Consider the following 54,401-nt stretch of genomic DNA (forward strand, 5'->3'; position numbering starts at 1 on the left):
CGTGTTACCTGATGCTTAGAGGCTTTTCCTGGAAGCAGGGCATTTGTTACTTCAGCACCGTAGTGCCTCGTCATCACACCTCAGCGTTAAAAGGTACCGGATTTACCTGGAACCTCCGCCTACATGCTTAAACCGGGACAACCGTCGCCCGGCTAACATAGCCTTCTCCGTCCCCCCTTCGCAGTAACACCAAGTACAGGAATATTAACCTGTTTCCCATCGACTACGCCTTTCGGCCTCGCCTTAGGGGTCGACTCACCCTGCCCCGATTAACGTTGGACAGGAACCCTTGGTCTTCCGGCGAGCGGGCTTTTCACCCGCTTTATCGTTACTTATGTCAGCATTCGCACTTCTGATACCTCCAGCATGCCTCACAGCACACCTTCAACGGCTTACAGAACGCTCCCCTACCCAACAACGCATAAGCGTCGCTGCCGCAGCTTCGGTGCATGGTTTAGCCCCGTTACATCTTCCGCGCAGGCCGACTCGACCAGTGAGCTATTACGCTTTCTTTAAATGATGGCTGCTTCTAAGCCAACATCCTGGCTGTCTGTGCCTTCCCACATCGTTTCCCACTTAACCATGACTTTGGGACCTTAGCTGGCGGTCTGGGTTGTTTCCCTCTTCACGACGGACGTTAGCACCCGCCGTGTGTCTCCCGTGATAACATTCTTCGGTATTCGTAGTTTGCATCGGGTTGGTAAGCCGGGATGGCCCCCTAGCCGAAACAGTGCTCTACCCCCGAAGATGAGTTCACGAGGCGCTACCTAAATAGCTTTCGGGGAGAACCAGCTATCTCCCGGTTTGATTGGCCTTTCACCCCCAGCCACAAGTCATCCGCTAATTTTTCAACATTAGTCGGTTCGGTCCTCCAGTTAGTGTTACCCAACCTTCAACCTGCCCATGGCTAGATCACCGGGTTTCGGGTCTATACCCTGCAACTTAACGCCCAGTTAAGACTCGGTTTCCCTTCGGCTCCCCTATACGGTTAACCTTGCTACAGAATATAAGTCGCTGACCCATTATACAAAAGGTACGCAGTCACACCACAAAGGTGCTCCCACTGCTTGTACGTACACGGTTTCAGGTTCTTTTTCACTCCCCTCGCCGGGGTTCTTTTCGCCTTTCCCTCACGGTACTGGTTCACTATCGGTCAGTCAGGAGTATTTAGCCTTGGAGGATGGTCCCCCCATATTCAGACAGGATACCACGTGTCCCGCCCTACTCTTCGAGTTCACAACCTGTGTGCTTTCGTGTACGGGACTGTCACCCTGTACCGTGCGACTTTCCAGACGCTTCCACTAACACACAAGCTGATTCAGACTCTGGGCTGCTCCCCGTTCGCTCGCCGCTACTGGGGGAATCTCGGTTGATTTCTTTTCCTCGGGGTACTTAGATGTTTCAGTTCCCCCGGTTCGCCTCGTTAACCTATGTATTCAGTTAACGATAGTGCAACGAATTGCACTGGGTTTCCCCATTCGGACATCGCCGGGTCAAAGGTTCATATCACCTCGCCGGCGCTTTTCGCAGATTAGCACGTCCTTCATCGCCTCTGACTGCCAGGGCATCCACCGTGTACGCTTAGTCGCTTAACCTCACAACCCGAAGATGTTTCACTTCATGATTGCGAAAATTTGAGAGACTCGAACACACCAATTAAGATGTGTCGTTTCAATTTTCAGCTTGATCCAGATTTTTAAAGAGCAAATATCTCAAACGTCACCCGGAGATGAGTTTTGAGATATGACGGCAGGTGACTTTCACTCACGAACCAGCAAGTGGCGTCCCCTAGGGGATTCGAACCCCTGTTACCGCCGTGAAAGGGCGGTGTCCTGGGCCTCTAGACGAAGGGGACACTGAAGTCTCAATCGCAAGACGCCTTGCTATTTACTTTTCATCAGACAATCTGTGTGAGCACTACAAAGGCAGGTTCTTTAAGGTAAGGAGGTGATCCAACCGCAGGTTCCCCTACGGTTACCTTGTTACGACTTCACCCCAGTCATGAATCACAAAGTGGTAAGCGCCCTCCCGAAGGTTAAGCTACCTACTTCTTTTGCAACCCACTCCCATGGTGTGACGGGCGGTGTGTACAAGGCCCGGGAACGTATTCACCGTAGCATTCTGATCTACGATTACTAGCGATTCCGACTTCATGGAGTCGAGTTGCAGACTCCAATCCGGACTACGACGCACTTTATGAGGTCCGCTTGCTCTCGCGAGGTCGCTTCTCTTTGTATGCGCCATTGTAGCACGTGTGTAGCCCTACTCGTAAGGGCCATGATGACTTGACGTCATCCCCACCTTCCTCCAGTTTATCACTGGCAGTCTCCTTTGAGTTCCCGGCCTAACCGCTGGCAACAAAGGATAAGGGTTGCGCTCGTTGCGGGACTTAACCCAACATTTCACAACACGAGCTGACGACAGCCATGCAGCACCTGTCTCAGAGTTCCCGAAGGCACCAATCCATCTCTGGAAAGTTCTCTGGATGTCAAGAGTAGGTAAGGTTCTTCGCGTTGCATCGAATTAAACCACATGCTCCACCGCTTGTGCGGGCCCCCGTCAATTCATTTGAGTTTTAACCTTGCGGCCGTACTCCCCAGGCGGTCGACTTAACGCGTTAGCTCCGGAAGCCACGCCTCAAGGGCACAACCTCCAAGTCGACATCGTTTACGGCGTGGACTACCAGGGTATCTAATCCTGTTTGCTCCCCACGCTTTCGCACCTGAGCGTCAGTCTTTGTCCAGGGGGCCGCCTTCGCCACCGGTATTCCTCCAGATCTCTACGCATTTCACCGCTACACCTGGAATTCTACCCCCCTCTACAAGACTCTAGCCTGCCAGTTTCGAATGCAGTTCCCAGGTTGAGCCCGGGGATTTCACATCCGACTTGACAGACCGCCTGCGTGCGCTTTACGCCCAGTAATTCCGATTAACGCTTGCACCCTCCGTATTACCGCGGCTGCTGGCACGGAGTTAGCCGGTGCTTCTTCTGCGGGTAACGTCAATTGCTGTGGTTATTAACCACAACACCTTCCTCCCCGCTGAAAGTACTTTACAACCCGAAGGCCTTCTTCATACACGCGGCATGGCTGCATCAGGCTTGCGCCCATTGTGCAATATTCCCCACTGCTGCCTCCCGTAGGAGTCTGGACCGTGTCTCAGTTCCAGTGTGGCTGGTCATCCTCTCAGACCAGCTAGGGATCGTCGCCTAGGTGAGCCGTTACCCCACCTACTAGCTAATCCCATCTGGGCACATCTGATGGCAAGAGGCCCGAAGGTCCCCCTCTTTGGTCTTGCGACGTTATGCGGTATTAGCTACCGTTTCCAGTAGTTATCCCCCTCCATCAGGCAGTTTCCCAGACATTACTCACCCGTCCGCCGCTCGCCGGCAAAGTAGCAAGCTACTTTCCGCTGCCGCTCGACTTGCATGTGTTAGGCCTGCCGCCAGCGTTCAATCTGAGCCATGATCAAACTCTTCAATTTAAGTTTGATGCTCGTGAATTAAACTTCGTAATGAATTACGTATGTTCACTCAGAGACTTGGTATTCATTTTTCGTCTTGCGACGTTAAGAATCCATGTCACTTTGAGTGCCCACACAGATTGTCTGATAAATTGTTAAAGAGCAGTGCCGCTTCGCTTTTCGCAGCGGCGCGGGGTGTGCATATTACGCTTTCCCGCTTCAGAGTCAAGTGATTAATTTCGCTTTTCTCTGCTGACCCGGCGGCGTGTGTGCCGTTGTTCCGTGTCAGTGGAGGCGCATTATAGGGAGTAATTCCGAAGCTGCAAGGATAAAGTGACATTTATTTACTAACCGCTCACTTTCCAGGCAAATCTTACTCCAGACCTCAATTTTCGCCTGGTTTTTAAACAAAAACGAGCCGCAAGCGGCTCGTTTTTGCGTTTTGTGACTTACTGCACTGCCACAATACGATCGTCGTTGGCTTCCAGACGAATAACTTTGCCCGGAATCAACTCTCCGGAGAGGATCTGCTGCGCCAGCGGGTTTTCGATCTGCTGCTGGATAGCACGTTTCAATGGACGCGCACCGTACACCGGATCGTAACCATTCTCGCTCAGCAGCTTCAGAGCCTCGTCGGAGATGTGAATTTCATATCCACGCTCTTCCAGACGTTTGTACAGACGCTGCAGCTGGATCTGCGCAATCGACGCAATGTGTTTCTCACCCAGAGGATGGAATACCACCACTTCATCAATACGGTTGATGAACTCCGGACGGAAGTTATGGCTCACGACACCGAGCACCAGATCCTTCATATGGCTATAGTCCAGTTCACCGAAACGTTCCTGAATCAAATCGGAACCCAGGTTCGAGGTCATGATGACAACCGTATTACGGAAGTCGACCGTTCTCCCCTGTCCGTCGGTCAGACGGCCATCATCAAGCACCTGAAGCAGAATGTTGAACACATCAGGGTGCGCTTTTTCCACCTCATCCAGCAGGATGACGGAATAAGGGCGACGGCGAACGGCTTCCGTCAGATATCCCCCTTCTTCATAACCAACGTATCCCGGAGGCGCGCCGACCAGACGTGAGACGGAGTGTTTCTCCATAAACTCGGACATGTCGATACGTACCATCGCATCGTCGCTGTCGAACATAAAGTTAGCCAGCGCTTTACACAGCTCGGTTTTACCGACCCCCGTCGGCCCCAGGAACAGGAACGAACCAATCGGACGGTTTGGATCGGACAGCCCTGCACGACTACGACGAATAGCGTTCGAAACCGCTTCAACCGCTTCGTTCTGGCCAATCACCCGATTGTGTAGATCTTGCTCCATGCGCAGCAGTTTTTCACGCTCGCCTTCCAGCATGCGCGCCACCGGAATACCGGTCCAGCGAGCAAGCACTTCCGCGATTTCCGCATCCGTCACTTTATTACGTAACAGACGCATCGTTTTCCCTTCTGACTGCGTCGCTATCTCAAGCTGTTTCTCCAACTCAGGAATTTTGCCGTACTGCAGTTCAGACATCCGCGCCAGATCGCCGACACGGCGAGCCTGCTCAATGGCAATTTTAGCCTGTTCGAGTTCAGCTTTAATGGTCTGAGTGCCGGAAAGGGATGCTTTCTCGGCTTTCCACTCTTCTTCCAGCTCAGAGTACTGGCGCTCTTTATCGTCCAGTTCTTCATTGAGCATATCCAGGCGTTTCTTACTGGCTTCATCAGACTCTTTCTTCAGCGCCTGCTGTTCCAGCTTGAGCTGAATGATGCGTCGGTCGAGCCTGTCCAGCTCTTCCGGTTTCGAGTCAATCTGCATACGAATGCTCGAAGCCGCTTCATCAATAAGGTCGATCGCTTTATCCGGTAGCTGACGGTCAGCAATATAACGATGCGAAAGCGTCGCTGCCGCAACGATAGCCGGGTCAGTGATCTGCACGTGGTGGTGCAGTTCATAGCGCTCCTTCAAACCACGCAGGATCGCGATGGTATCTTCAACGCTTGGCTCAGCAACAAACACTTTCTGGAAACGACGTTCCAGAGCAGCATCTTTCTCAATGTACTGACGGTACTCGTCGAGCGTGGTGGCACCGACGCAGTGAAGTTCACCGCGCGCCAGCGCAGGTTTCAGCATGTTCCCGGCATCCATCGCGCCGTCCGCTTTACCCGCACCGACCATAGTGTGCAGTTCGTCGATAAACAGGATAACGTTCCCTTCCTGCTTCGCCAGGTCGTTAAGCACGCCTTTCAGACGCTCCTCAAACTCACCGCGGTATTTCGCACCGGCCACCAGCGCGCCCATATCCAGCGCCAGTACGCGGCGGCCTTTCAGGCCTTCCGGCACTTCCCCGTTAACGATACGCTGCGCCAGCCCTTCAACAATGGCGGTTTTACCGACACCCGGTTCACCAATCAGCACCGGGTTGTTCTTGGTACGACGTTGCAGTACCTGAATCGTACGGCGAATTTCTTCATCACGGCCGATAACCGGGTCAAGTTTGCCCTGTTCAGCACGCTCGGTCAGATCGACCGTAAATTTCTTCAAAGCCTGACGTTGGTCTTCGGCTCCCTGATCGTTCACGCTTTCACCTCCGCGCATTTTCTCAATCGCCTGAGTCACATTGGCGGTGGTCGCACCGGCAGATTTCAGCAGGTCGGTCAAGGTACCGCGTGATTCAAGCGCCGCCAGAACAAACAGCTCTGACGAAATAAAGTTGTCCCCACGTTTTTGCGCCAGCTTGTCGCAAAGGTTAAGCACGCGCACCAGATCCTGCGACGGCTGAACGTCGCCGCCGGTACCTTCTACCTGCGGTAAACGGCTCAGCGCCTGATCGATGGCGGTGCGTAACTGGCCAGCATTAATGCCAGCGGACGTTAATAAAGGACGTACCGATCCCCCTTCCTGATTCAGCAAGGCGCTCATTAAATGAAGAGGTTCGATAAACTGGTTGTCGTGCCCCAGTGCGAGGGACTGGGCATCGGCGAGAGCAAGCTGGAATTTATTAGTAAGACGATCCAGACGCATAACTCCTCCCATAACAGGTCAAATTTGCTACTGGAGATTAAATGAGGTCATCCCTCAATTATTCAAGGTTAATGACCTGAATTATGTGAAAAGAAAACGGCACGTACCGGATCGTCTTGATTCTTTAGGTTATATCAGCCAAATGAAACTTGCCATACGCCCCGTGGTCTTGTCGCGACGATAGGAGAAAAAATCACCCTTTTCGGTGAATGTGCAGCGATCGCCGCCGAAGATCTGCATCACGCCAACGTTATTCAGACGCTGACGGGCGAGCTGGTAAATATCGGCCAGATATTTATCCCCCGAAGGCAGGAAGGCTTCAACCGCTTGCGGATCTTTTTCCATAAAGGCTTCGCGAACCTCTGGCCCCACTTCGAAAGCGCGAGGACCAATGGCCGGGCCAAGCCAGGCCATAATATTGGCTGGCTCATCGCTAAAGCAGGCGACAGTTTCTTCGAGCACGCCTTCACACAGACCACGCCAGCCCGCGTGTGCTGCAGCCACCTCGGTACCTGCACGGTTACAGAACAGAACCGGCAGACAATCGGCGGTCATCACGGCACAAACGGTTCCCGGAGTATTACTGTAAGAGGCATCAGCGCGTTTAGAAGCATAGGGTTCTCCCTTCAACTTCAGCACCGCGTTACCATGAACCTGTTCCAGCCAGACCGGTTTCGACGGCAAGTTCCCCGCAGCAAACAGACGTCGGCGGTTCTCTTCAACATGTTCCAGGTTGTCGCCACAGTGCGCACCGAGGTTCAAAGACTCCCACGCGCCCTGGCTAACACCGCCAATACGGGTTGAACTGCAGGCGGCCACGCCTGCAGGCAATGGCCACTCCGGGACAATCAGTTTGGTCATAACCAGTCCACTTGATCCTTATGTTCTTCGAAATCAGCACGCATGGCGTCGATAAGATCCACCATATCCTGCGGGATAGGCGCATGCCACTCCATCTGAATACCGGTGATAGGGTGGTAAAGACGCAGCATAGTCGCGTGCAGCGCCTGGCGATCGAATTTACGCAATACGCTGATGAACTCATCCGATGCGCCTTTAGGTGGACGCGGACGACCACCGTATACCTGATCCCCGACCAGCGGATGGGTAATGTGGGCCATATGCACGCGGATCTGGTGAGTACGTCCGGTTTCCAGACGCAGACGCAGGCGCGTATGAATACGGAAGTGCTCCATAATGCGATAGTGCGTCACCGCCGGTTTACCCATCGGATGCACCGACATATGGGTACGTTTAGTTGGGTGACGGCTGATTGGCTCTTCCACCGTTCCGCCAGAGGTCATATGCCCAATGGCTACCGCTTCATACTCGCGGGTGATTTCGCGCAGCTGCAGCGATTCCACCAGACGGGTTTGAGCAGGAACGGTCTTCGCCACCACCATCAAACCGGTGGTGTCTTTATCCAGACGGTGCACGATGCCCGCGCGCGGGACATCCGCGATCGGCGGATAATAATGGAGAAGTGCGTTAAGTACCGTACCGTCAGGGTTCCCCGCGCCCGGATGAACAACCAGGTCGCGCGGCTTGTTGATCACCAGAATGTCATCATCTTCATAGACGATGTCCAGTGGGATATCCTGCGGCTCGAAGCGGATTTCCTCTTCGATTTCAGCATTGATGGCGACAGCTTCCCCACCTAACACTTTCTCTTTTGGTTTGTCCCAGATCTTGCCGTTTACCAGCACGCGCTGGTCAAGGATCCATTCTTTTATGCGTGAACGCGAATAATCAGGGAACAATTCGGCCAAAGCCTGATCTAAGCGTTGACCGAGCTGATTTTCGGAGACTGTTGCGGTGAGTTCTACTCGTTGTGCCATAAACTGCTTCTTCGTTTAACGTTGGGTTTTACGGCTTTGCCGTTTAATATAGTGTGCTATTGTAGCTGGTCTTAATCGGGAGCAGGAACAGAGTTTCTCCCGGACAAACATTTGAGGAAAGTCAAAACGTCATGACGCGCATGAAATATCTGGTGGCAGCGGCCACGTTGAGCCTGGCTTTGGTGGGCTGCTCCGGTTCAAATGAACAGGTCCCTGACAATCCGCCGAATGAAATCTATGCGACTGCACAACAAAAGTTGCAGGACGGTAACTGGAAACAGGCGATAACGCAACTGGAAGCGTTGGATAATCGCTATCCATTTGGTCCATATTCGCAGCAGGTACAGTTAGATCTCATCTACGCATACTATAAAAATGCCGACCTGCCGCTGGCTCAGGCAACCATCGATCGTTTCATGCGTCTGAACCCGACTCATCCTAACATCGACTATGTGATGTACATGCGCGGCCTCACCAACATGGCGCTGGACGACAGTGCGCTTCAGGGCTTCTTCGGCGTGGATCGTTCTGACCGTGACCCGCAGCATGCGCGTGATGCCTTCAATGACTTCTCCAAGCTGGTGCGCGGCTATCCGAACAGTCAGTACGTGACCGACGCGACCAAACGTCTGGTGTTCCTGAAAGATCGTCTGGCGAAATATGAATACTCCGTAGCGGAATACTATACCCGTCGTGGCGCATGGGTTGCCGTGGTTAACCGCGTAGAAGGTATGCTGCGTGATTATCCGGATACTCAGGCAACGCGCGACGGCCTGAAGCTGATGGAAAATGCTTACCGTCAGATGCAGATGACCGCTCAGGCTGAAAAAGTGGCGAAAATCATCGCCGCGAACAGCAGCAACACCTGATATTGCCTCAATGCAAAACGGCAGCCCGAAGGCTGCCGTTTTTTTATTCATTTTAGCGCGTCGCTGAAGCGCTTAAGCCTCAACACATCCAGTCAACTATGGCCCCAATTTTTACCTTCGACAAGGTAAATCTCACCTCTTCCTGCCCTGCCTCACAAAAAAGATTCCCTGACAAAAACCGACAAAATAACGTGATCTAAATCACACATTTTGACATTAGGTCGGGTATGCTGGAATCACCAAGACGGAAAGACAAGAGGTAAAATTTATGACAATGAACATTACCAGTAAACAAATGGAAATTACTCCGGCAATCCGCCAGCACGTCGCAGACCGTCTCGCCAAACTGGATAAATGGCAAACTCATTTGATTAATCCACATATCATCCTGTCCAAGGAGCCGCAGGGTTTCATCGCTGACGCAACTATCAATACTCCAAACGGCCATCTGGTCGCCAGCGCAAAACATGAGGATATGTACACAGCAATTAACGATTTGATCAACAAGCTGGAACGGCAGCTCAATAAAGTGCAACACAAAGGTGAAGCCCGTCGCGCCGCAACATCGGTGAAAGACGCCAGCTTCGCGGAAGAAGTTGAAGAAGAGTAATCCTTTAAATTGAGTGTACCGCCAACGCGCCTTCGGGCGCGTTTTTTGTTTTTTATTGACAGGGTGAAAACAGTACGGGTACTTTAACGGTATCAATCACAGGATGACTTTATGAAACTTACGCCGTTCTTCTTCGCATTCTTTTTTACCTTCCCCTGAACGGGAGGCGTTTCGTCGTGTGATAAAGAATGCGAAGACGAACAACAAGGCCTCCCACACCGGGGGGCCTTTTTTATTGATAACGATAAAATGAGACAGGCAACACTATGACACCGGAAAACCCGTTACTGGATCTGCGAGTAAAAATCAGCGCGCTGGATGAGAAACTGCTGGCGCTGCTGGCCGAACGCCGCGCGCTTGCCGTTGAAGTGGGCAAAGCCAAGCTGGACTCCCATCGCCCGGTACGAGATATCGACCGCGAGCGCGATCTGCTGGAACGTCTCATTCAGCTCGGCAAAGTGCATCACCTCGATGCCCACTACATTACCCGGTTGTTCCAGCTCATCATCGAAGACTCCGTTCTCACTCAGCAAGCGCTGCTCCAGCAGCATCTGAACAAAACCAATCCACACTCTGCGCGTATTGCCTTCCTCGGTCCGAAGGGATCTTATTCTCACCTGGCCGCACGTCAGTATGCCGCACGCCATTTCGAAGAATTTATTGAGAGCGGCTGCGCGAAGTTTGCCGACATTTTTAACCAGGTTGAGACCGGCCAGGCGGATTACGCCGTCGTACCGATTGAAAACACCAGCTCCGGCGCCATCAACGACGTCTACGATTTGCTGCAGCACACCAGCCTGTCGCTGGTAGGCGAGCTGACGATCCCTATCGATCACTGCGTGCTGGTCTCCGGCTCAACGGACCTGAGCAAGATCGAAACGGTTTACAGTCATCCACAGCCGTTCCAGCAGTGCAGCCAGTTCCTGAACCGCTATCCGAACTGGAAAATTGAGTACACCGAAAGCACCTCGGCGGCGATGGAAAAAGTGGCGCAGGCTAACACCCCAACCGTCGCCGCGCTCGGCAGCGAAGCAGGCGGGGCGCTGTATGGCCTGCAGGTGCTGGAACGCAACCTGGCGAACCAGACGCAAAATATCACCCGCTTCGTGGTGCTGGCCCGCAAGGCGATCAATGTGTCAGACCAGGTGCCGGCCAAAACCACGCTGCTGATGGCGACCGGCCAACAGGCCGGGGCGCTGGTTGAAGCCCTGCTGGTGCTGCGTAATCACAACCTGATCATGACCAGGCTGGAATCACGCCCAATCCACGGTAACCCGTGGGAAGAGATGTTCTACCTCGATATCCAGGCCAACCTGGAATCTGCTTCCATGCAGAAGGCCCTGCGCGAACTGGGCGAGATCACGCGTTCCATGAAGGTGCTGGGCTGCTATCCGAGCGAAAACGTGGTCCCGGTTGACCCGGCTTAACGTTCGATGAACCGGCTTTTCTTCATCCCTGCCACGTTCACCGGCAGGGTGAATATGGCGCCGGAGAGCGGATACTTCGCCAGCTCGTCCGCGTCCATATTTTCCCGCGTGGTGGTAATAAACAGTGTTTTCATGTCATCGCCGCCAAAGCAGACCATCGTCGGGCAACGCACCGGCATGCGGTATTCTTCCAGCTGCTCCCCTTGCGGAGAAAAACGCGCAATACGCCAGCCGTCAAACAGCGCGCTCCAGTAGCAGCCTTCCACATCCACGGCAGCGCCGTCCGGTATCCCTTCGCCCTCTTTAAACTGACGAAACACCTCGCGCCTGCCGGGTTCGCCCTTCTCATCAAGCGGCGTTCGGTAAATAACGCCGTTTGGCGTATCTGAAGTAAACATCCATTGATTATCAGGGCTAAACGCTAAGCCGTTGTGCCCGTGAATATCGCACTGGATCACTTTCGGCGTCAGGTCGTTGTCGATGCGCATCAGCAGGGCACCGTTGTAATCTCCCGGCCCCCAAAACGTGCCCGCGTAGAATCGCCCCAGAGAATCGGTGCCGCCGTCGTTAAAGCGTGCGAGCTGTGGGTTAGAGGGGTTATCGCACACCTTGCGGCGCAGCAGGCCGTGTTTATCGGTCAGCCAGATACCCGTTCGCATCGCAACGATAAAACCACCCTGCTCGCGCAGCGCGAAACAGCCCACCTCCTCATGGAAAGAGAGTACGGTGTGTTCTGCCGTCGGCAGATGGTAGCGGTGGATCTCCCCTTCCAGAATATCGGCCCAGTAGAGCGCGCGCTCTTCTGCGTTCCACGTCGGGCACTCAGGCAGATGCCCGGTGTAATTCAACAGCAGCTGCGGTTCGGCCATGACAGTTCCCCAAAATAAAAAAAGCCAGCATTGCTGGCTTTCAGTATATACATCATCGCATTACTGGCGACTGTCATTTGCCTGGCGCAACAGCGTCCGGCTCTCACTCTGGAAACGCTGCGCGTAATCGCCAAACCAGTGCTCGACCTTGCGGAAACTGTCGATAAACGCCTGCTTGTCTCCGTGCTCCAGCAGCGTAATGGCTTCGCCAAAGCGCTGATAGTAGCGCTTGATGAGCGCCAGATTGTTCTCGGAGGACATAATAATGTCCGCGTAAAGCTGCGGATCCTGAGCAAACAGACGCCCGACCATCGCCAGCTCCAGACGATAGATAGGCGAAGAGAGCGCCAGCAGCTGTTCAAGCTGCACGTTCTCTTCCGCCAGATGCAGACCGTAGGCAAACGTCGCAAAGTGGCGCAGCGCCTGAATGAACGCCATGTTCTGATCGTGCTCGACCGCGCTGATACGATGCAATCGCGCGCCCCATACCTGAATCTGTTCCAGGAACCACTGATAGGCTTCCGGCTGACGACCGTCGCAGTAAACCACCACCTGCTTAGCCAGGCTGCCGCTGTCCGGGCCAAACATCGGGTGCAGACCCAGTACCGGGCCCGTATGCGCAGCCAGCATCGCCTGTAGCGGACCATTTTTGACGGAGGCCAGATCCACCAGGATGCAATCTTTCGGTAAAGCAGGAAGCTTTCCGATGATCTGCTCCGTCACGTGGATCGGCACGCTGACGATAACCATCCCGGCATCTTTCATGAGTTCCGGAGCATGCGCCCAGTCCTCTTTTTCCAGAATGCGCACCTGATAGCCAGAAAGCGTCAGCATTTTTTCAAACAGACGCCCCATCTGTCCTGCCCCGCCGACAATCACCACCGGCCGCAGGGACGGACAGAGGGTTTTGAAGCCCTTGTCGTTTTCGCTGGAATAGGATTCCCGCATCACGCGACGCAGAACATCTTCAATTAAATCCGGCGAAACGCCCAGCGCCTGGGCCTCTTTGCGACGAGAGGCCAGCATTGAGGCTTCGCGCTCCGGGACGTAAATCGGCAGGCCGTATTTGCTTTTCACCTCACCGACTTCGGCAACCAGCGCCATGCGGCGCGCCAGCAGGTCCAGCAGCGCCTTATCCACTTCATCAATTTGATCGCGCAGTGCGGTCAATTCAGCAACCATAACTAACCTCTTAAGCCAGACGCGTCGCCAGCTGGCCTTTCAAATCTTTGTGGATCTCACGCAGCAGCGCATCGGTGGTTTCCCAGCTGATGCAAGCATCCGTCACGGAGACGCCGTGCTTCATTGCACTGCGCGGTTGTTCAGATGATTGATTGCCTTCATGAATATTGCTCTCAATCATCAGACCGATAATCGAACGGTTGCCATCTTTGATCTGTGCGACCACGGATTCCGCAACCGCAGGCTGGCGACGGTAATCTTTATTTGAATTACCATGACTGCAATCTACCATCAGTGCCGGGCGCAGTCCCGCCTGCTCCATCTCTTTTTCACACTGCGCCACGTCCGCCGGGCTGTAGTTAGGTGCTTTCCCGCCGCGCAGGATCACATGGCCGTCCGGGTTACCCTGCGTTTGCAGGAGGCAGACCTGGCCCGCCTGGTTGATACCGACGAAACGGTGCGGCATCGCAGCAGCGCGCATGGCGTTGATCGCCGTCGCCAGGCTGCCATCGGTACCGTTTTTAAAGCCAACCGGCATTGACAGGCCAGACGCCATCTCGCGGTGGGTTTGCGATTCCGTGGTACGCGCGCCAATCGCCGACCAGCTGAACAGATCGCCCAGGTACTGCGGGCTGTTCGGGTCCAGCGCTTCGGTTGCCAGCGGCAGCCCCATGCTGACCAGCTCCACCAGCAGGCGACGCGCAATCTTCAGGCCTGCTTCCACATCAAACGAGCCATCCATGTGCGGATCGTTAATCAACCCTTTCCAGCCGACGGTCGTACGTGGCTTCTCAAAATAGACGCGCATCACCAGATAGAGGCTATCGCTGACCTCCTCCGCTAACGCTTTAAATCGACGAGCATATTCAATGGCGGTTTCAGGATCGTGAATGGAGCAAGGACCGCATACCACCAGCAGGCGCGGATCGCGGCCGGCGATAATGTCAGAAATGGTCTGGCGAGAGTGCTCGATCTGAGCCTCCTGCGCGACGCTCAGCGGAAATTCCGCTTTCAGTTGATCCGGAGTGATTAACACCTGTTCGTCAGTGATATGTACGTTGTTCAGCGCGTCTTTTTGCATGATGGCGATCCTGTAAAGCTCGTTTGCGATAGTTGTTTTCCTCAATGAGGTGAAACCACGATACCATAAAAAGTAAACATTTCAATCCAAAATACGTACACATTACTTTACAGATGCCAATTTATTGCAAAAATCAGCCGATAAAAACGTAAACTTTAAATTACAGACAGATTTTCTTTAGCCAGGCTATGCTGAAGAAAAAAGGAGAATGGCTATGCGTTCAATTGCTCTCGCGCTGTTGTCGCTGTTTTTAACGGGCTGTCAGATCAATCCTTACACCTTCCAGCCCGACTGGACCAGCCCATCCTGGTTTGATGCAGGTAAAGAAGACGCCATGAATGGCCTGCCGGTTAAAGATAACCAGGCCCTGGCCGATAGTTTTAACGACACACACGTTGATCGTAGTGAATATCTTCGCGGCTATGCTGATGGTCAGAAGAAAGTCTGCGAAGAAGGGTTTATTCACGCCTGGGGATTAGCAGGCAAATCTTTCCCTGCCAGTTGCGATACAGCCGAAAACGCGGCAAAACTGCGTGCGTCATGGCAGCAAGGGATGGATGAAAGTATGCGCTCCAGCAGACTGAATTAATCTATTTTTATCCACCGGAAAATAAACAACTGTAGGATTTAGCTTAGGTCGGCCTCATGCTATTTCTGACATAATGACGGCCCTGATAAACAATGGTATTCTGCCCGCAACTCTTAAGGACATCTATTTCCAGAGCGATGTGGCGGATTCTGGTGAGAAATTTATTCTTGATCTCTTTTTTCCGACTCACTCTGGTGATAATGCTGTTCCTTATGGTGGGCCCTGCGGCGGCAGGCACGCTTACGGAAACGGATAAATCGGTACGCTCGATTGTCTCAGGCATCGTGAGCTATACGCGATGGCCGTCACTTTCCGGTCAGCCTAAACTCTGCGTCTACGCCACTTCGCACTATACGCACGCCCTCAGCGGCGATGAGGGGCATAGCGAGTTACCTTATACTCCCGTTATTGTACGTAACGATCAGGAAGCCCTGGCCGCGACGTGCGATGCGATCTATTTCGGGTCTGAATCACCGGCAAAACAACTTGAATTAATAAGTCAATATCAGGGCAGAGCGTTGCTATTAATCTCAGAGCAAAATCCGGAATGTGTAATTGGCAGTGCCTTTTGCCTGATAATCGATCGCGGCCAGGTACGGTTCGCCGTCAATCTGGATGCATTGACGCGCAGTGGCGTAAGAGTCAATCCGGATGTATTAATGCTTGCACGGAATAAGCAGCATGGATAAAGATTTCACTTCAACGCCACGTCCGACGTTTAAAAGAACGTTGAGGCGAAACAGCATGATAAGCGTCATCATCACGATGACGCTAATATGGCTGCTGCTCTGTTTTGCTTCCGTCGTGACGTTAAAACAATACGCGCAAAAGAATCTCGAATTAACCGGCGCAACAATGAGCCACAGCCTGGAAGCCTCGCTGGTGTTCAACGACTCGCTGGCGGCCAACGAAACGCTGGCTGCGCTGGGCAAACAGGGGCAGTTTGCCGTGGCCGAGGTTATTAACGCGCATAAAAAGCGGTTTGCCTACTGGTCCTGGAACCCGGAGGACAACAACGACACGCTGGGCGCACTGGTCAGCCGCTGGCTTTTCCCCGTACCGGTTGCGCAGCCCATCATGCATAACGGCGCAACGATCGGCGAAATTCGCCTGACCGCGCGTGACAGTCTGATCGGCCATTTCATCTGGATGTCGTTTGCCGTTCTGACCGGCTGCATTCTCTTTGCAACCGTCGTCGCGCTCACCATTACCCAGTCTTTGCACCATGGGATGGTCACGGCCCTGCAAAACATCACTGACGTCGTGCATGACGTTCGTACTAACCGCAACTTCTCCCGCCGGGTGAAAGACGGCCGTATCGAAGAGTTTCACCAGTTTGGTGAGGACTTCAACAGCCTTCTGGATGAGATGGAGGAGTGGCAACTGAAGCTTCAGGCGAAAAATGCCCAGCTGCTGCGTACCGCCATGCACGACCCGCTCACCGGTCTTGCCAACCGCGCTGCGTTTCGTAACAGCATTGCAGCCTTAATGAACGACCCTTCAGCCAAAACAAACTCGGCCCTGCTCTTCCTCGACGGTGATAATTTTAAGTTTATTAACGACACCTGGGGACACGCGGCAGGTGACTGCGTGCTGATAGAAGTCGCCAGCAGGATGATGGAGTTTGGCGACAAACGTCACCAGGCATACCGCCTTGGCGGTGACGAATTCGCTATGGTGCTGTACGGCGTACACTCTGAGCTCGAGGTTCAACACATTTGTGCTGCGCTATCGCAGCAGTTTATCCGTCCGTTTGATCTTCATAACGGACAAAAAGCATCGATGTCACTCAGCATTGGCTTTGCTCTGGCGTGGGAAAATGCTTCCGTGGAAGCATTACTGGAGAGGGCTGACCGCAACATGTATCAGGTGAAAAACCAGCGTACGAAAACAACAAGTTAGAAAGGATACACTATGTTAAAACGTTACTTCGCGCCGATAGTTCTGGCCTCACTGGTTCTGGCAGGCTGTCAGTCGCCCCCGGAAGGCAAATTCACTCCTGAGCAAATTTCGGCGATGAAGTCTTACGGTTTTAACGAACTGAACGGTGACTGGTCACTTGGCATGTCGGACACCATCCTGTTTGATAAAAATGACGCCAGACTGCGCCCGGAAAGTGAAACGCAGATCCAGTCCATGGCCTCTCGCCTGGCGGAAACCGGCCTGAACCACGCGCGAATGGACGGTCACACGGATAACTACGGTGAAGAAAGCTACAACGAAGCGCTGTCGTTAAAACGCGCCAATGCCGTGGCCGATGCCTGGGCGAAGGGGGCAAATATCCCGCGCAGCAATCTCACCACGCGGGGGTTAGGTCAAAAATATCCGGTTGCGAGCAACAGCACTCCGCAAGGGCGCGCTGAAAACCGCCGCGTCGCAGTGGTTATCAGCACGCCATAGGTTATTTAGCGGAAGATTCGGCGAGCGTCACCCTGGTTGCCGCTCGCCAGCGCAGCCAGTCCACCAGAACAAACAGCGCCAGACTCACGCCCATGACCGGCAAGGCCAGCCCCAGCAGTATGCTGATTATCACCGTAATCCCTCTTCCCCACCCTGACAGCGTCAGCCAGCTCTGACAAAGCGTCTGCACCGGATCCACGGCCGACTGTGCCGGACGACGCATCCACCACATCCGGTAACCCCAAATGATGAGCACGCACAGGGCGAGGCCGAACGCCACCAGCAGCAGCTGATTCACCAGCCCGAATAAGATCCCCATATGGAAATCCACGCCCCAGCGGGTCAGTTTTGCCATTAACGGGAAATCCTCGAATCGGGTTCTGTCCAGGACCTGCATCGTAGAAGGATCAACCGCAACGGCGTCCACCTGGGTCGGCCAGCTACGATCGATTTCCGTCACGGTCCAGGCGCGATCCGCCGTTTTTGCCGGGCGGATCTCCAGCCTGTTGGCATCAATTCCCGCGTTACGGGCCGCGCTTAATACTCCGTCAAACTGCGTCAGATCCATCGCCATTTCCGGCATCATCATTCCGCCGTGATGGCCCCGGTGTTCGGCGTGCTCATCCACGATCTTCTGTTGACCGGAAAGCGTCGTGTTCACCTGCGGGGTAAGCCAGTTCATCTCTGCCCGCACCTTATCAACGTTCCCGCCTGCCCATTGAGACCAGGTCAGGCCGGTTGCTGAGAACAACAGCATTCCGCCCAGCAGACTCCAGCCCAGCGTCACGTGCATCCGACGACGATTCTGGAAGCGATTATTGATCCGCCGTTTGGGTCGGGTATAAAACCACAGGGCAGCACCGCCCAGCGCGGCAACCCACATCCAGGAGGCGGCAAGCTCGCTGTAGAGCCGCCCCACGTCGCCCAGCATCAAAGAGGTATGCAGATAATCAATGGTCTGACGCAGCGGTAAAATCCCGCTGGTGCCGTATACCGTCATATCTCCCAGCACCGCCAGGCTTACTGGATCAATAAAGATAGCCCGGTTCTCCGATGGGCCAAGCGTCGGATCGGCAAACATCACGCGGGTGGTTTCGCCTTCAGCCAGCCCCGGACGCACGGCGTGCAAATGCAAATCTGAGCCAACGGTTTTTTCCGCCACGGCGATTTGCTCCGCCAGCGGCTGCAACTCGCCTACGGAATCCGTGTGGAGCGCGTGCCGGTAGAGCGCATTCTCCAGCTGCGGGGTCGCCACATACAGCGTACCGGTCAGCGCGGCAAAGAAGATAAACGGACCAACAAAAAGCCCGACGTAGAAATGGAGGCGACGCAGCAGGTTTCCCCATGCCGCGCGCGGAGTGCAGGTAGTCATACTTTTCCTTTTTAAGGCAAAAAGTTATCGATTTAGTTTTAAAGGGAAAAAGCAGACTGCCGCGGCGGCGCGCGGGTATCAGGGTAAAGCCAGGGGAAAAAGTGCCAGTGGCTGACCGCCTGGCGCGGCGGCTTAATGCGAAGCCTCTGTAATACCGCGCTGAGCAGGACGATCAGCGCCAGCATCACGCCAGGGACATGCGCTAACAGCACGCAGTAGCCGCACGCTTCCGCATGGTCGACAGGCATCGTATGCGGCATATCGCCCTGATGCTCGTCCATCGACATCATGCTCATGTCATGATGCATGCCCGGCATCGCGCTCATGGGATCTTTCTGCAAGGAGACGGAGATAAGCGGCGCCACCACGATCAGCAGGATCGCAAACAGCGCGGTCAATGCCGCTGCGCGTTTCCGGTTAGGCTGATGCAGTACGTTATCCACTTCTCCTCCTTTCAAGAGGCAAGCATTGTAAATGATTTATGACAAAAGGGTTAACGCGAGAGGTGCGCAGGGATAAAAAAAGGGCCAGCCTTTCGGCCAGCCCTTTCTAACAGGATGTCGCTTAAGCGAATCTTAGTTCAGACGCTCTTTAATACGAGCAGACTTACCAGTACGCTCACGCAGGTAGTACAGTTTAGCTTTACGTACAGCACCACGACGTTTAACAGCAATGCTGTCAACTACCGGAGAGTGAGTCTGGAAGACACGCTCAACGCCTTCGCCGTTGGAAATTTTACGAACAGTGAATGCAGAGTGCAGACCGCGGTTACGAATAGCGATAACCACGCCCTCGAATGCCTGCAGACGTTTTTTGGAACCTTCAACAACCCATACTTTCACTTCCACGGTGTCACCTGGACGGAAGGAAGGTACGTCCTGCTTCATCTGCTCTTGTTCAAGTTGCTTAATAATGTTGCTCATAATTTAATCTCTTATCCTGGGTAAACTGATATTCGGGAGCGTATTACGCATTCCCATCATGTTCATGCTGCTGGTGCGCGTGTTCAGTTTTGAACTCGGCCAGCAACTTTGCTTGCTCTTCAGTCAGAGCCAGGTTTTCCAGAAGTTCAGGTCTTCTAAGCCAGGTTCGGCCCAGCGACTGCTTCAAACGCCAGCGACGTATCTCGGCATGGTTTCCAGACAGTAACACCGCCGGTACTTCCATCCCTTCTAACACTTCAGGACGAGTATAGTGTGGACAGTCCAGCAACCCATCGGCAAAGGAATCTTCCGTTGCCGAAGCTTCATGGCCCAGAACCCCCGGAATGAACCGGGCGACGGAGTCAATCAGCGTCATTGCGGGTAACTCACCACCGCTGAGAACGTAATCGCCGATAGACCATTCTTCGTCAATCTCGGTTTGAATTACGCGCTCATCTATCCCTTCGTAGCGCCCACAGACCAGAATCAGCTTTTGATTCGTCGCCAGTTCGCTCACGCCCGCTTGATCAAGCTTGCGTCCCTGAGGTGACAGATAAATCACCTTTGCGCCTTCACCTGCCGCGGCTTTTGCTGTGTGAATGGCGTCCCGTAAGGGTTGCACCATCATTAGCATCCCCGGTCCGCCGCCGTAAGGACGATCGTCCACGGTACGGTGCCGGTCATGAGTAAAGTCACGAGGACTCCAGCTCTGGATGCTCAGCAGGCCATTCTTTACTGCCCGGCCAGTTACCCCGTAATCGGTAATCGCGCGGAACATTTCAGGAAACAGGCTAATTATGCCAATCCACATAGCGCCGTCTTTTACCGTTTATCCGGAGAATTTAAAAACCAGGATCCCAATCTACTTCAATGGTTTGAGTAGTGAGATCGACTTTCTTGATAACCTGTCCATCGAGGAACGGAACCAACCGCTCCTTGATGCCAAATGCATCTTTCAGGTTTGCCTTAATGACGAGAACGTCATTTGACCCGGTTTCCATCATATCGATGACTTTCCCCAGGCTGTAGCCTTCGGTAGTGACTACCTGGCAACCCATAAGGTCTTTCCAGTAGTAGTCGCCCTCTTCCAGCTGTGGCAACTGCGACGAATCCACGACAATTTCACAATTAGTCAGCGCATTCGCAGCATCACGATCGTCAACGCCTTTCAGCTTGATGATGATGTCCTGATTGTGGTGACGCCAGCTTTCCAGCTCGACCTCTTCCCACTTACCGCCTTTCTGGATAAACCAGGGCTGGTAATCAAAAATGCTATCAGCGTCTTCAGTGGAGGAAAACACTCTGAGCCAACCACGGATACCGTAGCAAGAACCCATTTTTCCCAATACGATCGGTTCAACAGGTGCTTTATTGCTCATCATGACCACCGTGACAGATTAAGCTGCTTTGTTTGCTGCTTTGATCAGCGTAGCAACGCGATCGGAAACAGTAGCGCCCTGGCCAACCCAGTGAGCGATACGATCCAGATCCAGACGAGTTTCTTCTTCTGCGCCAGCGGCCAGTGGGTTGAAGAAACCAACGCGCTCGATGAAGCGACCGTTGCGTGCATTACGGCTGTCAGTCACAACAACCTGGTAGAACGGACGCTTTTTAGCGCCGTGACGAGCTAAACGAATAGTTACCATAACATCCTCTTGTGTGAATAAAACAACCGGGCCCCATCGAGGAACGGAGCCCGGGTGTCATATTAAAAGCCCGAAAATTTTACTCATTTTCGGGCAAAAAGCAATCTCAAAAGCGATTAACGCCCTGGAAAACCGGGTGGCATCATGCCTTTCATGCCGCGCATCATCTTCGCCATGCCGCCTTTCTTCATTTTCTTCATCATGCGCTGCATGTCGTCGAACTGTTTAAGAAGACGGTTAACGTCCTGCACCTGCATGCCGCAACCGGCTGCGATACGGCGTTTACGGGAACCTTTGATGATATCCGGGTTAGCGCGCTCTTTCAGCGTCATCGAGTTGATGATCGCCTCCATACGCACCAGCACCTTGTCATCCATCTGCGCTTTCACGTTGTCAGGGATCTGGCCCATGCCCGGCAGTTTGCCCATCAGGCTGGCCATGCCGCCCATGTTTTTCATCTGACGCAGCTGCTCAAGGAAGTCGGTAAGATCGAAACCGTCACCTTTTTTCAGCTTGCTGGCAAGCTTCTCGGCCTGCGCGCGGTCAACTTTGCTCTCGATATCTTCGATCAGCGACAGCACGTCGCCCATGCCGAGGATACGGGAGGCAATACGATCCGGGTGGAACGGCTCGAGCGCTTCAGTTTTCTCGCCCACGCCGAGGAATTTAATCGGCTTACCGGTGATGTGACGAATCGAGAGCGCCGCACCGCCGCGGGCGTCACCGTCCACTTTAGTCAGCACCACGCCGGTTAGCGGCAGCGCTTCGTTAAACGCTTTCGCGGTATTCGCCGCATCCTGACCGGTCATGGCGTCGACAACGAACAGGGTCTCTACCGGGTTGATAGAGGCATGTACCTGCTTGATCTCGTCCATCATCGCTTCGTCAACGTGCAGACGACCGGCGGTATCCACCAGCAGCACATCGTAGAATTTCAGCTTCGCTTCTTTCAGCGCCGCGTTAACGATGTCGACAGGCTTCTGCGCCACGTCGGACGGGAAGAAATCTACGCCGACCTGCTCGGCCAGGGTTTCCAGCTGTTTGATCGCCGCCGGGCGATAGACGTCCGCAGAAACTACCAGCACTTTCTTCTTGTGCTTTTCACGCAGGAATTTACCCAGCTTACCGACGCTGGTCGTTTTACCTGCACCCTGCAGGCCCGCCATCAGCACCACGGCCGGCGGCTGAGCCGCCAGGTTAAGCACCTGGTTCTCTTCGCCCATCGCCGAAACCAGTTCATTACGAACGATTTTGACGAACTCCTGACCCGGGGTCAGGCTCTTGTTAACTTCATGACCAACCGCCTTCTCTTTAACGCGGTTGATAAAATCACGAACAACCGGCAACGCGACGTCTGCTTCCAGCAGCGCCATGCGCACTTCGCGCAGCGTTTCCTTGATGTTCTCTTCAGTAAGGCGTCCGCGGCCGCTGATGTTGCGCAGCGTGCGCGACAAACGATCGGTTAAATTATCAAACATTGTCTCTCGCCTGAGTAGAAACGTTGGGCCGCCATGGGCGACACATACACAGAATTTTGCCGGAGTATAACATGAAGGCGCCTTTGTTGTTATGCAACGGTTGGAGCAGGCGTCACGTAACGTTATACTGCTTCTCTTTCTTATTAAGACAACTGTCGATGCCTATATGCCTGTTTTCGCACTGATCGCCCTTGTTGCCTACTCTGTCAGCCTCGCGCTGATCGTTCCCGGACTGCTGCAAAAAAACAGCGGCTGGCGGCGCATGGCTATTCTTTCCGCGGTGATCGCACTGATCAGCCACGCGTTTGCGCTGGAATCACGCATCATTCCCGGCGACGGCAGCGTGCAAAACCTGAGCGTCCTCAACGTCGGCTCGCTGGTCAGCCTGATGATCTGTACGGTAATGACCATCGTCGCGTCTAAAAATCGCGGCTGGCTGCTGCTGCCGATTGTCTATACCTTCGCGCTGATCAATCTGGCCCTCGCCACCTTTATGCCTAATGAATTTATTACGCATCTGGAGGCGACGCCGGGGATGCTGGTGCATATCGGCCTGTCGCTCTTTGCCTACGCGACGCTGATCATCGCCGCGCTTTATGCCATGCAGCTCGCCTGGATTGACTACCAGCTGAAAAACAAAAAGCTGGCGTTTAACCATGAGATGCCGCCGCTGATGGTCATTGAGCGTAAGATGTTCCACATCACCCAGGTGGGCGTGGTGCTGTTGACGCTGACGCTCTGCACGGGCCTGTTTTACATGAAGAACCTGTTCAGCGTGGAGAATATCGATAAAGCGGTGCTCTCCATCATCGCGTGGTTTGTCTATATTGTCCTGTTATGGGGCCATTATCATGAAGGCTGGCGCGGTCGTCGCGTGGTCTGGTTCAACGTCGCGGGTGCGGGCATTCTCACCCTTGCCTATTTTGGCAGCCGCTTCATACAGCAATTTGCTGGCTAAGTAACAAAAGGAGTTCCCCCTGGAACACATCTCTACCACCACGCTGATCGTTATCCTGATCGTCATGGTGGTCATCTCCGCCTATTTCTCCGGCTCGGAAACCGGCATGATGACCTTAAACCGCTACCGGTTACGTCATCGTGCTAAACAGGGTAACCGTGCCGCTCGTCGCGTTGAAAAACTGCTTCGCAAGCCGGATCGCCTGATAAGCCTGGTGCTCATCGGCAACAACCTTGTCAACATTCTGGCCTCCGCCCTCGGCACCATCGTTGGGATGCGCCTGTACGGCAACGCCGGGGTGGCGATTGCCACCGGCGTGCTGACGTTTGTGGTACTGGTGTTTGCCGAAGTGCTGCCGAAAACCATCGCCGCGCTTTACCCGGAGAAAGTCGCCTACCCGAGCAGCTTCCTGCTGGCACCGCTGCAGATCCTGATGATGCCCCTGGTCTGGCTGCTGAACATGGTGACGCGCGTCCTGATGCGGATGGTGGGGATCAAAGCCGATGTCACCATCAGCAGCGCGCTCAGCAAAGAAGAGCTTCGCACCATCGTGCATGAATCCCGCTCGCAGATCTCCCGACGCAATCAGGACATGCTCCTGTCGGTGCTGGATCTGGAAAAGGTGAGCGTAAACGACATCATGGTGCCGCGTAACGAAATCGTCGGTATCGACATCAATGACGACTGGAAAGCCATCGTTCGCCAGCTGACGCACTCCCCGCACGGGCGCATTGTGCTCTATCGCGACTCGCTGGATGACGCCATCAGCATGCTGCGCGTGCGCGAAGCCTACCGTCTGATGACCGAGAAAAAAGAGTTCACCAAAGAGGTGATGCTGCGCGCCGCCGACGAGATTTACTACGTGCCGGAAGGGACCCCGCTCAGCACGCAGCTGGTGAAATTCCAGCGCAACAAGAAGAAGGTCGGCCTGGTGGTCAATGAGTACGGCGATATTCAGGGACTGGTGACGGTCGAAGATATTCTGGAAGAGATTGTCGGGGACTTTACTACGTCAATGTCGCCTTCCCTCGCGGAAGAGGTTACCCCGCAAAACGACGGCTCGGTGCTGATTGACGGTAGCGCGAACATTCGTGAACTCAACAAAGCCTTTAACTGGCATTTGCCGGAAGATGAGGCTCGCACGATTAACGGGATGATTCTGGAAGCGCTGGAAGAGATCCCGGCGGCGGGCACGCGGGTGCGCATTGAGCAGTACGATATTGATATCCTGGACGTGCAGGACAATATGATTAAGCAGGTGAAAGTCCTGCCCGTAAAACCCCTGCGCGAAAGTATCGCTGAGTAAGGCTGTAGGCCGGGTAAGGCGAAACCGCCACCCGGCACTACGAATGGCAAATTACGCTTTCGCTTTCACCACGGTCACCATCGCAGCGCGAATGGTACGGCCGTTCAGGGTGTAACCTTTCTGCATCACGCCCAGCACTTTACCGGCTTCCACCTCTTCTGACTCCACCATTGCAATCGCCTGGTGGACGTTTGGATCCAGCGGTACGTTGGTATCGGCAATCACTTCCACGCCAAACTTACGCACCACGTCGAGCATGGATTTCAGCGTCAGTTCAATACCTTCGATCATCGCCGCGTTGTCCGGATTCGCTTTGTCAGCCACTTCCAGCGCGCGATCGAGGCTATCGATTACCGGCAGCAGTTCGTTGACGAATTTCTCCAGCGCAAATTTATGCGCCTTCTCAACGTCCTGCTCGGTACGACGACGCAGGTTTTCCATTTCCGCCTTGATGCGCAGAACACCATCGCGTTCGCGATTCTGTGCTTCTACCAGCTGGGCTTCCAGATTCGCAATTTTTTCATCGCGCGGGTCCACCTGCTCAGCAGATGCGTCTGGCTCTACAGCCTCAACTTCATCGTGCTGTTCCGTGATAATTTCTTCAGGGGCTTGCCCCTCAGGCGTTTTCTGTTCTTTACTACTCATGAATTTCTCCGCGTTTTTCTGCATTCATCTCGCTAACTTCGCTTATTATGGGGATCAGTTTCCGGGATTCAAGGGAACAAGACAGATTGTCATCATTCATCAGGCACAAGGACCTCCAGAAAATGAATAATCATTTCAGGTGTATTGGGATCGTCGGGCATCCGCGTCACCCTACCGCACTAACGACACATGAAATGTTGTATCGCTGGTTGTGTAGCAAAGGCTATGAAGTGATGGTCGAGCAGCAGATTGCGCAGGAGCTGCAGCTGAAGAGCGTCAAAACCGGCACGCTGGCGGAAATTGGTCAACAGGCCGATCTCGCCGTGGTGGTGGGCGGCGACGGCAACATGCTCGGCGCGGCCCGCACGCTGGCGCGTTATGACATTAAGGTCATCGGCATCAACCGTGGCAATCTCGGCTTTTTAACCGACCTCGACCCGGACAATGCCCAACAGCAGCTGGCCGACGTGCTGGAAGGGCACTATATCAGCGAAAAACGCTTTTTACTGGAAGCGCAGGTGTGCCAGCAGGACTGTCAGAAGCGCATCAGCACCGCGATTAACGAGGTGGTTCTTCACCCCGGAAAAGTGGCGCACATGATTGAATTCGAAGTTTACATCGACGAAATCTTTGCCTTCTCCCAGCGTTCCGACGGGCTGATTATCTCCACCCCGACAGGCTCAACCGCCTACTCGCTTTCTGCCGGCGGCCCGATCCTGACGCCCTCGCTGGATGCCATTACCCTGGTGCCGATGTTCCCGCACACGCTCTCCGCCCGCCCGCTGGTCATCAACGGCGACAGCACGATACGCCTGCGCTTCTCGCACCGCCGTAACGACCTGGAGATCAGCTGCGACAGCCAGATAGCGCTGCCGATCCAGGAAGGTGAAGATGTCCTTATTCGTCGGTGTGATTACCATCTGAATCTGATTCACCCGAAAGATTACAGCTATTTCAACACATTAAGCTCGAAGCTTGGCTGGTCAAAAAAATTGTTCTGATTTTGCATCCAGTACTTTACTGTATAAAAAACCAGTTTATACTGTATGAAAACACAGTTATGGTTTTTCATACAGGAAAACAATTATGCTGGCACAACTGACCATCAGCAACTTTGCCATTGTTCGTGAGCTTGAGATCGATTTCCACAGCGGCATGACGGCGATCACCGGGGAAACCGGTGCAGGTAAATCCATTGCCATTGATGCCCTCGGCTTGTGCCTTGGCGGCCGCGCAGAGGGCGACATGGTGCGCATGGGCGCAAACCGTGCCGACCTGTGCGCCCGTTTCTCCCTGAAAGACACCCCTGCCGCCCAGCGCTGGCTGGAACAGAACCAGCTTGAAGATGGACGTGAGTGTTTACTTCGCCGCGTGATCAGCAGCGACGGTCGTTCACGTGGCTTTATCAACGGCACGGCGGTCCCGCTCTCCCAGCTTCGCGAACTCGGCCAGCTGCTTATCCAGATCCACGGTCAGCACGCGCACCAGCAACTCGTCAAACCTGAACAGCAGAAAGCGCTGCTCGATGGCTATGCGGGTGAGTACGCGCTTACTCAGCTTATGGCGGAGCACTATCGCCAGTGGCATCAGAGCTGCCGTGAACTTGCCCAGCACCAGCAGCAAAGCCAGGAGCGCGCAGCACGTGCGGAGCTGCTGGCGTACCAGCTTAAAGAGCTCAACGAATTCAACCCGCAGCCGGGTGAGTTTGAGCAAATCGACGAAGAGTACAAACGTCTGGCAAACAGCGGCCACCTGCTCTCAACCAGCCAGAATGCGCTCAACCTGCTGGCGGACGGCGAAGACGTGAACCTGCAAAGCCAGCTGTATAACGTCCGCCAGCTCATTACCGAATTGGTCGGCATGGACAGCAAGCTTTCTGGCGTCCTGGATATGCTGGAAGAAGCGGCCATTCAGATCTCCGAAGCCAGTGACGAACTGCGCCACTACTGTGAACGTCTGGATCTCGACCCGAACCGTCTGTTTGAGCTGGAGCAGCGTATCTCCCGTCAGATTTCACTGGCGCGCAAGCACCACGTCACGCCGGAAGAGCTGCCAGGATTCTATCAGTCTCTGCTGGAAGAACAGCAGCAGCTTGACGATCAGGCTGACTCGCAGGAGACCCTCTCTCTCGCGGTGAACCTGCACCATGAACAGGCGCTGGCGACAGCGCAAAAGCTGCATGAAATCCGTCAGCATTACGCCCAGGAGCTAAGCCAGCACATCACCGACAGCATGCACACGCTGGCGATGCCGCACGGCATCTTCACCATCGATGTTCGCTTTGAAGAGAACCACCTGACGGCGGAAGGTGCGGACCGCATCGAGTTCCGCGTCACTACCAACCCGGGGCAGCCGCTGCAGGCTATCTCCAAAGTGGCCTCCGGCGGTGAACTTTCGCGTATTGCGCTGGCGATTCAGGTGATTACCGCGCGTAAAATGGAAACCCCGGCGCTGATTTTCGATGAAGTGGATGTCGGCATCAGCGGCCCAACGGCGGCGGTGGTGGGCAAACTGCTGCGCCAGCTAGGCGAATCAACGCAGGTGATGTGTGTCACCCACCTGCCGCAGGTCGCGGGCTGTGGTCATCATCACTTTATTGTCAGCAAAGAAACCGACGGTGAAATGACCGAAACGCACATGAAGCCGCTGGATAAACGTGCGCGTCTGCAGGAGCTTGCTCGCCTGCTCGGCGGCAGCGAAGTCACCCGCAATACGCTCGCGAACGCGAAAGAACTGCTGGCGGCATAAACTTTTTCGGGATCTCAGGGTCATACAGAACAACAAAAACGCCGCCAGACCGGTTTCAAAGTGGGACAAGGTCTATTATCATCGGCATATTACATATGAGCCGCGTTCTGCTCGGGCCCGAAAAGGAATCAAATCACTATGCGTTGTAAAATGCTGACCGCTGCCGCAGCGGTTCTTCTGATGTTGACCGCAGGCTGTTCCACTCTGGAGAAAGTGGTTTACCGTCCTGACATCAACCAGGGGAACTACCTTACCCCTAACGATGTGTCCAAAATCCGTGTGGGGATGACACAACAGCAGGTCGCTTATGCACTGGGAACCCCGATGATGTCCGATCCATTCGGCACTAACACCTGGTTCTATGTATTCCGTCAGAAGCCGGGCCACGAAGATGCGACCCAGCAGACCCTGACGCTGACCTTCAGCAGCGCCGGTGTGTTGACCAACATCGACAACAAGCCTGCCCTGACCAAATAATCGGAAGTCAGAAATGCAAAAAGGTGCTCATTGAGCACCTTTTTTGTTTTTCTTTTATCCCCTCGCCCCTTTGGGGAGAGGGTCAGGGTGAGGGGAAAACACGCTACTTACCCGATTTCTCCGCACGCTGACGTCGCAGCTCTTTCGGGTCAGCAATCAGCGGGCGATAAATCTCAACCCGGTCGCCCTCTTTCAGCACATCACCCAGCTTCACCGGACGGCTATAAATCCCGACCTTATTTTTCGCCAGGTCGATATCGCTGCGAAGTTCGAGGATGCCGGACGCGCGGATAGCCACCTCAACGGTTGCCCCCTCTTCCAGCGTCACGTGCTGCAGATACTGCTTCTCCGGCAGCGCGTACACCACTTCTACAGCAATCTTATGCGACACTGTAAACCTCTTTGGCGCGGGTGGTGAACGCCTGAACCATATTCGAGGCCAGCTCTTTAAAGATGCGGCCAAACGCCAGCTCAATCAGCTTATTGGTAAATTCAAAGTCCAGCTGGAACTCGATGCGACAGGCGTCAGCGCTCAGCGGCGTAAACTTCCAGCCCCCCATCAGGGTTTTAAACGGACCATCCACCAGATGCATCAAAATACTCTGATTGCTGGTCAGCGTATTGCGGGTGGTGAACGTCTTGCTGATCCCCGCTTTGGAGACATCCACCGCCGCAGTCATCTGCGTCGGGCCGGACTCCAGAACGCGGCTCCCGGTGCACCCCGGAATAAATTCTGGATAAGACTGAACGTCGTTCACTAACTGATACATTTGTTCCGCGCTGTAAGGCACGAGCGCAGTACGGCTAATCTGAGGCATAGCATTTCCCATGGTCACACAACGGACAAATAATAACATTTATCACCTGTTAAAAAAACGCTAAGCCTCATCTCGTGCTAAGATAGCGCGTTAGACCTCACAGGACGCAATGAGGTGACTTTTTGAAATCAGATTACCGACGGCTTTACGACACTTATGACGAAGAAAAAAGCACATAAACCAGGCTCGGCGACCATTGCGCTCAACAAGCGTGCTCGCCACGAGTATTTCATTGAAGAAGAATTCGAAGCTGGCCTTGCGTTGCAGGGCTGGGAAGTAAAATCGCTGCGCGCCGGGAAAGCCAACATCGGCGATAGCTACGTGATCCTGAAAGATGGCGAAGCCTTCCTGTTCGGCGCGAATTTTACGCCGCTGACCGTCGCCTCCTCACACTACGTGTGTGATCCAACGCGCACGCGTAAACTGCTGCTAAACAAGCGTGAACTGGAATCCCTCTACGGACGCATCAACCGTGAAGGTTTCACCGTGGTCGCCCTGTCCCTGTACTGGAAAAATGCCTGGTGCAAAGTGAAAATTGGCGTCGCGAAGGGTAAAAAACAGCACGACAAACGTACTGACCTGAAAGAGCGCGAGTGGCAGCTTGATAAAGCGCGCATCATGAAAAACGCAGGACGTTGATTCTGCACACTTATTGTACTATTCAATAAGGTAGCGTTCCGGGCTGGTATCCAGGAAGTGAAATCTGGTATACTTAGTTCAACACTATTGGGGCTGATTCTGGATTCGACGGGATTTGCGAAACCCAAGGTGCATGCCGAGGGGCGGTTTGCCTCGTTAAAAGCCGCAAAAAAATAGTCGCAAACGACGAAAACTACGCTTTAGCAGCTTAATAACCTGCTCTGAGCCCTCTCTCCCTAGCTTCCGCTCTTAAGACGGGGATCAAAGAGAGGTCAAACCCAAAAGAGATCGCGTGGAAGCCCTGCCTGGGGTTGAAGCGTTAAAACTAATCAGGCTAGTTCGTTAGTGGCGTGTCTGTCCGCAGCTGGCGTGCGAATGTAAAGACAAACTAAGCATGTAGTACCGAGGATGTAGAAATTTCGGACGCGGGTTCAACTCCCGCCAGCTCCACCACTTTTGATAGGACTGCAACCGGACAGTGGCAATAAAAACAGCCACTTATGGACTCTGACCAGACAGAACGCAGACCGAGAAAAGACAAAAAAATGCACGTGAAATGCACGTGCACTTTAAAAGAACCCCAGATCTCACGGTCTGGGGTTTTTCTATTTGTAACTAAGGGTAACAAAAACACTTCCCTTCCTCCCGCTGCGCTCGCCTTGACACTGTTTATTTTTACAGTAAAAATACTGTACACAACAACAGTGGTTTTCCGGAGGCTTTTATGTTCGTTGAATTGGTTTATGACAAGCGAAATGTAGAGGGTCTTGAAGGGGCCAGAGAGATTATCTTGGCAGAGCTGACGAAGCGAGTGCACCTGATTTTCCCTGATGCCGAAGTGAGGGTGAAGCCGATGCAGGCGAACGGCTTGAATAGCGATGCCAGCAAAAACGATCGGGAAAAACTGAACCGCATGCTGGAGGATATGTTTGAAGAGGCCGATATGTGGCTGGTATCTGAGTTCCCGACAGTTCGCCAGGTTGGGCTGTAAAACTAAGCAGGCTGCCAGCTTCAACATCCATCGGCGGCCTGCATCCCGGAAATTTTAACTCGTTTTCCCCTGGCCACAATCATTCCCTCGGCTTACACCCATTACTTATTGAAACACCTTGTCCTTCGGTCGCCGATAAGCCCCTATCTTTTATGAAATAAAAAGAAACATCTTGTTTTTAATAGTGTTTTGTGGTAATTGATTTGACCACTTTACTCAGGATTTTTACTATAAGGGACACGTAAATGAAGGTTGGAAAATATTCCATAATTTCTGAAAAAGCATTAATAGGTAACAACGTGACAATTGGTGATTTTGTTACCATTCACGATAATGTCACCATTGAAGATAACTCTATCATTGAGTCCTATTGCGAAATAGGTGTGGCGAATAAACTTTCAGGTGGGGAACAATTAAGAATCGGCAAAAACTCGCATGTTCGTTCACACAGTATTTTTTACGAAGGCTCGGTATTTGGCGATGGTTTGATGACTGGGCATCGTGTAACTGTTCGAGAAAAAACTAAAGCAGGGAAAGGCTTTCAGATCGGTACTCTTTCCGACATTCAGGGACATTGTGATATTGGCGATTATGTCAGAACTCACAGCAACGTCCATATTGGTCAACATAGCTCAATTGGAAACTATGTCTGGCTCTTCCCATATGTAGTTCTGACCAATGACCCACACCCGCCAAGTGAAGTTGTCATGGGTGTGACTATTGAAGATTTCGCTGTAGTTGCAACTATGTCTGTAATCTTACCTGGCGCTAACATAGCTCATGGCTGCTTAGTGGGGGCTCATTCCTGTCTCTCGGGTAAAACTGAAGCCGATATGATTTACGCAGGAAACCCAGCTCGTGCAGTCGGACCAACTAGCAGACTAAAACTTCGTGATGGATCTCGTAAGCCAGCTTATCCATGGAGAAAACACTTCTCCAGAGGTTACCCGCAAGAAGTCGTCGAATCATGGATTGAGGAAGTATAAATGTACAAACTGGAAGATTTACAGGTAGGCATGTCGGCCTCTTACTCTCAGACAATCACTGACTCTGACATTAAGAGCTTTGCTGCTTTGTCGGGCGACCGTAACCCTGTGCATATGGATGAAGAATATGCAGCATCTTCTCGTTATAAAAAACGTATTGCACACGGAATGTTTAGTACCAGTTTCTTTTCTGCACTTTTTGGAACAAAACTACCCGGTGAAGGCTGTGTATATGTTTCTCAAAATACCAAGTTCCGAAAGCCTGTATATATAGGTGATACTGTTATTGCCACTGTTGAAGTTAAAGATATTGATATTGAAAAGCGTCGTATATTTTTTAACACTTACTGCAAAGTAGGAAATTCAAAAGTAATAACAGGAGAGGCCGAAATCTACATGCCATTGTAAGCACCTTCCCGCATAAATATAGCATCATATTTATGCGGGGATATTCCTATTCTAAGGCTTTAAAGGCCAGTTGATATCCGGCGCTTTCGACGTGTCGATCGCCTGAAGAGCTTTGATGTAGTTCATCCAAGCTATCAAGCTGGCTTTATCTTCATCGCTGATGATGCCCAACTGCAGCTCAGTTTGCCAGAAACTGATAGTTCCCTGCGCTTCAGACAGCAACGCTGCTTTCTGCTTGTCCGCCGCTTTTACATCAGCAGCATGCTGAGCATCTGTATCTGTTACCCATTTTTTCCCATCCCATTTCTGGTAAGGACCTGATGGGGTAATGCTGGTGTAACCATCCTTGATTGGACCGATATAGTCCACCGTTGAGGCTGAGGCGTCAGAGGTTGAATATACCGTTTCACCACGATGGTCTTCATTCAGAACCCATCCGCCGTTCTGGAATACAGCAACCTTCCCAGCCACTTCATTACCTGGGTCAATATCAGTAGAATCACCGGGCATGCTGACACCAATATTAATATATTCGTCAGACCATCCCATGTATTCAAACGTCATCGCGTCGTAGTAATAGCATCGGATTTCACCCGGTTCTGTTGCTAGTCCATTTTCATCGAAAATAGGTTTCATTATTTAGCCCTTACTAAAAAGTTGAATGCAATGTTACGCGGGCGTGTTTCAGTGCCGCCTGGATTCTGGAATGCAGGCAAAGCCGATCCACCGGGCTGACTGATGCCGTTTGTATATAAAGGAGATGCATTCGAAACGGTGCCAAACACTACATTACTGCCACTTCCATTTGTCCCTAAAAATTTATGCTCGTGAGTTTTGAAATCGTCTGATTGCGCGGAAAGTAATGTGCGGCCACTATCCACACCACGGCCATCATCCCAGATTCGCAAAAACTCCCCGCGCGCTTCGGTAAGCGTTAATCCTGGAAATACCAGAGCAAGCTTAGGATAAGTAGCCGCCGAGAACGTCGCGCCGTTGAACTTCAGAAACACCATGTCGGCCCATTCAGTCATAACGGTATTAGGCATCGCCGAGGACGGCCAGAAAAACGGAATACCGATAGCTGGCGCGCCAGCTCCCAAACGGAGGTTTGCGATAAGGGCGTTCGTGAATTTTGTCACCAGACCGTTAACATCAGCATTGTCCAGAGCATCCGCGCCAGAGTTCGCAATAAACTGGCCCACCAGCGCAGCGATTGTGGTCGCCTGGCGAATTGCTTTGTTGACCTGTGCGCTGGATGCTTTTCCTGCCGTGAAGCCAGACAGCAGTGCCGGGAGCGCCTCCCAGTCAGCTTGTGATGTGACGTTAGCATTCGGATCTAGCGCGAACGCTTTAAAGTTATTTGTTGCCATTAGAGTAAAGTCCCCCATGCTCCAACATCGAACCCGCCGATGTATTCGTTATCCATATCAAACCCAAAGAATTTAGAGCCTTCTGACGGTGTTTCTACCGAAGGCGTTTCCACGTCACCGGCCCATACGCCAGCAGCTTTAACGGTGAGATAGCCCTGTTTAATAGCGGCGATCAGTTCTAGAGACACTTCAGAAATGTCAGTCTCGGGAAATACCCAGACCGAGATAGTCATGTCCTGGTTGTCGACGATTTGCATCCTCAGGCCAGAGCCTGCGGTCGCAGCGTCAAGGATGGGAGGAAGCGAATCATTGCGGCCGTCCCAGTTGTTGATAGCGATTTTCGCCTTAAGCACGATGCGATAGGTTGCATCGCTCAGCGTGGTGTAACCTGAATCTGGGTCATACGGGCCTTGCCATACACCCTGGTCATATCCAAGCCCGTCAGTGTCCCAGCTGAAATAAACGCCGCTTATCGGCTGGCTGACGATGCGACTGCGGCCAATCCAGAGGCCGAGCGTATCGAGCTGAACGCCGACAGCGGTATCAATATCGAAAGCGCTTACCAGCCCCCAGGTGGCACCGGTGATATCAATCAGTGGCCGCGTGCTCAGGTCGACGTGATCAAAAAATTTCGGCTTCGTGGCGTGATAGTTGGTGATTAAGTCCGTGTACTTGCTCATGACGTCACCGTTAGAACAATGTTTTCGGGTTTACACGACGCGGATTCGTTGTAGGCGATAATGATGTTTGCCGCCGCGACGCTACCGGCTGATTTGCCAATCAGCAGTTCCTGTATGTCGTAGTAGCGCGCGTTGCCACCACTCACTACACCGAGGTTCGCCGGAGAATAAATCCTGCTCAGCAGTACATCGTCGCCGATCGTCAGCCCGTTGATGTAATCCGCGACGGCCTGCTGAATCTGTACGCCAATTTGCGACGTGTAGCCGGTGAATGCCTTCAGGGTGATATGTCCATAAATTGGCACATCAGTAGACCGAGAAAAGCTGATCACGTGTGGGTTGCCGTAGGTGTCCAGTACCGTGACAGATGTCGTCCCATAGGTGGCTGTTCCCTGCCCTTTGTTTCCCCTGATTGTCTGGGCTATCTCGGTAACATCACCTCCATCGACGATGGCGGAAATGGAATGAGGCGGTAGCCCGTTGCTGTCGGTGGAACCAGTATCATTCTCGTAGAGTTTATGACGTGTCACGCCTGCAACGTTGGCGATCGCACCGTCGACACCTTCAAACGGTGTGAGGGATGGTAGCGCTACGCTTTGCCCCTGCCTGATGCGCAGCTCTGCGTCGGTTTCAGCCGGTGCGCCTACGGTGGCCGCCGCCGGGTTGGTTACCGATGCCCAGCCACGGGTCGGCGTGTTGATAGTGGTAATCGTCCCGGCCAGCGCCGCAACCGCTCCGCTGTTTGAACAGGTAGCAGTTACCGTCACGGTACCACCGACACCGATCGTCACCGAGGCAGGAAGTCGCCAGATCACGTTATTCGTGTCTTTCACAGTACCGTTTGTGATGGATGTCCCGGCAGTACCGGTCAGAACGAGATCCACGGTAGAGTTCGTCGCCCCCCGGCGCGCGATACCGTTAATTTTTACGTTACTCGTCAGTGCTGCACCGTAACCCGTAGCAGGTGAGAAGCAGTTATAAACGGAGATGGCCGTGTTGTTGGCATCGTGGATAGCCAGCGCCACCAGCGCCACCATCTGGCCGTCTTTGCTGTCTGGCTCCAGATAAGCGTCACTGCCATAAATCTGCTGGAAATAGCTCGTCAGGGTATCGAGTATCGTCTGGTAATCAGGCGCACTGATCCCCTCAGCGGTTACCGTTGCCGATAAGCCGAGTGTGTCCAAATTGAGGGCCATTTATGCCTCGCTGGTTACTGTCGTTGTTCCGTAGATGGTGTCGATTTCAGCGAAGAACTGGACGCGGCGCGTCGTCGTGTTCACTGTCGTATTGAAAGAGAGGATGGATTTAACGCCCCGCGTTTCGAGGATGCGCTTACGGATCGCCAGGTTGTAGGTTTCCGGCTTCTGCTTACCGAGTACGGACTGAATCCACGGAGTCCCCTCGGTGGTGTCGAGAAACCATTGCCCATACCACAATTCGAATCGCGTTTTTACCGCCTGCGCCACGGCCTCCGGTGAGTTAATCAGCCAGGTATCATCGCCGCTGCCAAAGGTGTAATCCCCCTCGGCGTCTTCACGTCTGTATCGCATCAGTTCACCCCGTCTGTGTTGCTTCCGCCTCGCTGAACCCCGCCGTGCGTGTGCGTATCATCAATTGACTTGCCGTTAGCTTTAACGGTACCGATAAACTCGACAGCGCCGGTGATTTTGGATGCAACGCCAGAAGCGACAGAACCCACCATTCCACCCAGCCAGGACAGGAGCCCGTGAATGGTAACTTTCGCCGAGAAGTCGGCCTGCGGGGTAACTACATCCAGACCGCCTGGCGCTACGATTTTAATTTTCTGCGTAGTGGGGTTGAGCTCAAAGAACGTGCTTCCGTCGTCGCTGCGCAGCTGAGCGGCCCCCGTACTGATTCCGCTGATTTTCTGCGCCTGAGACTGCGGCCCGACGATACAGAACGCATCCGATAAATCATGCACCCGGTCGTCGACAGGCTCCTGTACCCCGCCGTTCTGCCACCAGAAATCGATACAGCGATCTGCAAAAATCACCAGGCATTCATCACCGGCTTTCACCGGGAACGTTAGCGTGCAGCCGCCGCCGCGCGGAAATACCACCGGCACATCCACCAGCAGCGGGTAATTTTTGGTAATGCGGTTCCCGTCGTTATCCGTTTCAACCGAACGGATAGCAGGCTGCACAACCGCCGTAAACTTACGTGCTTTCCAGAACAGTGCTTTCGGGTCGCCGGTACTGTCGACATATTCCTCTTTGCGGGAACCAAACCCGATCACCATTTCTTTATTGAACAGGCAAAGCGAACAGGCCAGACCGATAGAGGTCCAGCTAAGCCCCATTTCGCGGCTTTTTTCTGTCAGTCCATGCTCAAGACTGGCGCGCCTGTCCATGATCCAGTGAATCCATTCCTCCTGGCGGGGGAACAGCAAAAACGGGATGGTGGCAGGCAGGCCATAATCGAGGTTACGCGGGTCCGTCGTCATGCCCCAGTCGATGATGAACTGGGCCGGGTTAGTGCGGTAAAACTCACGGAGTGCCGGAAGCATTTCAGGCGCTTTCCTGATCCGCTCCAGCCTCTCCATTCTCCACTCAAACACGGCGGTATAGTCCGGTTTGCGGAAGTTAAAGGGGAACGGGATCGGCACAGAAAAATTCCTCAAAAACGCCCCGATTTAACATAATGGACGTTACCCGCACTGGGGCAACAGCACCCATCACGCAAACGGCGTGAAGCCTCTGTTTTGAACAGAAAAGTGGTCAAATCGGGATGAATAAAACGTGCATAAAACGGGTCAAAAAGTGCATAGCGTTTTTACGGTTCGAAACGCCTGTTTTTGCAATTTTCAGCCCAGGTATTTTTTGTAGATATCGGCTGCTTCTTGCGGGGTCAGGTTCGCCGCGTCGGCTTTGGCTGCCTCGTCCATATTGTTGAACGGTTCGAAAATTTTCGGTGCTCCCAGCTCCATTTGCAGGGTTGCCGGAACTTTTACCCCCTCAGCCTCAAGCAGCTGTGCCGCCTCCAGCGCGGAGTATTTTCCGGCCACCTTGTTTTTCATCACCTCGCGAAGCACATCACGCTGACGTTCTTCCTCGCTATAGACGCTGGTACCAAGACCGAGCACCTTTGAGAAAACAGCAATATCGTTGTGCGTGGGCAGCACATCTTCAATCGTGGTTTTCACACCATCCGGCGATGTGGTGACAACCTTCCGTTTGCGAACGTCCAGGCTCTTACCGGCGACGCGGTTTATTTTCTCTCTGAGAGCTTCGCGAGCCTCAGTGAAAGCGCGCTCAAACTCGATATTCTCTTTACGCCAGCGACGGATCGTCGTCTCGTCCACACCTAAGCGCTGAGCAACCATCCGATTGCTGATTTTGCTACGGGCTAATGCCATGTCCATAACGATACCGACGTAGGCTTTTCTGAAGCTTTTTTTAGGAGCCATACTTCCGCCTAAGTCAATGTGATTATTTTTTGTTCAAAATCCAATTTCTCCGATCCGGGTGCGGCGTATCACGCGGTAAATTCTGGCGTGCAGGCCGCGTCCTCTCTGGTGCCAAGTGCGGCATATCAGAGGGGGTAAAAATGCGGCATATCCTTTTTTTCGGGAAAACTGCGATTTGATGCCCGGAGGCCGCGCAGAATGGGGAGATAGTGGATCGCCCTAATATTTCCACTATGTGGATAACTCAGTCCAAATCCATCTCCACCACTTCACCGAACAGGTGACCGTAAACGTCCATTGTGGTTTTGATGTTCGAATGCCCAATAAGTCGGGAAACCTTCAGGATATCGACGCCTTTGTTTGCCAGCCGAGATACAGCAAAGTGGCGAAGATGATGGAATCGCTTAATGCCATAGTCGTTCAGGGTTCTGACGAGAACGCCCTGAGTGCCGTAGCTGGTAGCGAGGCATGCGCCGGTAAACTGGTTGCAGATAAGAGGCTCAGAGGTACCGAGTTTACTTTTATCCAGCAACGCGAAAAGCTCACGCGGCATCCGTACCCGGCGCTCCACTCCTCTTTTCAGCCCCTCATGTATAACGCCGTCAACAACATGCCCCCGGATGTCGATCCAGTCGGCTGACACGTCGTTATACGTAACCGCCAAAGCCTCACCGATGCGCAGGCCACAAATCCCGAGCCAGCACGCGATACGCTCACGAACTGGCGCGTTATTCAGTAGCTCCCTGACCGATGATGATGGCGGTATGGTGATGGGTCGACGCTTCCGGCGCGCGGGACGGTCAACAGGGTTAAAAGTGATGAGCCGTTTTTCCACCAGCAGGAAGAAAGCCGAACGAATCCAGCGATGGCAGCCGGTGCGAACCGAATCACCGATATCACGATGGCTGATATGGAGAATATTTTTTTCCAGTATCGGCCCGTCTACAGCGAGAAGATCGTGACGGCATTTCGTATATGACGACAGCCGTATGATATTTTTTTCCAGCTTGCCGGCCTGATACCCCAGATAAAAAAGAATTAACTTTCGGAAAGTCCAGGAATGGTCTATTCCGGTCCAACTGGCGGTTCGACAATCCAGCTCGATATTCTGTTTTTGCCAGAAAAGATGTGCGGCATCATCAATATTCTTAAAGATGCGACGGCGTCCATGACCGGATTTTTCATCCTTCCAGTGGACGTAATATTTTGATTGTCTATTGGCATCAGTGGATTCTTTTATCGAAGCCATACTGAACAATCCTCACTCAAAAAACATTATCAAAGCCACTCAGTGAATGACTTTTGTAATGTCATGCTGGCAATAGTCATTGCCTGCCCTTCTCTATTTCACGTATTCCAGACAGCTGGTTATTCGCTTTTTCGATAGCGGCCAGTAGCGGCTTAATCCAAAGAACAGCCTGGCAATACGTCAGCGTGCTGGGGGGAGTGGCGCTATCACCGGCTGCGTCAGCGTTCCCGGAATTGGTGTGCATTGCGCTGGCACGTAGACGGTGCGTGTATTCGAGCAGCCCACCAGCGACATCAGCAGGAACAGGCAGATCACAGGTTTTTTCACGGCGGAGGATCTCCCGATATTCAATAACCGTTTTATCGGAGCTGGCATCAATCAGTGAATTTAGTCGGCTGGCCTTTTCGGCCACCTGGTTAAACCGGTTGAAGTTGAAAGCCTGAGCAGCGATAACCGTCCCCTGCAGGGTGTTGTCACTGTGCAGAACGTCATTATCACTCTTTAGCGTAGCAACGTCAGATCGACTGTTTGCCAGCAGGACACACAGTACGGCGACTACCGCAATGACGACCACCAGCAGTATCAGACGCCATGAGGCTTTAATATCAGCAAGGGTAATCACGACAGGAACAGAGCACGCTCCGCCTCACGCCGACGGGTCAGCCCATTCAGAACTTTGCCACCGGCTTTATTCCAGCGCAGGAACTCGTCGGCAGCGCCAGCGTAATCACCGGCGTTGAGTTTGCGCAGGAGGGTCGATGTCGACAGGGAGCGAGCGCCGAGGTTATACGTGAACGACACCAGCGCATCGAACTGGCCCTGAGTCAGTCCAACTTTGACCAGGCGCGAGACGTCATTTTCGTAGCTGACCAGCCCTGTTTTCAGAAGGCGCTCTGCAGTCTCCTGTTTAATGAGCATCCCGGCGCGAATTGGCTTTCCATCGACAGGCTGGGTCCACCCATAACCAATCGTCCAGACGCCTACGCTGTCCTGGTAAGCGGCAAGTTTGCATCCTTCAAACTCTTTAATCAGGGAAATCCCTTTATCACTGGTTTGCATTACGATGCCCTCACAAATTTTGCCAGGTTCCCACCGGCCAGCCATACCGCAATGCAAACCGTCGCATTCAGCATGAATTCACCAGGGTCAACCTGCATGTAATCGCCGTGGATGATCCGGAATGCGGTATACCCGGCGGACAGAATTATCAGATACGCAAACAATGAGACGCCACGCCGGTATGATTTTCCCGTCTTATTGAAGAACATCAGACGGAACATTATCAGTAGGCAAACCACCGCGTTTGCGTGAGGAATCAGCGAATCCCATATCATTCATCACCCCCATCCAGTCCGGGAAGGCTCCCGTTTTTGGATTTGGACAAAATGCGAAGAAGGATAGCGACCGAAATGGATGCGGCCACCAGCGCGCCGATATTTGGTGATACTTCGATGGTCACTGGCGGCGTCAGCAAACTAAGTGCTGAGTTAATAACACCAGCCATAATTGTCGCCATAGGCACCGCGAACGAGACGCCACCAAGAAACGAAATAATCGCGAATACCGCCTGTTTCCATATCTGGTGCGGCTCAGACGTCAACACATAGAGCGCAGCACCTCCGAGAGAGAAAAGCATTACGCCGGGAGTGGCTTCGGGAAACAGGGTAGCAAGTGTCACCCCCACAGTCCCGGCAGCAAACCCACCAGCTACAGTTAATGGATCAGACATAAGATTTCCGTGTGTAGGGTTCAGGCCCTCGGGACGATTTAACAATTAGGCGTGTCGATAATGGTTCCCGGATCCTGAAATAGAAAAAGGCCACCAAATGGCAGCCTTAGAAATGAAAAAGCCCCACCGAAGCGAGGCTATTTGAATTGAGGCACCTCATCCAACAAACCACCCGAGGTTAATTGGATTTTGACGAGATGCTTTTGGATGAGCGCTGAACCCAAAGGTCAGTATTTTCACACAGCAATTTTGCAAAAAGCAGCGCCCATTCAAAACCGGGGCGCTTTTCAGTCACTCCGGGAAACCCATCATCGCAGACCGAAAAGCTTAAACTGGAGCGGTCAGCGGGAATCGAACCCGCATCATCAGCTTGGAAGGCTGAGGTAATAGCCATTATACGATGCCCGCATATGGTGCCGACTACCGGAATCGAACTGGTGACCTACTGATTACAAGTCAGTTGCTCTACCTACTGAGCTAAGTCGGCATTGGTCCGCCACCGGGGCCTCGAACCTCGTACTACAACATAAAGTTGCCGCTCTTCCCGATGAGCTAGTGGCGGTCTGGTGGCCCTTGCTGGACTTGAACCAGCGACCGGGCGATTATGAGTCGCACGCTCTAACCAACTGAGCTAAAGGGCCGGGAGCGAGATGATACATAAGTCAAACTTCCCACGCAATATCAATGGTTTTTATGTTTGCCTTACATCAAGCCAAGCATCATAAAATAGCTACTCAGCCGGAGAATGGTTAGAACCAGGATAATCTTTAAGGATATTATCTAAAAAGACAGACTTGATATAATCAATTACGTCTAAATATTTATCCTTGCCGCTCACGCTTGAAAATGTTTTTTCATCAAAAAAGCCCATACCTGTCACAACAAAGGTTATTAGGCCATTAACGAGACGAATATTGATTGTAAATGACTCAACCCTTATATCATTATTAGATGAATCATCAAGGACAGTATTTACATTTACAGTTATACCATCATGAGGATGAACATTTAAAGAATCAGCATCGCTGAGTATACCTTTTGACAAAATGCTCACATACTTACGTTGATTCCCTTTGCCATCAACAAAACTCTCGCCAGGAAAATCAAAAGAAGCAATATATTGACTCATAAATTCGCGGAACACACTTCGGAGTTGCTCATCATGTTTTTCAATAGCAAGCTTAACTTGTGCCCTTTTCTCTTTAAAATCATTAAACGATGTCATATGAAAGCCTTTTTAAAATGCTAAAGCTAACAGTATGACATTTGGATGATAATGAGAAAACCCCACCAATAGGCAGGGTTAAATTTTTATACAGGCAGTCTTTGAGGTTTGCCCATATGATATGCAACCCGACTGCTTTTGCTACCGTCTTCCCAGATCGTGGTGTTTTCGGTAATCATTAGGATTACCCAGCCTTTAGAAAGGCCCAAATTGACTTGCTCAACATCCTCAACGATCCGTACTTCTTGAATCTTGCTTAACGGGCTTTCATCTGTGCTCATCAACTGACCCTCAGTAGAAAAAACACAACATATCAAATGAGATGAGTAAATACCTTGCTGTAGATAAAAAACCCGCTCGGAGGCGGGTTTGATTTCGTGCAGGCGCAACAACCTACGATTTGAAGCATACACGACAAGTTCGGACAAAATCAAGCTTAACGTGGCAAATATACTAAATTTTGTTCACATCATCACGAAAGCTCGTTGCATCCTGAAACGCCGTGTCTGCTTTTTGTTCTTCCCTGTGGCAGACGTCGACAAGCACCTCCAGAAACGGTTTCCAATTGCGAGTCCATGTTCTGACATGCAGATCCGGAACGCGCTTCAGTATCACTTTATAGGCTGCGGTAGACGGCACCGCAGAAAATCCATTTCCGCTGCAGCGCTCGCAGGTTTTAAACACCGGCGCGCCGAGCTCGCTTGTGGCCTTGCGGTCGAGCACCTCACCCTTACCGCCGCAGCGGCAACGTGCGCTGATCGTTCCCTTACCTTCGCAAGCATCACAGACTGCCGGTACAACCTCTGTTACTTCTGTCCACTGCTCCCAGTCAGACGGACGAACGGCACGGGAGCGGCTGGCCCAGTATGGCGCTTTACCCCATGGGTACGAAACCTTGCGGGTGATTTGCTCGCGGGTTGTTCGTCCGGTACCACTGCAGCTGTGACACGACACGCTGGTTTCCGCCGAACGGGAGTAATCAGCAAAGGCAAATTGTGCCAGCACCTGCATGCACCATCCGAACTGCCCACCAGCTGCTTTACGAACATTTTTCGGCGCGACGTCCATCGCATAACGCGTCAGCGCCTGAACTGCGAGCTGTTCATCCGTTTTGCTGATTCCCGCTTTACCGAAGAACGCCGCCAGGCCGAAGCGCGCGCGGCTGCTGGTGGTACCAATGGCCGCCATAACATCCGTGCCGGTGATACGATCCGGAGAGGTTCCTTTCACGTCGTCGCTGATGTGCATACCCTGAGGGCTAAAGTGTTTTAGCGATGCCTCCAGTTTCATTCTTCACACTCCCCTACCAGGTTAAGAATTACCGCCGCGCCGTGGTTTTCCATGTACTGGGCCTTTTCACCTTCAAGGAACCAACGACATACCTCGATAGCTTCAGCTCGCGTCACGGGTTTGATGGTTTCCAGCAATTTTTCAAGGTAGCGCTCGCGGTCATATACGGATTCGTGATGCTCGGAGTAACCAAATTCATAGCCCTGTTCTTTAGTTGCAGTGTGACGAACGCTGTAGAGCCAGTCCCAGTAAACAAACTCACGAACAACGTCAGAAAGGGTTTTGGGCTCTGGCAGTACATCACGATAGCCTTCAACAAATGCCCGGCGCTGTTCATCAATTTCGTTCATACGGCTGCCGTTAATGCTGCCAGCTTTCTTCTCGGCCGAAGTCCATCCCCAAAGGTGATCGTCGATAAATTTCGAGGAAGACTTGATTACTCGCTCGGCCTCCACATCTTCGAGAGCTGCCTCATAGCTGCCGAACGTGGCCCTGACTGATGCTGCTTTTTTGATGTCCTCCCGGGCGTTCTTGATTGCCTGGGCCGGGTTATCCATGCCGATGGTACCGAAAGCAACCTGGAAAGGATCTCCACCATTCGCCAACAGATAACGCGAATAGCGTTCCTCGGCCTCTTTTGGGGAGATTTTAATTTTCGCCAGCGCGGCTTCGGCTGCCTCCAAATGTGCGGGTTCGTTAAGGCGGATTACCTCCAGCATCCAAAGATAAGCATCAGTCTGCTTATGCCCGGTGATTCTCCGTTGCTCTGGCAGAGGCTTGATGTTTGCGAGGGCGGAGCTGTGAGCTGCCGTCGGGATGGTGAATAGTGCTTTATGTTCGTTGTTATCAGTACGCATTACGCAGCCGCCTTTTTCTTATGGAAAACCAGCTCACGAACCTGATCACCGTTCATGAGCATATTGTTGAAATCATCGTGATCCGGCCAGTACACGCTCACGCGCTGCAGGTCATTCTTTGCCAGCAGATTGCCATGAGCGCATTCATACGCAGCCGCCAGCCCGGTAGCGCTGTTCTCGTCGCGGTCGGCAAAAATAATCAGGTGCTTAACACCAGCAGGAACGCGGAATTTCTTCATGAAATTTGCCGTCATAGTTGCCCAGGTATTCACGTTATAAATCTGGTGCGCAGATAGGGCCGTTTCGATGCCTTCGGCAATGCCCAGGGTGCTGGCGACCGGGAACATACGGATCGCAACTGACCGGGCATGATCGAGATAGTTATCTTCCTGTAGTGATTTCTGTCGCTTTGCGCTGGCCCCGATATCAGCCTTTTTTGCGCCATCGAGTAACGTCTGGTGGAGGTAACACAGCTCCCCTTTATCGTCCGTTGCCAGTGAATAGATCGACTGGTAGACACGGCCGTTATGCCGTTGTTTTGGGTTTAACCGTACCGCCTCGGCTGGAAGCTTAAAAATACCGCGAGAATTAAGGTAGTCGGCACCAGAGGTACCGCGCAAAGGAGCCATTTTTGCAAAATTGTTGAGTACCTTTTTCCGCAGTTTAGAAGCGTCACTGGCTTCAGGCACTTTGTCACGCCTGAACGTATTGCCGATCAGCTCATCAATTTCGCGGCAGACCTCGTTAAATGGTTTGCCCTGGGTTTTGGTAACCAAGTCCATTCCTGTACCGTAGCCGCAGGTGCAAATCCACGTTCCCGCACCGTCGCGGTCATCGATGCGGAATTTACCAATCGAATCACAGAGCGGACATTTACCTCTGAAATGGTGTTTACCGGTGATCGGCGGCAGCCCGTAATGTTCAAAAATCATGGCCCACTGGCCTTTTGCTGCTTCTGCCGTCTTCATGCTCGTTTTCCTAACTGCTGTCTGATATCGCTAATCGCTTTCTGTGCTTGTTGTACTGAGGATGGGGCTGGCGTGCCTGATGCCTCCTTCAGGCGCTTGGCCTTCTCCTGCCCTTTCGCATACGCAATCAATTTGTGCCGGATGAAATTAGAGACGGTCGGCGTGATCTCCATCGGGAAATCGCTCAACCCGTTAGGCCACTCGTCAAACCGTTCGCGAAAGGTATTTGCGCACCAGCCATCACTAACGGGCTTTTTCCCCTGCGATACGCGCTGGCGCTGATAGAATTTGATCTGACTCCACCAGGCCTGTTTCTCTGCCTTCGTGGGCTGATGCTGGTTTTTACCCAGCTTTTTGAGTTTGCGGCCGGTGTCGGTATCGACGTCCTCACCGCCCAGCGGCTTATGCCCACATTTCGGGCAGACGTACACACCTGCGGGTTTCATGTAGTGGCATTGTGAGCATTCGTGCGGCAGCTTTTCGGCCCGTTCCTCAGCTGCGCGGCGCGCGCTTTCCTCCATGCCGTCAGACTTACCGGGAAGATCGTCGTACTCGATTGAATCCGGATAACCCAAACGGTGCACGGTGCCGCTGTGATCGAAGATGAGGCAGGACTCTTTACCCGGAGCGGTGCGCAGGCCACGCCCGAGCGCCTGCAGCCAGCGAATTTCGCTTTTTGTTGGCCTGGCGTAGATGATGCAACGAACGTCACTATCGAAGCCGGCCACCAGAACGCCCACACTAACGATGATTTTCGTTGCACCAGTTTCAAAGCGGTGAATGATGGTCTGGCGCTCATCCACTGGAGTGTCGGCAGTCATGACCTCAGCGTTAACACCCGCCAGGTTAAACTGGATTGTCAGGTAATTGGCGTGGGCTACGTTGACGCAGAAAGCGATAGTAGGCAGATCCCGGCCATTCTCCAGCCAGTTCTGTACGATGTCGCCCACCAGCGTAGACCCGCACATGATTTCAGCCAGCTGCGTTTCGTTGTAATCGCTGCCGTACTCAAGCGATGCTTTGGTTTTAACACCTTTCAGATCCGGCTTAGTTGGCGCGTAAAATTCGTATTTACTCAGATCGCCACGCTGGATTAACTCGCCGATGGTGGTCGGCTTAATCAGTCGGTCATAGTATTTGCCCAGGAACGGGGAAAACGGAGTACCCGACAGGCCAATCACCTTTACGCCTTTGCCGCGCAGACGTTCGATATCCTTCAGGATGCGTTTTTTACGCAGGTGTGCTTCGTCGATAATCAGCAGATCGATATTTTCAGGAAAAACACGACGAATAAGCGTGTCGGCGCTGGCAATCTGAATTTTCCGGTCCGGATCGTAGTTCGGGTGATCTGCCCAGATATAACCGATTTCATCCCCCGGCAACCCATACTCCACGAACCGATTAGCCGTCTGACCGATCAGGATGGTGTACGGTGCACAGAACAGGACGCGCATACCACGGCTGACAAACCCGGCGACGATGAAGGCTGCCAAACCCGTTTTACCGCTACCGGTTGGCGAGTACACCATGAAGGTGTCGTTTGCCTTCCAGTCACGGCGCAACATGTTTAGCGCTCGTTCCTGTGCAAAATTCGGCGTGATCGTCAGCTCCATTGTGCTGCCCCCGTGCTGATGAGATAATAATTTTGTGATGTGGTTTTCATGGATTCCCCCTCACATGGCTGGTGGCCTCCCCAAAGGCTGCCAGCCTCCCTTCTGATTCAGCTCCTCTGAAAAAATCACTCTTCCAGGAAGAACCCTTTTCGTTTCTCAGCGCCTGAGCGCTTTGTACTACCTTGCTGATACAGGCGTTTTTTAAAATTGCGCCCTTAAGACAGTGATCTACCTAACCAATGGATCTCTCCTGTTGGAAAAGACCCTATTCCTGCCCCTACACCCAATCCCCCCTTACCCCCCTTTCCCTCTTCCCCATAAAAAACGTACTACTTCCCTAGTACATATGAGGAGTTGGGTCAGTTGGTTGCCAACCTGAACAGGCACCTTTAAGCCTGATTCTGTTCGGGTACCTTTAAACCCGAAACAATGAGGAGCGCGATTGCGTTCCAGCCAGGGGAGGTTCGGCGGTATACCCCTGTAAAGCTCTGCCCTGATTTCTCAAAAACAGGCGAAGCCTTGTGTTTGCTTCATGCCTTGCCCGGTTCTCCTTGCGGTAGGAAACGGGTTCAGCTTCGAACGTCTCCTGATACACAGCTGCATAACGCTGGATAGCTTTTTGTCGTGCAGTTGGTGTCAGGCTAAGTAACTGCTGCTTAATCCACTCGGCATCAGCTTGTGAGTGGGTATCCGGCAGCAGTGCGTTATCGAAGTTGCTCTCCTGTATGTTCATCGGAAAAAACCTCATCCAGACTGGTTTCATATCCGAGCTGCTTAAAGGCGCTCACAATGCGTTTCCCAACTTCAATATCTGGGATTCGACGACCAGTTTCGTAGTGGCTAACGGCCCCTTGAGAGCTAGCGATCAACGCTGCCAGCTCCCCCTGGGTCACTTTTGCTTTCAGCCTTAGGCTCTTAATACCGCTCATTCGGATAGTTCCTATCTAAATAATACATAACGTACTATACACACATAAAACAATAATACAAAATGGAAGTTGCTCAAAAAATACGGATTGTAATAATCATGTCTATGAAACAGAGATGGCAGGACCTGGCCAAATCCAGGATGAAAGAAGTCGGAATGACTCAAGAACAGCTAGCTGAAGCACTCGGTATGACTCAGGGTGGGCTAGGCCATTGGCTGAACGGAAGACGTGAACCTAACCTGGAGGTCATAGCAAAAATTTTTAAAATTCTACAAATGCCAGGTTTTGTGGTTGACGCTGACGGCGCAGTGAGCGACGCAAGAGCTGATCACAATGTGTCATTTCACGCCATGAATGAATCGAAAGGAAGCTACCCCGTAATCAGTTGGGTCAGCGCAGGGGATTGGATGGAAGCAGTGGAACCATATCATAGGCGCGCGATCGACCGCTGGTATGATACAACCGTGGAATGTTCAGAAGATTCATTCTGGTTAGATGTCAGAGGGGATTCGATGACATCGCCAGCTGGGCTTAGCATTCCTGAAGGCATGGTTATACTGGTCGATCCTCAGGTTGAACCCATCAACGGAAAGTTAGTTGTCGCTAAGCTCGATGGGGATAACGAGGCCACTTTCAAAAAGCTAGTTATCGATGCTGGTCAACGATTCCTCAAGCCGTTAAACCCTCAATACCCGATCATTCCCATAAATGGTAATTGCCGTATTATCGGCGTCGTGGTCGATGCAAAAATAACCAACCTGCCATAGTGCACAAGCCGCGAAAGCGGCTTTTTTTATCCCCTTCGTTACGAAATCAAACAAAAAAACCTTAACAAACATAGAGATAAAAATTAATACATCAGATTAATCCGTTTTGTATTGACGCTCGTTAATACGTTATGTATTGTTTAATCATCAACAAGCAAACGGAGCAGGAAGATGAGCACTCAACAATTGATATCTGAAAATGGTCCCATCCACAAGCTAGCTATGGATATTGATCGCGTGGTAAACGTGCTTGAATATGCCGAATCTGATCCAGATACTGGCTATAAGCCAGCTGCCCTCATTCAAATTTGCATTAACCAATTAAAGAAAAATCTTTCAGTTATAAATCGCGAAATCGGGCATGACTGGCCGGAGAATAAACAATGATAACTGATACTGTAGTTCTCAATAAAGATGAAACAAGCTCTATGGTCATGAGTTGGGCGCACGATATAACTTGTTGTTCATCTTCATTATGGTTACTCCTTGAAAAAATGACCTCCGAGGAAGAAATAAGAGAACATGCATTAATTACTTTAGTTGTAAAAACATTAGAAGAAGTAAACGAACAAATAAATAACTTCGAAATTAAATTACTATAAATAAAACAATTAATAGAACACCTTAAATGGTGTGACCAAACTCATCCCGAGGAAATGAAAATGCAAAATTCACTTTCTTTTAACGAGTCAATTAAAACACCACAAATGCTGTTCGGTTCTGACAATATTAATGATTTTGGAAACAGAGTTAAGAGCTGCAGGATGGAAGGTGATTCAATGCAGCCGACTATCGAACCCTGTGAGGTTGTAGCTTTCGTTGATTGTGGAGGCCGCGTTCTTACCCCCGGCATCTATGTTTTTACGGGAGATGTTTTTGGCCGTAACTGCCTTTTCATCAAGCGAATTGAACCCTTACCGGACGGGGCATTAAAGATTATTTCTGACAATCTCCACTACCAAACTTTCACGCTTAACTCGGGTGAGCAAAAAGACATGCGTATTCACGGTCGGGTAGTCGCTTCTTTGGCTGTGAGGCGCTTCGTATGACTTTCATCATTGATAAATCGGCATATAGAACAGCGTGCCTTTATGCGGCGTGTGGTTACGAAGTAATCGCTAGGCTCTATCTTAAAAAAGCATATGGGAGGTAAACAATGCCAATTGAAGAACGCCAGGATATACAAGGCGTAAATGTTAAAGCTGAGCAGTTAAATGCCTTAATGCAAACAATTCACGCTCATCATGAACAATTTGACCGTCACCAACTGGATGGCCTTTTAGGTCTGGCTTATGACCTAGCCAGTTTGATTTATAGCTGGACAGAGAAGGAAGAAACTATCGTTTTAGCGAATGAAGATGCGCAAAGGGAGATTAAATAAATGGATAATTTAATTAACACTTATCGCCGACGAATTTTAAAGGCTGCATTATTACGCCACCAGCGTAAAACCGGAAGCACCTGCATCATTATTAATATGCCTAAGGGTGGAATAAACACAGTCGAATTAACAGAAATACTGCTTGATGGTTTGTTGAGACGATTCGAAAAGCTGGCTCTCAGTGAATACGGGAATATCGACGGCGTAAAAGCCATCAGAGGAATTTACAGCAACGCCGTAGATGTGAATGGCAGCGGTGAGTTCCTGACAGAAAGCGGAAAGGCATTAATCGACGATCTCATTGCTGAGCTGGTCGAGTTTGCCAAGAAACAAAAATCAGTAACAGCGGAGACAAGCCATGAGTGATCAGACACCAATTATCACGCACGAACCAGTAAATATCGTGCTGACAATTGAGAACGGGAAAGTTATCCACGCGCGCCCGGTTCAGAACGGCGAGGTTACAGCATCGCTGGAGACTTTTTTATGGATGGCTGAACGCGCCGGTTACACGATCACCCCACCTGCAGGAGAGAAGGACAATGGCCCTGACAGCGATACGAATTCCTGAGTGGGTGCACCTGCAGGCGGTCCATGTACTCCGCCAGTTCAGAGCCAGGCGAATTCATCCCTGCCGTATGCACGGCTCCGGAAATCTGAGCCTGAGGGTTAATCGTCGCTGGAGGCTGCTGTCCCGAGACGGCGGCCACAACTGGGAAGTAATGAGCCATGAACGATACAGCAAACTGAAGGACAGAAAATGAAAGCGCTTTTCCTTTCCCTGCTGTTTGGCCTGTTGTTGGTGGCCGTCGTGTTCGGCGCGCTGATTGAGTATAAATTTTTGATGGGTTTCTGAGGCATGCCATGAAAAAAGTTACCACTGAAATTATTGAACGCTGGACCCGTTTAGCAGCGGAGGCCAAAGAGTTGGGGCTTGCCACCATTCCCATCGACCCGGAAAACATGTTGATGGTGCTGGGGGAACTGCCAGCCAGTTCGGCGGAAAAGTCCGCCGATTGCCAGAACGACTATCAGGCAGCGATCGACATCTTGCGCGACAGAGCTGCTCGCGAACTCGATGGTGGTTTTCGTGCTCATCACAATGCCCTGATTTATGCAGCTAATGAACTGGAAAATGCCCAGGCCTTCGGGCGGGAGGTCAGCCATGAGTCTTGACTGTGTACCCCTTTCTACGTACTGCAGGGACGCGGGGGAAACGGTAGAAGCCGTTAACAAACGGATACAAAGGGGGTTATGGAAGGAGGGAGTACATGTATTAAAAGTCGATGGCGTTAAAGAACGCTGGATTGACTTAACGGAGGTTTCAAAGTGGGCAAGAAAGAACAAGGATCATTATCTCTCCCAAGAGGAGTAACCATCCGCCAGCATAAAACTGGCGACACTCTGGTTATCACTTTCACATACAAAGGGGTTCTGTGCCGGGAGCCCCTCTCCAAAATGGAAGCAAACGCGCGCGGTGTGAAGTACGCCGAGCGTCTGCTCGGGGAGATACAAAACCAGATCGTCAGTGGCACCTTTGAATATGCGAAATATTTCCCCAACTCCAAAAAGCTGGAGCTGTTCGGAGTGGTGAAGAAAACCAAAAACATAAAGTCTTACCTGGACGAGTACCTCAAAATCTGCCAGAACCGAAGCCTGTCCCCGTCGACTATCAACGGTTATGAAAAATGCCTGTCGGCGCTGTCAGCTCTGCATAAACTCCACGTGTCAGAACTGACGCCAGCGGTCCTTAAAAACTGGATAGCCAGCCGGAAAACAAAGCTGAAAACGACCAGGAATAACCTTTCGTTTCTACGCAGCGCCATCGATGAAGCTGTTACGGATGGCCTGCTGACCATTAACCCGGTAACCCTCGTCAGCGCCAGCCGGTACCACGTGATCGACAGCAGCCCGAGCGCCGACGATTACGAGGTTGACCCGTTCACGCCAGCGGAGACCCTCGCCATTTACCAGAGCTGCAGATACCCGGAATGGGAAAACCTGTTCCGCTTTGCTTTCAATACCGGTCTGCGGAGCTCCGAACTGTGCGCGCTGCGCTGGCCTGATCTCGACACCCTCGCGAACACAGCCCACGTTCAGGCGGCCAGTGTCGTAGGGGTACTTAAAGGCACCAAGACAAAAGCCGGTACCCGTAAGGTGGAGCTGAACAGTGAGGCGCTGGCGGCCCTGCAGGCGCAGAAGCAATACACCTTTATGAAAAGTGAGTTCATATTCAGCGATCCAAAAACGGGAGAACCCTGGGCGAACGCCGACGCGATCCGTAAAAAAGCATGGGTGCCGACCCTGAAAAAAGCTGGCGTGCGCTATCGTAACCCTTACCAGACGCGGCACACCTTCGCCACCAAGCATATTAGCCAGGGCGTTAACCTCTTCTGGCTTGCCGGACAGATGGGCCACAAAGGGCCGGAAATGATATTCCGCAACTACGGTAAATACCTGGCTGAATATGACGGTAAAACCGCGATTTCAGCCGCTCTGTAGCGGGGTAAATATTTCAAAATGTTGGACAGAATCAGGACGTTAGACAGACCTCAATATGCACGTAAAATGCACTTGAAGCCTGAAACGGAGAAAATATTTTTTATTTTCAACGAGTTATACTAATTTCAGACGCGAGTTCAACTCCCGCCAGCTCCACCAAATATTGATGTACTGAAGTTCAGTAAAGTCTACTAAGCCCGCACAGCACAAGCTCTGCGGGCTTTTTTACGTCTATTGTAGTCTAGTGAGAATTGCTGAGAACTTCGAGTTATGGCACCCTGAATGGGACCCACGAAAAAGGGTCCTAAAATTGAGGGTCCCAAACATGGCCAAAATCGCTAAGAAACTCACTGACACTGAAATCAAAAGCACCAAACCTGCCGAGAAAGAGGTTAACCTTTTTGACGGCGATGGTTTGCTGTTGCGAATCGCTCCCTTGGCGAAGGGAGGGAAGAAAAATTGGTATTTCAGATATGCAGTGCCTGTGACCAAAAAGCGAACTAAGGTGAGCTTAGGAACCTATCCTCACCTTACACTTGCGAAGGCACGAGCTTTACGTGATGAATACTTGTCGTTGCTTGCAAATGGTATAGACCCCCAAGTTCATAACACCCAAAAAACCAATGCACTGAAAGATGCCACGGAACATACATTTCAAGCAGTAGCCAAGAAGTGGCTTGATGAGAAAGTCAAAACGTCAGGCATCTCCCAAGATCATGCTAACGACATCTGGCGAAGCCTAGAGAGAAATATCTTTCCCACATTGGGTGATACCCCCATTAAGGAGATTCGCCCTAAAATGCTTAAACAGCATTTAGAACCTATAGAAAAACGAGGTGTCCTTGAAACACTTCGCCGCATCATATCCCGCCTGAATGAAATTTTCCGCTATGCAGCAACAGAAGAACTCATAGAATTCAACCCGGCAGACAATCTGGGGCAACGGTTCAGCAAGCCAAAAAAACAGAATATGCCAGCATTACCCCCTTCCGAACTCCCTCGCTTCCTGGTTGCTCTAAACAATGCTTCTATCCGTTTGGAAACAAGGCTACTGATTGAGTGGCAACTTCTCACATGGGTTCGCCCAGGTGAAGCTGTTCGCACAAGATGGTCAGATATTGATATTGATACTGGCATGTGGAACATCCCGGCGGAGTTTATGAAAATGAAGAAGCCTCACAAAGTTCCACTGAGCAAAGAAGCTTTGCGAGTTTTGGATTTAATGAAAGCCATCAGTGGGCATAGAGAGTGGGTTTTCCCCAGTATCAAAGCTCCACTCAATCACATGCATGAACAAACAGCTAATGCGGCCATAATCCGTATGGGTTTCGGAGGTGAGCTTGTAGCTCACGGTATGCGATCAATCGCCAGAACGGCTGCGGAGGAGTCTGGCAAATTTAGGACTGATGTCTTAGAAGCCGCCCTTGCCCACTCGAAGAAAGATGAAATAATTGCAGCCTACAATCGTGCAGAGTATCTCACAGAACGGGTGGTTCTCATGCAGTGGTGGAGTGACTTTGTTTCGTCTCAAAAATACAAAATTATTGCCGCATTGACCTGCCCCCACGATTAGATACAACACTCAGTTAGTAACGTCGGAATCTTCATTCTCAGAATGACCCTTTCTCCAGCCCGCTGCAAATTCAGACGGTGTCTGATAATTCAGCGTG

General features: G+C 52.1%; 65 protein-coding genes, 4 tRNA genes, 2 rRNA genes, 1 other RNA gene, 2 pseudogenes and 1 other annotated feature (2 of these 75 cut by a window edge). Of the genes and pseudogenes, 30 read left to right on the forward strand and 44 right to left on the reverse strand.

Annotation, left to right across the window (positions count from 1 at the left end; all coding sequences use genetic code 11):
• From LBF07_RS05765 to rluD, 6 genes are all read right to left on the reverse strand, one after another.
• A 23S ribosomal RNA gene (locus tag LBF07_RS05765) occupies positions 1 to 1,595 on the reverse strand; it reaches 1,310 nt to the left of the window's first position.
• Positions 1,596 to 1,779: 184 nt separating this feature from the next.
• Positions 1,780 to 1,855, reverse strand: a tRNA-Glu gene (locus LBF07_RS05770).
• Positions 1,856 to 1,940: 85 nt separating this feature from the next.
• Positions 1,941 to 3,482, reverse strand: a 16S ribosomal RNA gene (locus LBF07_RS05775).
• Together the 16S and 23S rRNA genes with 1 tRNA gene alongside form the textbook arrangement of a ribosomal RNA operon.
• A 428-nt stretch (positions 3,483 to 3,910) precedes the next feature.
• On the reverse strand, positions 3,911 to 6,484 hold the full coding sequence (gene clpB / locus LBF07_RS05780) for an ATP-dependent chaperone ClpB (protein WP_023308864.1): 2,574 nt from the start codon (positions 6,482 to 6,484) through the stop codon (positions 3,911 to 3,913).
• Between the two features lie 129 nt (positions 6,485 to 6,613).
• The gene (yfiH, locus tag LBF07_RS05785) at positions 6,614 to 7,345 is read right to left on the reverse strand and encodes a purine nucleoside phosphorylase YfiH (RefSeq protein WP_094935672.1); all 732 of its coding nucleotides are present in this window, start codon (positions 7,343 to 7,345) and stop codon (positions 6,614 to 6,616) included.
• Positions 7,342 to 8,322: a 23S rRNA pseudouridine(1911/1915/1917) synthase RluD gene (gene rluD / locus LBF07_RS05790; RefSeq protein WP_023308866.1), complete on the reverse strand. Its 981-nt coding sequence runs from the start codon at positions 8,320 to 8,322 to the stop codon at positions 7,342 to 7,344. The genes yfiH and rluD overlap by 4 nt, the downstream gene beginning before the upstream one ends.
• Before the next feature lie 131 nt (positions 8,323 to 8,453).
• On the opposite strand from rluD, the gene bamD reads away from it, so the two are divergent.
• From bamD to pheA, 4 genes are all read left to right on the forward strand, one after another.
• Positions 8,454 to 9,191 (forward strand): outer membrane protein assembly factor BamD, encoded by a 738-nt coding sequence (bamD, locus tag LBF07_RS05795; RefSeq protein WP_023308867.1) that lies wholly within the window; start codon positions 8,454 to 8,456, stop codon positions 9,189 to 9,191.
• A gap of 268 nt (positions 9,192 to 9,459) precedes the next feature.
• On the forward strand, positions 9,460 to 9,801 hold the full coding sequence (gene raiA / locus LBF07_RS05800) for a ribosome-associated translation inhibitor RaiA (RefSeq protein ID WP_003863162.1): 342 nt from the start codon (positions 9,460 to 9,462) through the stop codon (positions 9,799 to 9,801).
• A gap of 110 nt (positions 9,802 to 9,911) precedes the next feature.
• Positions 9,912 to 10,037 (forward strand) — a sequence feature (Phe leader region).
• Positions 9,913 to 9,960 carry a pheA operon leader peptide PheL gene (pheL, locus tag LBF07_RS05805; RefSeq protein ID WP_100249759.1) on the forward strand — a complete coding sequence of 16 codons (48 nt, stop codon included), beginning with the start codon at positions 9,913 to 9,915 and terminating at the stop codon, positions 9,958 to 9,960. Its footprint overlaps the feature before it by 48 nt.
• 30 nt (positions 10,038 to 10,067) lie before the next feature.
• Complete coding sequence (gene pheA, locus LBF07_RS05810) at positions 10,068 to 11,228, forward strand: bifunctional chorismate mutase/prephenate dehydratase (protein ID WP_048977008.1); 1,161 nt, start codon at positions 10,068 to 10,070, stop codon at positions 11,226 to 11,228.
• On the opposite strand, the gene LBF07_RS05815 is transcribed toward pheA, so the two are convergent.
• The 3 genes from LBF07_RS05815 to aroF are packed head-to-tail and all read right to left on the reverse strand — an operon-like array spanning position 11,225 to position 14,360.
• Entirely contained in the window at positions 11,225 to 12,097 is an 873-nt protein-coding gene (locus tag LBF07_RS05815; protein WP_094935671.1) for an SMP-30/gluconolactonase/LRE family protein, read from the reverse strand. The two genes, pheA and LBF07_RS05815, sit on opposite strands and share 4 nt — an antisense overlap.
• A gap of 60 nt (positions 12,098 to 12,157) precedes the next feature.
• Entirely contained in the window at positions 12,158 to 13,279 is a 1,122-nt protein-coding gene (gene tyrA / locus LBF07_RS05820; RefSeq protein WP_033146250.1) for a bifunctional chorismate mutase/prephenate dehydrogenase, read from the reverse strand.
• Positions 13,280 to 13,289: 10 nt separating this feature from the next.
• Positions 13,290 to 14,360 carry a 3-deoxy-7-phosphoheptulonate synthase AroF gene (aroF, locus tag LBF07_RS05825; RefSeq protein ID WP_033146251.1) on the reverse strand — a complete coding sequence of 357 codons (1,071 nt, stop codon included), beginning with the start codon at positions 14,358 to 14,360 and terminating at the stop codon, positions 13,290 to 13,292.
• A 214-nt stretch (positions 14,361 to 14,574) separates the two neighbouring features.
• Here aroF and LBF07_RS05830 point away from each other — a divergent pair, with 214 nt between their 5' ends.
• The 4 genes from LBF07_RS05830 to LBF07_RS05845 all read left to right on the forward strand — a co-directional run bounded on the left by LBF07_RS05830 (position 14,575) and on the right by LBF07_RS05845 (position 17,349).
• Positions 14,575 to 14,949: a DUF2799 domain-containing protein gene (locus tag LBF07_RS05830; RefSeq protein WP_023308872.1), complete on the forward strand. Its 375-nt coding sequence runs from the start codon at positions 14,575 to 14,577 to the stop codon at positions 14,947 to 14,949.
• 152 nt (positions 14,950 to 15,101) lie between these two features.
• Positions 15,102 to 15,638 carry a YfiR family protein gene (locus LBF07_RS05835; protein WP_033146572.1) on the forward strand — a complete coding sequence of 179 codons (537 nt, stop codon included), beginning with the start codon at positions 15,102 to 15,104 and terminating at the stop codon, positions 15,636 to 15,638.
• The gene (dgcN, locus tag LBF07_RS05840) at positions 15,631 to 16,851 is read left to right on the forward strand and encodes a diguanylate cyclase DgcN (RefSeq protein ID WP_029741024.1); all 1,221 of its coding nucleotides are present in this window, start codon (positions 15,631 to 15,633) and stop codon (positions 16,849 to 16,851) included. Before LBF07_RS05835 ends, dgcN begins: the two co-directional genes overlap by 8 nt.
• Before the next feature lie 12 nt (positions 16,852 to 16,863).
• Positions 16,864 to 17,349, forward strand: a complete 486-nt coding sequence (locus LBF07_RS05845; RefSeq protein WP_029741023.1) for an OmpA family protein — start codon at positions 16,864 to 16,866, stop codon at positions 17,347 to 17,349.
• Position 17,350: 1 nt separating this feature from the next.
• On the opposite strand, the gene LBF07_RS05850 is transcribed toward LBF07_RS05845, so the two are convergent.
• The 7 genes from LBF07_RS05850 to ffh form a co-directional block, all read right to left on the reverse strand.
• A complete protein-coding gene (locus tag LBF07_RS05850; protein ID WP_094935669.1) occupies positions 17,351 to 18,721 on the reverse strand; it encodes a PepSY domain-containing protein in 1,371 nt (456 codons plus the stop codon).
• Between the two features lie 38 nt (positions 18,722 to 18,759).
• A complete protein-coding gene (locus LBF07_RS05855; protein ID WP_094935668.1) occupies positions 18,760 to 19,164 on the reverse strand; it encodes a DUF2946 domain-containing protein in 405 nt (134 codons plus the stop codon).
• A gap of 132 nt (positions 19,165 to 19,296) precedes the next feature.
• Complete coding sequence (rplS, locus tag LBF07_RS05860) at positions 19,297 to 19,644, reverse strand: 50S ribosomal protein L19 (RefSeq protein WP_002914145.1); 348 nt, start codon at positions 19,642 to 19,644, stop codon at positions 19,297 to 19,299.
• Between the two features lie 43 nt (positions 19,645 to 19,687).
• Positions 19,688 to 20,455, reverse strand: coding sequence for a tRNA (guanosine(37)-N1)-methyltransferase TrmD (gene trmD, locus LBF07_RS05865; protein ID WP_014832949.1), 768 nt, complete (start codon positions 20,453 to 20,455; stop codon positions 19,688 to 19,690).
• A 31-nt stretch (positions 20,456 to 20,486) separates the two neighbouring features.
• Positions 20,487 to 21,026, reverse strand: a complete 540-nt coding sequence (gene rimM, locus LBF07_RS05870) for a ribosome maturation factor RimM (protein WP_029741020.1) — start codon at positions 21,024 to 21,026, stop codon at positions 20,487 to 20,489.
• A gap of 15 nt (positions 21,027 to 21,041) precedes the next feature.
• On the reverse strand, positions 21,042 to 21,290 hold the full coding sequence (gene rpsP / locus LBF07_RS05875; protein WP_003863133.1) for a 30S ribosomal protein S16: 249 nt from the start codon (positions 21,288 to 21,290) through the stop codon (positions 21,042 to 21,044).
• A 116-nt stretch (positions 21,291 to 21,406) separates the two neighbouring features.
• On the reverse strand, positions 21,407 to 22,768 hold the full coding sequence (ffh, locus tag LBF07_RS05880; protein WP_014884878.1) for a signal recognition particle protein: 1,362 nt from the start codon (positions 22,766 to 22,768) through the stop codon (positions 21,407 to 21,409).
• Between the two features lie 166 nt (positions 22,769 to 22,934).
• Here ffh and LBF07_RS05885 point away from each other — a divergent pair, with 166 nt between their 5' ends.
• The gene (locus tag LBF07_RS05885) at positions 22,935 to 23,726 is read left to right on the forward strand and encodes an inner membrane protein YpjD (protein ID WP_014884879.1); all 792 of its coding nucleotides are present in this window, start codon (positions 22,935 to 22,937) and stop codon (positions 23,724 to 23,726) included.
• Between the two features lie 19 nt (positions 23,727 to 23,745).
• Positions 23,746 to 25,032 (forward strand): HlyC/CorC family transporter, encoded by a 1,287-nt coding sequence (locus LBF07_RS05890; RefSeq protein ID WP_094935667.1) that lies wholly within the window; start codon positions 23,746 to 23,748, stop codon positions 25,030 to 25,032.
• A gap of 51 nt (positions 25,033 to 25,083) precedes the next feature.
• Here the strand turns inward: LBF07_RS05890 and grpE are convergent, their stop codons facing one another.
• On the reverse strand, positions 25,084 to 25,677 hold the full coding sequence (gene grpE, locus LBF07_RS05895) for a nucleotide exchange factor GrpE (RefSeq protein WP_139157721.1): 594 nt from the start codon (positions 25,675 to 25,677) through the stop codon (positions 25,084 to 25,086).
• 122 nt (positions 25,678 to 25,799) lie between these two features.
• Here grpE and nadK point away from each other — a divergent pair, with 122 nt between their 5' ends.
• The 3 genes from nadK to bamE all read left to right on the forward strand — a co-directional run bounded on the left by nadK (position 25,800) and on the right by bamE (position 28,902).
• Positions 25,800 to 26,678 (forward strand): NAD(+) kinase, encoded by an 879-nt coding sequence (gene nadK / locus LBF07_RS05900; protein WP_008502500.1) that lies wholly within the window; start codon positions 25,800 to 25,802, stop codon positions 26,676 to 26,678.
• Between the two features lie 85 nt (positions 26,679 to 26,763).
• The gene (recN, locus tag LBF07_RS05905) at positions 26,764 to 28,425 is read left to right on the forward strand and encodes a DNA repair protein RecN (protein ID WP_033146256.1); all 1,662 of its coding nucleotides are present in this window, start codon (positions 26,764 to 26,766) and stop codon (positions 28,423 to 28,425) included.
• Between the two features lie 138 nt (positions 28,426 to 28,563).
• Positions 28,564 to 28,902, forward strand: coding sequence for an outer membrane protein assembly factor BamE (gene bamE / locus LBF07_RS05910; RefSeq protein ID WP_008502502.1), 339 nt, complete (start codon positions 28,564 to 28,566; stop codon positions 28,900 to 28,902).
• Positions 28,903 to 29,005: 103 nt separating this feature from the next.
• Here the strand turns inward: bamE and LBF07_RS05915 are convergent, their stop codons facing one another.
• Complete coding sequence (locus LBF07_RS05915; RefSeq protein WP_048979774.1) at positions 29,006 to 29,293, reverse strand: RnfH family protein; 288 nt, start codon at positions 29,291 to 29,293, stop codon at positions 29,006 to 29,008.
• On the reverse strand, positions 29,283 to 29,720 hold the full coding sequence (locus tag LBF07_RS05920; protein ID WP_024908332.1) for a type II toxin-antitoxin system RatA family toxin: 438 nt from the start codon (positions 29,718 to 29,720) through the stop codon (positions 29,283 to 29,285). The genes LBF07_RS05915 and LBF07_RS05920 overlap by 11 nt, the downstream gene beginning before the upstream one ends.
• Before the next feature lie 156 nt (positions 29,721 to 29,876).
• On the opposite strand from LBF07_RS05920, the gene smpB reads away from it, so the two are divergent.
• The 5 genes from smpB (at position 29,877) to LBF07_RS05945 (ending at position 32,744) form a co-directional block, all read left to right on the forward strand.
• Positions 29,877 to 30,359: an SsrA-binding protein SmpB gene (smpB, locus tag LBF07_RS05925; protein ID WP_024908331.1), complete on the forward strand. Its 483-nt coding sequence runs from the start codon at positions 29,877 to 29,879 to the stop codon at positions 30,357 to 30,359.
• 89 nt (positions 30,360 to 30,448) lie between these two features.
• Positions 30,449 to 30,812: a transfer-messenger RNA gene (gene ssrA, locus LBF07_RS05930) on the forward strand.
• A gap of 271 nt (positions 30,813 to 31,083) precedes the next feature.
• Positions 31,084 to 31,350 carry a DinI family protein gene (locus LBF07_RS05935; RefSeq protein ID WP_094935664.1) on the forward strand — a complete coding sequence of 89 codons (267 nt, stop codon included), beginning with the start codon at positions 31,084 to 31,086 and terminating at the stop codon, positions 31,348 to 31,350.
• Positions 31,351 to 31,595: 245 nt separating this feature from the next.
• Complete coding sequence (locus LBF07_RS05940) at positions 31,596 to 32,336, forward strand: N-acetyltransferase (RefSeq protein WP_094935663.1); 741 nt, start codon at positions 31,596 to 31,598, stop codon at positions 32,334 to 32,336.
• Entirely contained in the window at positions 32,337 to 32,744 is a 408-nt protein-coding gene (locus LBF07_RS05945) for a MaoC family dehydratase (protein ID WP_094935662.1), read from the forward strand.
• Positions 32,745 to 32,795: 51 nt separating this feature from the next.
• On the opposite strand, the gene LBF07_RS05950 is transcribed toward LBF07_RS05945, so the two are convergent.
• The 24 genes and pseudogenes from LBF07_RS05950 to LBF07_RS06060 form a co-directional block, all read right to left on the reverse strand.
• Entirely contained in the window at positions 32,796 to 33,380 is a 585-nt protein-coding gene (locus LBF07_RS05950; protein ID WP_094935661.1) for a tail fiber assembly protein, read from the reverse strand.
• Entirely contained in the window at positions 33,380 to 34,114 is a 735-nt protein-coding gene (locus LBF07_RS05955; RefSeq protein ID WP_094935674.1) for a phage tail protein, read from the reverse strand. The genes LBF07_RS05950 and LBF07_RS05955 overlap by 1 nt, the downstream gene beginning before the upstream one ends.
• Positions 34,114 to 34,794: a DUF2612 domain-containing protein gene (locus LBF07_RS05960; protein WP_094935660.1), complete on the reverse strand. Its 681-nt coding sequence runs from the start codon at positions 34,792 to 34,794 to the stop codon at positions 34,114 to 34,116. The genes LBF07_RS05955 and LBF07_RS05960 overlap by 1 nt, the downstream gene beginning before the upstream one ends.
• Positions 34,791 to 35,990, reverse strand: coding sequence for a baseplate J/gp47 family protein (locus LBF07_RS05965; RefSeq protein WP_094935659.1), 1,200 nt, complete (start codon positions 35,988 to 35,990; stop codon positions 34,791 to 34,793). The genes LBF07_RS05960 and LBF07_RS05965 overlap by 4 nt, the downstream gene beginning before the upstream one ends.
• Positions 35,991 to 36,344 carry a hypothetical protein gene (locus LBF07_RS05970; protein ID WP_094935658.1) on the reverse strand — a complete coding sequence of 118 codons (354 nt, stop codon included), beginning with the start codon at positions 36,342 to 36,344 and terminating at the stop codon, positions 35,991 to 35,993.
• Positions 36,344 to 36,967: pseudogene (locus tag LBF07_RS24610) on the reverse strand (Gp138 family membrane-puncturing spike protein); the annotation flags it as partial. The pseudogene LBF07_RS24610 and the gene LBF07_RS05970, both read right to left, overlap by 1 nt.
• A pseudogene (locus LBF07_RS24615) lies at positions 36,941 to 37,420 on the reverse strand (TerL protein); the annotation flags it as partial. The pseudogenes LBF07_RS24615 and LBF07_RS24610, both read right to left, overlap by 27 nt.
• Before the next feature lie 198 nt (positions 37,421 to 37,618).
• Entirely contained in the window at positions 37,619 to 38,221 is a 603-nt protein-coding gene (locus LBF07_RS05980; protein WP_094935931.1) for a hypothetical protein, read from the reverse strand.
• A 244-nt stretch (positions 38,222 to 38,465) separates the two neighbouring features.
• Positions 38,466 to 39,470 carry a tyrosine-type recombinase/integrase gene (locus LBF07_RS05985; RefSeq protein ID WP_094935843.1) on the reverse strand — a complete coding sequence of 335 codons (1,005 nt, stop codon included), beginning with the start codon at positions 39,468 to 39,470 and terminating at the stop codon, positions 38,466 to 38,468.
• Between the two features lie 76 nt (positions 39,471 to 39,546).
• Positions 39,547 to 40,092 (reverse strand): hypothetical protein, encoded by a 546-nt coding sequence (locus LBF07_RS05990; protein ID WP_094935844.1) that lies wholly within the window; start codon positions 40,090 to 40,092, stop codon positions 39,547 to 39,549.
• Positions 40,089 to 40,529, reverse strand: a complete 441-nt coding sequence (locus LBF07_RS05995; protein WP_032625751.1) for a lysozyme — start codon at positions 40,527 to 40,529, stop codon at positions 40,089 to 40,091. Before LBF07_RS05995 ends, LBF07_RS05990 begins: the two co-directional genes overlap by 4 nt.
• A complete protein-coding gene (locus tag LBF07_RS06000; protein WP_094935845.1) occupies positions 40,529 to 40,804 on the reverse strand; it encodes a phage holin family protein in 276 nt (91 codons plus the stop codon). The genes LBF07_RS05995 and LBF07_RS06000 overlap by 1 nt, the downstream gene beginning before the upstream one ends.
• Positions 40,801 to 41,199, reverse strand: a complete 399-nt coding sequence (locus LBF07_RS06005) for a putative holin (RefSeq protein WP_032666047.1) — start codon at positions 41,197 to 41,199, stop codon at positions 40,801 to 40,803. Before LBF07_RS06005 ends, LBF07_RS06000 begins: the two co-directional genes overlap by 4 nt.
• A gap of 333 nt (positions 41,200 to 41,532) precedes the next feature.
• A tRNA-Gly gene (locus LBF07_RS06010) sits at positions 41,533 to 41,607 on the reverse strand.
• A gap of 3 nt (positions 41,608 to 41,610) precedes the next feature.
• Positions 41,611 to 41,686, reverse strand: a tRNA-Thr gene (locus LBF07_RS06015).
• 77 nt (positions 41,687 to 41,763) lie between these two features.
• Positions 41,764 to 41,840 (reverse strand) — tRNA-Ile (locus LBF07_RS06020).
• A gap of 89 nt (positions 41,841 to 41,929) precedes the next feature.
• Entirely contained in the window at positions 41,930 to 42,424 is a 495-nt protein-coding gene (locus LBF07_RS06025) for a hypothetical protein (RefSeq protein ID WP_088127199.1), read from the reverse strand.
• A gap of 86 nt (positions 42,425 to 42,510) precedes the next feature.
• Complete coding sequence (locus tag LBF07_RS06030; RefSeq protein ID WP_088127200.1) at positions 42,511 to 42,705, reverse strand: hypothetical protein; 195 nt, start codon at positions 42,703 to 42,705, stop codon at positions 42,511 to 42,513.
• A gap of 172 nt (positions 42,706 to 42,877) precedes the next feature.
• Positions 42,878 to 43,714, reverse strand: a complete 837-nt coding sequence (locus LBF07_RS06035; RefSeq protein ID WP_094935846.1) for an antitermination protein — start codon at positions 43,712 to 43,714, stop codon at positions 42,878 to 42,880.
• Positions 43,711 to 44,571, reverse strand: a complete 861-nt coding sequence (locus LBF07_RS06040; protein ID WP_094935847.1) for a helix-turn-helix domain containing protein — start codon at positions 44,569 to 44,571, stop codon at positions 43,711 to 43,713. The genes LBF07_RS06035 and LBF07_RS06040 overlap by 4 nt, the downstream gene beginning before the upstream one ends.
• The gene (locus LBF07_RS06045; protein ID WP_094935848.1) at positions 44,571 to 45,539 is read right to left on the reverse strand and encodes a toprim domain-containing protein; all 969 of its coding nucleotides are present in this window, start codon (positions 45,537 to 45,539) and stop codon (positions 44,571 to 44,573) included. The genes LBF07_RS06040 and LBF07_RS06045 overlap by 1 nt, the downstream gene beginning before the upstream one ends.
• Complete coding sequence (locus LBF07_RS06050) at positions 45,536 to 47,152, reverse strand: DEAD/DEAH box helicase (protein ID WP_094935849.1); 1,617 nt, start codon at positions 47,150 to 47,152, stop codon at positions 45,536 to 45,538. The genes LBF07_RS06045 and LBF07_RS06050 overlap by 4 nt, the downstream gene beginning before the upstream one ends.
• Before the next feature lie 415 nt (positions 47,153 to 47,567).
• A complete protein-coding gene (locus tag LBF07_RS06055; protein ID WP_094935850.1) occupies positions 47,568 to 47,885 on the reverse strand; it encodes a hypothetical protein in 318 nt (105 codons plus the stop codon).
• On the reverse strand, positions 47,857 to 48,081 hold the full coding sequence (locus tag LBF07_RS06060; protein ID WP_032625779.1) for a helix-turn-helix transcriptional regulator: 225 nt from the start codon (positions 48,079 to 48,081) through the stop codon (positions 47,857 to 47,859). Before LBF07_RS06060 ends, LBF07_RS06055 begins: the two co-directional genes overlap by 29 nt.
• Positions 48,082 to 48,179: 98 nt before the next feature.
• Between LBF07_RS06060 and LBF07_RS06065 the strand changes: the two genes are divergently transcribed.
• The 12 genes from LBF07_RS06065 (at position 48,180) to LBF07_RS06120 (ending at position 54,304) form a co-directional block, all read left to right on the forward strand.
• Positions 48,180 to 48,848 (forward strand): LexA family transcriptional regulator, encoded by a 669-nt coding sequence (locus LBF07_RS06065; RefSeq protein ID WP_032625781.1) that lies wholly within the window; start codon positions 48,180 to 48,182, stop codon positions 48,846 to 48,848.
• A gap of 171 nt (positions 48,849 to 49,019) precedes the next feature.
• On the forward strand, positions 49,020 to 49,235 hold the full coding sequence (locus LBF07_RS06070) for a hypothetical protein (protein ID WP_045354484.1): 216 nt from the start codon (positions 49,020 to 49,022) through the stop codon (positions 49,233 to 49,235).
• Positions 49,232 to 49,450 (forward strand): hypothetical protein, encoded by a 219-nt coding sequence (locus LBF07_RS06075; RefSeq protein WP_127341071.1) that lies wholly within the window; start codon positions 49,232 to 49,234, stop codon positions 49,448 to 49,450. Before LBF07_RS06070 ends, LBF07_RS06075 begins: the two co-directional genes overlap by 4 nt.
• Positions 49,451 to 49,510: 60 nt before the next feature.
• Positions 49,511 to 49,897, forward strand: a complete 387-nt coding sequence (locus LBF07_RS06080) for a S24 family peptidase (protein ID WP_094935851.1) — start codon at positions 49,511 to 49,513, stop codon at positions 49,895 to 49,897.
• A gap of 107 nt (positions 49,898 to 50,004) precedes the next feature.
• Positions 50,005 to 50,229, forward strand: coding sequence for a hypothetical protein (locus LBF07_RS06085; protein ID WP_047028405.1), 225 nt, complete (start codon positions 50,005 to 50,007; stop codon positions 50,227 to 50,229).
• Entirely contained in the window at positions 50,230 to 50,595 is a 366-nt protein-coding gene (locus LBF07_RS06090) for a hypothetical protein (protein WP_047028406.1), read from the forward strand.
• Complete coding sequence (locus LBF07_RS06095; RefSeq protein ID WP_023150192.1) at positions 50,588 to 50,800, forward strand: hypothetical protein; 213 nt, start codon at positions 50,588 to 50,590, stop codon at positions 50,798 to 50,800. Before LBF07_RS06090 ends, LBF07_RS06095 begins: the two co-directional genes overlap by 8 nt.
• Complete coding sequence (locus LBF07_RS06100; protein WP_094935853.1) at positions 50,772 to 50,993, forward strand: hypothetical protein; 222 nt, start codon at positions 50,772 to 50,774, stop codon at positions 50,991 to 50,993. The genes LBF07_RS06095 and LBF07_RS06100 overlap by 29 nt, the downstream gene beginning before the upstream one ends.
• 100 nt (positions 50,994 to 51,093) lie before the next feature.
• The gene (locus tag LBF07_RS06105; RefSeq protein WP_047028408.1) at positions 51,094 to 51,405 is read left to right on the forward strand and encodes a hypothetical protein; all 312 of its coding nucleotides are present in this window, start codon (positions 51,094 to 51,096) and stop codon (positions 51,403 to 51,405) included.
• A complete protein-coding gene (locus LBF07_RS06110) occupies positions 51,395 to 51,604 on the forward strand; it encodes a hypothetical protein (protein ID WP_000050710.1) in 210 nt (69 codons plus the stop codon). The genes LBF07_RS06105 and LBF07_RS06110 overlap by 11 nt, the downstream gene beginning before the upstream one ends.
• Entirely contained in the window at positions 51,559 to 52,731 is a 1,173-nt protein-coding gene (locus tag LBF07_RS06115; RefSeq protein WP_094935854.1) for an Arm DNA-binding domain-containing protein, read from the forward strand. The genes LBF07_RS06110 and LBF07_RS06115 overlap by 46 nt, the downstream gene beginning before the upstream one ends.
• A gap of 325 nt (positions 52,732 to 53,056) precedes the next feature.
• Positions 53,057 to 54,304, forward strand: a complete 1,248-nt coding sequence (locus tag LBF07_RS06120; protein WP_224435132.1) for an integrase domain-containing protein — start codon at positions 53,057 to 53,059, stop codon at positions 54,302 to 54,304.
• 9 nt (positions 54,305 to 54,313) lie between these two features.
• Here LBF07_RS06120 and LBF07_RS06125 read toward each other — a convergent pair.
• The gene (locus LBF07_RS06125; RefSeq protein WP_087451024.1) for an IS3-like element ISSen4 family transposase occupies positions 54,314 to 54,401 on the reverse strand (it continues 1,033 nt past the right edge of the window). Within the gene, positions 54,314 to 54,401 belong to an annotated coding region that runs on past the window's edge; the region does not span the whole gene.

This window comes from Enterobacter cloacae complex sp. ECL352 (genome assembly GCF_020149545.1).
Taxonomy (GTDB): Bacteria; Pseudomonadota; Gammaproteobacteria; order Enterobacterales; family Enterobacteriaceae; genus Enterobacter; species Enterobacter asburiae_B.

Bases quoted from the DNA above. Each gene is read 5' to 3' on its own strand.
- LBF07_RS06100 (WP_094935853.1), top strand. From the start codon at position 50,772: ATGGCCCTGACAGCGATACGAATTCCTGAGTGGGTGCACCTGCAGGCG.
- LBF07_RS06110 (WP_000050710.1), top strand. From the start codon at position 51,395: ATGAGTCTTGACTGTGTACCCCTTTCTACGTACTGCAGGGACGCGGGG.
- raiA (WP_003863162.1), top strand. From the start codon at position 9,460: ATGACAATGAACATTACCAGTAAACAAATGGAAATTACTCCGGCAATC.
- LBF07_RS06075 (WP_127341071.1), top strand. From the start codon at position 49,232: ATGATAACTGATACTGTAGTTCTCAATAAAGATGAAACAAGCTCTATG.
- LBF07_RS05815 (WP_094935671.1), bottom strand. From the start codon at position 12,097: ATGGCCGAACCGCAGCTGCTGTTGAATTACACCGGGCATCTGCCTGAG.
- LBF07_RS06080 (WP_094935851.1), top strand. From the start codon at position 49,511: ATGCAAAATTCACTTTCTTTTAACGAGTCAATTAAAACACCACAAATG.
- clpB (WP_023308864.1), bottom strand. From the start codon at position 6,484: ATGCGTCTGGATCGTCTTACTAATAAATTCCAGCTTGCTCTCGCCGAT.
- rluD (WP_023308866.1), bottom strand. From the start codon at position 8,322: ATGGCACAACGAGTAGAACTCACCGCAACAGTCTCCGAAAATCAGCTC.
- LBF07_RS06025 (WP_088127199.1), bottom strand. From the start codon at position 42,424: ATGACATCGTTTAATGATTTTAAAGAGAAAAGGGCACAAGTTAAGCTT.
- grpE (WP_139157721.1), bottom strand. From the start codon at position 25,677: ATGAGTAGTAAAGAACAGAAAACGCCTGAGGGGCAAGCCCCTGAAGAA.
- LBF07_RS06120 (WP_224435132.1), top strand. From the start codon at position 53,057: ATGGCCAAAATCGCTAAGAAACTCACTGACACTGAAATCAAAAGCACC.
- LBF07_RS06045 (WP_094935848.1), bottom strand. From the start codon at position 45,539: ATGAAGACGGCAGAAGCAGCAAAAGGCCAGTGGGCCATGATTTTTGAA.
- nadK (WP_008502500.1), top strand. From the start codon at position 25,800: ATGAATAATCATTTCAGGTGTATTGGGATCGTCGGGCATCCGCGTCAC.
- LBF07_RS05995 (WP_032625751.1), bottom strand. From the start codon at position 40,529: ATGCAAACCAGTGATAAAGGGATTTCCCTGATTAAAGAGTTTGAAGGA.
- LBF07_RS05955 (WP_094935674.1), bottom strand. From the start codon at position 34,114: ATGGCAACAAATAACTTTAAAGCGTTCGCGCTAGATCCGAATGCTAAC.
- rplS (WP_002914145.1), bottom strand. From the start codon at position 19,644: ATGAGCAACATTATTAAGCAACTTGAACAAGAGCAGATGAAGCAGGAC.
- LBF07_RS06060 (WP_032625779.1), bottom strand. From the start codon at position 48,081: ATGAGCGGTATTAAGAGCCTAAGGCTGAAAGCAAAAGTGACCCAGGGG.
- LBF07_RS06095 (WP_023150192.1), top strand. From the start codon at position 50,588: ATGAGTGATCAGACACCAATTATCACGCACGAACCAGTAAATATCGTG.
- aroF (WP_033146251.1), bottom strand. From the start codon at position 14,360: ATGCAAAAAGACGCGCTGAACAACGTACATATCACTGACGAACAGGTG.
- LBF07_RS06070 (WP_045354484.1), top strand. From the start codon at position 49,020: ATGAGCACTCAACAATTGATATCTGAAAATGGTCCCATCCACAAGCTA.
- LBF07_RS05850 (WP_094935669.1), bottom strand. From the start codon at position 18,721: ATGACTACCTGCACTCCGCGCGCGGCATGGGGAAACCTGCTGCGTCGC.
- rimM (WP_029741020.1), bottom strand. From the start codon at position 21,026: ATGATGAGCAATAAAGCACCTGTTGAACCGATCGTATTGGGAAAAATG.
- LBF07_RS05950 (WP_094935661.1), bottom strand. From the start codon at position 33,380: ATGAAACCTATTTTCGATGAAAATGGACTAGCAACAGAACCGGGTGAA.
- LBF07_RS06000 (WP_094935845.1), bottom strand. From the start codon at position 40,804: ATGATATGGGATTCGCTGATTCCTCACGCAAACGCGGTGGTTTGCCTA.
- LBF07_RS05845 (WP_029741023.1), top strand. From the start codon at position 16,864: ATGTTAAAACGTTACTTCGCGCCGATAGTTCTGGCCTCACTGGTTCTG.
- trmD (WP_014832949.1), bottom strand. From the start codon at position 20,455: ATGTGGATTGGCATAATTAGCCTGTTTCCTGAAATGTTCCGCGCGATT.
- rpsP (WP_003863133.1), bottom strand. From the start codon at position 21,290: ATGGTAACTATTCGTTTAGCTCGTCACGGCGCTAAAAAGCGTCCGTTC.
- LBF07_RS05945 (WP_094935662.1), top strand. From the start codon at position 32,337: ATGTACAAACTGGAAGATTTACAGGTAGGCATGTCGGCCTCTTACTCT.
- bamD (WP_023308867.1), top strand. From the start codon at position 8,454: ATGACGCGCATGAAATATCTGGTGGCAGCGGCCACGTTGAGCCTGGCT.
- LBF07_RS05920 (WP_024908332.1), bottom strand. From the start codon at position 29,720: ATGCCTCAGATTAGCCGTACTGCGCTCGTGCCTTACAGCGCGGAACAA.
- yfiH (WP_094935672.1), bottom strand. From the start codon at position 7,345: ATGACCAAACTGATTGTCCCGGAGTGGCCATTGCCTGCAGGCGTGGCC.
- LBF07_RS05960 (WP_094935660.1), bottom strand. From the start codon at position 34,794: ATGAGCAAGTACACGGACTTAATCACCAACTATCACGCCACGAAGCCG.
- LBF07_RS06090 (WP_047028406.1), top strand. From the start codon at position 50,230: ATGGATAATTTAATTAACACTTATCGCCGACGAATTTTAAAGGCTGCA.
- LBF07_RS05935 (WP_094935664.1), top strand. From the start codon at position 31,084: ATGTTCGTTGAATTGGTTTATGACAAGCGAAATGTAGAGGGTCTTGAA.
- recN (WP_033146256.1), top strand. From the start codon at position 26,764: ATGCTGGCACAACTGACCATCAGCAACTTTGCCATTGTTCGTGAGCTT.
- LBF07_RS06065 (WP_032625781.1), top strand. From the start codon at position 48,180: ATGTCTATGAAACAGAGATGGCAGGACCTGGCCAAATCCAGGATGAAA.
- LBF07_RS06035 (WP_094935846.1), bottom strand. From the start codon at position 43,714: ATGAAACTGGAGGCATCGCTAAAACACTTTAGCCCTCAGGGTATGCAC.
- dgcN (WP_029741024.1), top strand. From the start codon at position 15,631: ATGGATAAAGATTTCACTTCAACGCCACGTCCGACGTTTAAAAGAACG.
- LBF07_RS06005 (WP_032666047.1), bottom strand. From the start codon at position 41,199: ATGTCTGATCCATTAACTGTAGCTGGTGGGTTTGCTGCCGGGACTGTG.
- ffh (WP_014884878.1), bottom strand. From the start codon at position 22,768: ATGTTTGATAATTTAACCGATCGTTTGTCGCGCACGCTGCGCAACATC.
- LBF07_RS05980 (WP_094935931.1), bottom strand. From the start codon at position 38,221: ATGGCTCCTAAAAAAAGCTTCAGAAAAGCCTACGTCGGTATCGTTATG.
- tyrA (WP_033146250.1), bottom strand. From the start codon at position 13,279: ATGGTTGCTGAATTGACCGCACTGCGCGATCAAATTGATGAAGTGGAT.
- bamE (WP_008502502.1), top strand. From the start codon at position 28,564: ATGCGTTGTAAAATGCTGACCGCTGCCGCAGCGGTTCTTCTGATGTTG.
- LBF07_RS06050 (WP_094935849.1), bottom strand. From the start codon at position 47,152: ATGGAGCTGACGATCACGCCGAATTTTGCACAGGAACGAGCGCTAAAC.
- LBF07_RS05970 (WP_094935658.1), bottom strand. From the start codon at position 36,344: ATGCGATACAGACGTGAAGACGCCGAGGGGGATTACACCTTTGGCAGC.
- LBF07_RS06030 (WP_088127200.1), bottom strand. From the start codon at position 42,705: ATGAGCACAGATGAAAGCCCGTTAAGCAAGATTCAAGAAGTACGGATC.
- LBF07_RS05940 (WP_094935663.1), top strand. From the start codon at position 31,596: ATGAAGGTTGGAAAATATTCCATAATTTCTGAAAAAGCATTAATAGGT.
- LBF07_RS05965 (WP_094935659.1), bottom strand. From the start codon at position 35,990: ATGGCCCTCAATTTGGACACACTCGGCTTATCGGCAACGGTAACCGCT.
- LBF07_RS06085 (WP_047028405.1), top strand. From the start codon at position 50,005: ATGCCAATTGAAGAACGCCAGGATATACAAGGCGTAAATGTTAAAGCT.
- LBF07_RS06105 (WP_047028408.1), top strand. From the start codon at position 51,094: ATGAAAAAAGTTACCACTGAAATTATTGAACGCTGGACCCGTTTAGCA.
- pheA (WP_048977008.1), top strand. From the start codon at position 10,068: ATGACACCGGAAAACCCGTTACTGGATCTGCGAGTAAAAATCAGCGCG.
- LBF07_RS06040 (WP_094935847.1), bottom strand. From the start codon at position 44,571: ATGCGTACTGATAACAACGAACATAAAGCACTATTCACCATCCCGACG.
- LBF07_RS05885 (WP_014884879.1), top strand. From the start codon at position 22,935: ATGCCTGTTTTCGCACTGATCGCCCTTGTTGCCTACTCTGTCAGCCTC.
- LBF07_RS06055 (WP_094935850.1), bottom strand. From the start codon at position 47,885: ATGAACATACAGGAGAGCAACTTCGATAACGCACTGCTGCCGGATACC.
- smpB (WP_024908331.1), top strand. From the start codon at position 29,877: ATGACGAAGAAAAAAGCACATAAACCAGGCTCGGCGACCATTGCGCTC.
- LBF07_RS05830 (WP_023308872.1), top strand. From the start codon at position 14,575: ATGCGTTCAATTGCTCTCGCGCTGTTGTCGCTGTTTTTAACGGGCTGT.
- LBF07_RS05985 (WP_094935843.1), bottom strand. From the start codon at position 39,470: ATGGCTTCGATAAAAGAATCCACTGATGCCAATAGACAATCAAAATAT.